Source organism: Streptomyces glaucus, assembly GCF_039533365.1.
Taxonomy (GTDB): domain Bacteria; phylum Actinomycetota; class Actinomycetes; order Streptomycetales; family Streptomycetaceae; genus Streptomyces; species Streptomyces glaucus.
Genome location: NZ_BAAATK010000010.1, coordinates 76180 through 133425 on the forward strand (window position 1 = coordinate 76180; position 57246 = coordinate 133425).

Annotated in this window: 51 protein-coding genes and 2 tRNA genes (2 of these 53 cut by a window edge); 13 read left to right on the top strand and 40 right to left on the bottom strand. The window is 74.1% G+C overall.

Annotated elements, in window-relative coordinates:
• The 4 genes in view from ABD363_RS10380 to ABD363_RS10395 are tightly spaced (each overlapping or abutting the next) and all read left to right on the top strand, a layout consistent with a single transcriptional unit that may run on beyond the window.
• Positions 1-625 carry the 3' portion of an ABC transporter permease gene (locus tag ABD363_RS10380; protein ID WP_344601947.1) on the top strand. Its footprint begins 338 nt before the window's first position, so 625 of the gene's 963 nt are visible here — the last part of the coding sequence; its start codon lies off the left edge, out of view; it ends in the stop codon at positions 623-625.
• Positions 622-2595: a dipeptide/oligopeptide/nickel ABC transporter permease/ATP-binding protein gene (locus ABD363_RS10385; RefSeq protein WP_344601949.1), complete on the top strand. Its 1974-nt coding sequence runs from the start codon at positions 622-624 to the stop codon at positions 2593-2595. The genes ABD363_RS10380 and ABD363_RS10385 overlap by 4 nt, the downstream gene beginning before the upstream one ends.
• Positions 2592-3644 (top strand): oligopeptide/dipeptide ABC transporter ATP-binding protein, encoded by a 1053-nt coding sequence (locus ABD363_RS10390; protein ID WP_344601951.1) that lies wholly within the window; start codon positions 2592-2594, stop codon positions 3642-3644. The genes ABD363_RS10385 and ABD363_RS10390 overlap by 4 nt, the downstream gene beginning before the upstream one ends.
• Complete coding sequence (locus ABD363_RS10395) at positions 3644-4579, top strand: dihydrodipicolinate synthase family protein (RefSeq protein ID WP_344601953.1); 936 nt, start codon at positions 3644-3646, stop codon at positions 4577-4579. Before ABD363_RS10390 ends, ABD363_RS10395 begins: the two co-directional genes overlap by 1 nt.
• Positions 4580-4888: 309 nt before the next feature.
• On the opposite strand, the gene ABD363_RS10400 is transcribed toward ABD363_RS10395, so the two are convergent.
• Together ABD363_RS10400 and leuA are read right to left on the bottom strand one after the other, a co-directional pair.
• Positions 4889-5584 carry a TerB family tellurite resistance protein gene (locus ABD363_RS10400; RefSeq protein WP_344601955.1) on the bottom strand — a complete coding sequence of 232 codons (696 nt, stop codon included), beginning with the start codon at positions 5582-5584 and terminating at the stop codon, positions 4889-4891.
• Positions 5585-5767: 183 nt separating this feature from the next.
• Positions 5768-7489, bottom strand: coding sequence for a 2-isopropylmalate synthase (leuA, locus tag ABD363_RS10405; protein ID WP_344601957.1), 1722 nt, complete (start codon positions 7487-7489; stop codon positions 5768-5770).
• A gap of 337 nt (positions 7490-7826) precedes the next feature.
• On the opposite strand from leuA, the gene ABD363_RS10410 reads away from it, so the two are divergent.
• Positions 7827-8894, top strand: a complete 1068-nt coding sequence (locus ABD363_RS10410; RefSeq protein ID WP_344601959.1) for a M4 family metallopeptidase — start codon at positions 7827-7829, stop codon at positions 8892-8894.
• A gap of 21 nt (positions 8895-8915) precedes the next feature.
• Positions 8916-9182, top strand: a complete 267-nt coding sequence (locus ABD363_RS10415; RefSeq protein WP_344601961.1) for a protealysin inhibitor emfourin — start codon at positions 8916-8918, stop codon at positions 9180-9182.
• A 72-nt stretch (positions 9183-9254) separates the two neighbouring features.
• Here the strand turns inward: ABD363_RS10415 and era are convergent, their stop codons facing one another.
• From era to ABD363_RS10465, 10 genes are all read right to left on the bottom strand, one after another.
• Positions 9255-10208 carry a GTPase Era gene (era, locus tag ABD363_RS10420; RefSeq protein WP_344601963.1) on the bottom strand — a complete coding sequence of 318 codons (954 nt, stop codon included), beginning with the start codon at positions 10206-10208 and terminating at the stop codon, positions 9255-9257.
• Between the two features lie 86 nt (positions 10209-10294).
• Positions 10295-10648 (bottom strand): cytidine deaminase, encoded by a 354-nt coding sequence (locus ABD363_RS10425; RefSeq protein WP_344601965.1) that lies wholly within the window; start codon positions 10646-10648, stop codon positions 10295-10297.
• 26 nt (positions 10649-10674) lie between these two features.
• A complete protein-coding gene (locus ABD363_RS10430) occupies positions 10675-11034 on the bottom strand; it encodes an MmcQ/YjbR family DNA-binding protein (protein WP_344601967.1) in 360 nt (119 codons plus the stop codon).
• Entirely contained in the window at positions 11031-12338 is a 1308-nt protein-coding gene (locus ABD363_RS10435) for a hemolysin family protein (RefSeq protein ID WP_344601969.1), read from the bottom strand. The genes ABD363_RS10430 and ABD363_RS10435 overlap by 4 nt, the downstream gene beginning before the upstream one ends.
• A complete protein-coding gene (gene ybeY, locus ABD363_RS10440) occupies positions 12335-12832 on the bottom strand; it encodes an rRNA maturation RNase YbeY (RefSeq protein WP_344601971.1) in 498 nt (165 codons plus the stop codon). The genes ABD363_RS10435 and ybeY overlap by 4 nt, the downstream gene beginning before the upstream one ends.
• 13 nt (positions 12833-12845) lie before the next feature.
• Complete coding sequence (locus ABD363_RS10445; RefSeq protein WP_344601973.1) at positions 12846-13916, bottom strand: PhoH family protein; 1071 nt, start codon at positions 13914-13916, stop codon at positions 12846-12848.
• Between the two features lie 278 nt (positions 13917-14194).
• Positions 14195-15367 (bottom strand): carbohydrate kinase family protein, encoded by a 1173-nt coding sequence (locus ABD363_RS10450; RefSeq protein ID WP_425577962.1) that lies wholly within the window; start codon positions 15365-15367, stop codon positions 14195-14197.
• A 102-nt stretch (positions 15368-15469) separates the two neighbouring features.
• Positions 15470-16873 (bottom strand): MFS transporter, encoded by a 1404-nt coding sequence (locus ABD363_RS10455; protein WP_344601975.1) that lies wholly within the window; start codon positions 16871-16873, stop codon positions 15470-15472.
• A gap of 78 nt (positions 16874-16951) precedes the next feature.
• Entirely contained in the window at positions 16952-18286 is a 1335-nt protein-coding gene (locus ABD363_RS10460) for a glucarate dehydratase family protein (protein WP_344601977.1), read from the bottom strand.
• Positions 18283-19224, bottom strand: a complete 942-nt coding sequence (locus ABD363_RS10465) for a 5-dehydro-4-deoxyglucarate dehydratase (protein WP_425577963.1) — start codon at positions 19222-19224, stop codon at positions 18283-18285. The genes ABD363_RS10460 and ABD363_RS10465 overlap by 4 nt, the downstream gene beginning before the upstream one ends.
• Positions 19225-19327: 103 nt before the next feature.
• Here ABD363_RS10465 and ABD363_RS10470 point away from each other — a divergent pair, with 103 nt between their 5' ends.
• Both ABD363_RS10470 and ABD363_RS10475 read left to right on the top strand, forming a co-directional pair.
• Positions 19328-20134 carry an IclR family transcriptional regulator gene (locus ABD363_RS10470; RefSeq protein WP_344601981.1) on the top strand — a complete coding sequence of 269 codons (807 nt, stop codon included), beginning with the start codon at positions 19328-19330 and terminating at the stop codon, positions 20132-20134.
• 179 nt (positions 20135-20313) lie between these two features.
• On the top strand, positions 20314-21534 hold the full coding sequence (locus ABD363_RS10475) for an MFS transporter (RefSeq protein ID WP_344601983.1): 1221 nt from the start codon (positions 20314-20316) through the stop codon (positions 21532-21534).
• A gap of 32 nt (positions 21535-21566) precedes the next feature.
• Here the strand turns inward: ABD363_RS10475 and ABD363_RS10480 are convergent, their stop codons facing one another.
• The 5 genes from ABD363_RS10480 to ABD363_RS10500 form a co-directional block, all read right to left on the bottom strand.
• Entirely contained in the window at positions 21567-22559 is a 993-nt protein-coding gene (locus ABD363_RS10480) for an adenosine deaminase (protein ID WP_344601985.1), read from the bottom strand.
• 20 nt (positions 22560-22579) lie between these two features.
• The gene (locus tag ABD363_RS10485) at positions 22580-23485 is read right to left on the bottom strand and encodes a ribonuclease Z (RefSeq protein ID WP_344601987.1); all 906 of its coding nucleotides are present in this window, start codon (positions 23483-23485) and stop codon (positions 22580-22582) included.
• Positions 23486-23491: 6 nt separating this feature from the next.
• Complete coding sequence (locus tag ABD363_RS10490; RefSeq protein ID WP_344601989.1) at positions 23492-23845, bottom strand: histidine triad nucleotide-binding protein; 354 nt, start codon at positions 23843-23845, stop codon at positions 23492-23494.
• Positions 23846-23922: 77 nt separating this feature from the next.
• Positions 23923-27162 carry a S41 family peptidase gene (locus tag ABD363_RS10495; RefSeq protein WP_344601991.1) on the bottom strand — a complete coding sequence of 1080 codons (3240 nt, stop codon included), beginning with the start codon at positions 27160-27162 and terminating at the stop codon, positions 23923-23925.
• Between the two features lie 85 nt (positions 27163-27247).
• Complete coding sequence (locus ABD363_RS10500; protein ID WP_344602113.1) at positions 27248-27712, bottom strand: hypothetical protein; 465 nt, start codon at positions 27710-27712, stop codon at positions 27248-27250.
• On the opposite strand from ABD363_RS10500, the gene ABD363_RS10505 reads away from it, so the two are divergent.
• The gene (locus tag ABD363_RS10505; RefSeq protein ID WP_344602125.1) at positions 27594-27836 is read left to right on the top strand and encodes a hypothetical protein; all 243 of its coding nucleotides are present in this window, start codon (positions 27594-27596) and stop codon (positions 27834-27836) included. The two genes, ABD363_RS10500 and ABD363_RS10505, sit on opposite strands and share 119 nt — an antisense overlap.
• Positions 27837-27916: 80 nt before the next feature.
• Here ABD363_RS10505 and ABD363_RS10510 read toward each other — a convergent pair whose 3' ends face one another.
• From ABD363_RS10510 to hrcA, 4 genes are all read right to left on the bottom strand, one after another.
• Positions 27917-28657: a 16S rRNA (uracil(1498)-N(3))-methyltransferase gene (locus ABD363_RS10510; RefSeq protein ID WP_344601993.1), complete on the bottom strand. Its 741-nt coding sequence runs from the start codon at positions 28655-28657 to the stop codon at positions 27917-27919.
• Positions 28654-29784 carry a nitronate monooxygenase gene (locus ABD363_RS10515; RefSeq protein ID WP_344601995.1) on the bottom strand — a complete coding sequence of 377 codons (1131 nt, stop codon included), beginning with the start codon at positions 29782-29784 and terminating at the stop codon, positions 28654-28656. The genes ABD363_RS10510 and ABD363_RS10515 overlap by 4 nt, the downstream gene beginning before the upstream one ends.
• Before the next feature lie 99 nt (positions 29785-29883).
• Positions 29884-31020 (bottom strand): molecular chaperone DnaJ, encoded by a 1137-nt coding sequence (dnaJ, locus tag ABD363_RS10520; RefSeq protein WP_344601997.1) that lies wholly within the window; start codon positions 31018-31020, stop codon positions 29884-29886.
• The gene (gene hrcA, locus ABD363_RS10525) at positions 31021-32037 is read right to left on the bottom strand and encodes a heat-inducible transcriptional repressor HrcA (RefSeq protein WP_344601999.1); all 1017 of its coding nucleotides are present in this window, start codon (positions 32035-32037) and stop codon (positions 31021-31023) included.
• A gap of 175 nt (positions 32038-32212) precedes the next feature.
• Here hrcA and ABD363_RS10530 point away from each other — a divergent pair, with 175 nt between their 5' ends.
• Entirely contained in the window at positions 32213-32944 is a 732-nt protein-coding gene (locus ABD363_RS10530) for an MBL fold metallo-hydrolase (protein WP_344602001.1), read from the top strand.
• A 31-nt stretch (positions 32945-32975) separates the two neighbouring features.
• On the top strand, positions 32976-33782 hold the full coding sequence (locus ABD363_RS10535) for a DUF3097 domain-containing protein (RefSeq protein WP_344602003.1): 807 nt from the start codon (positions 32976-32978) through the stop codon (positions 33780-33782).
• A 69-nt stretch (positions 33783-33851) separates the two neighbouring features.
• Here the strand turns inward: ABD363_RS10535 and hemW are convergent, their stop codons facing one another.
• The 4 genes from hemW to lepA form a co-directional block, all read right to left on the bottom strand.
• Positions 33852-35084 carry a radical SAM family heme chaperone HemW gene (hemW, locus tag ABD363_RS10540; RefSeq protein ID WP_344602005.1) on the bottom strand — a complete coding sequence of 411 codons (1233 nt, stop codon included), beginning with the start codon at positions 35082-35084 and terminating at the stop codon, positions 33852-33854.
• Positions 35085-35115: 31 nt separating this feature from the next.
• A complete protein-coding gene (locus ABD363_RS10545; RefSeq protein ID WP_344602007.1) occupies positions 35116-37125 on the bottom strand; it encodes a SpoIIE family protein phosphatase in 2010 nt (669 codons plus the stop codon).
• A gap of 479 nt (positions 37126-37604) precedes the next feature.
• Positions 37605-39479: an AMP-dependent synthetase/ligase gene (locus ABD363_RS10550; RefSeq protein WP_344602009.1), complete on the bottom strand. Its 1875-nt coding sequence runs from the start codon at positions 39477-39479 to the stop codon at positions 37605-37607.
• Positions 39480-39755: 276 nt separating this feature from the next.
• Complete coding sequence (lepA, locus tag ABD363_RS10555; RefSeq protein ID WP_344602011.1) at positions 39756-41624, bottom strand: translation elongation factor 4; 1869 nt, start codon at positions 41622-41624, stop codon at positions 39756-39758.
• 231 nt (positions 41625-41855) lie between these two features.
• On the opposite strand from lepA, the gene rpsT reads away from it, so the two are divergent.
• The gene (rpsT, locus tag ABD363_RS10560; RefSeq protein ID WP_344602013.1) at positions 41856-42122 is read left to right on the top strand and encodes a 30S ribosomal protein S20; all 267 of its coding nucleotides are present in this window, start codon (positions 41856-41858) and stop codon (positions 42120-42122) included.
• A gap of 356 nt (positions 42123-42478) precedes the next feature.
• Here the strand turns inward: rpsT and ABD363_RS10565 are convergent, their stop codons facing one another.
• The 8 genes from ABD363_RS10565 to leuS form a co-directional block, all read right to left on the bottom strand.
• Complete coding sequence (locus tag ABD363_RS10565) at positions 42479-42874, bottom strand: nuclear transport factor 2 family protein (protein ID WP_344602015.1); 396 nt, start codon at positions 42872-42874, stop codon at positions 42479-42481.
• Between the two features lie 199 nt (positions 42875-43073).
• The gene (gene holA / locus ABD363_RS10570; RefSeq protein ID WP_344602017.1) at positions 43074-44063 is read right to left on the bottom strand and encodes a DNA polymerase III subunit delta; all 990 of its coding nucleotides are present in this window, start codon (positions 44061-44063) and stop codon (positions 43074-43076) included.
• Between the two features lie 112 nt (positions 44064-44175).
• Entirely contained in the window at positions 44176-44421 is a 246-nt protein-coding gene (locus tag ABD363_RS10575) for a hypothetical protein (protein WP_344602019.1), read from the bottom strand.
• Positions 44422-44922: 501 nt separating this feature from the next.
• The gene (locus ABD363_RS10580) at positions 44923-47676 is read right to left on the bottom strand and encodes a ComEC/Rec2 family competence protein (protein ID WP_344602021.1); all 2754 of its coding nucleotides are present in this window, start codon (positions 47674-47676) and stop codon (positions 44923-44925) included.
• A complete protein-coding gene (locus ABD363_RS10585; protein WP_344602023.1) occupies positions 47673-48785 on the bottom strand; it encodes a ComEA family DNA-binding protein in 1113 nt (370 codons plus the stop codon). The genes ABD363_RS10580 and ABD363_RS10585 overlap by 4 nt, the downstream gene beginning before the upstream one ends.
• Before the next feature lie 305 nt (positions 48786-49090).
• Positions 49091-49936 (bottom strand): DegV family protein, encoded by an 846-nt coding sequence (locus tag ABD363_RS10590; RefSeq protein ID WP_344602025.1) that lies wholly within the window; start codon positions 49934-49936, stop codon positions 49091-49093.
• A 69-nt stretch (positions 49937-50005) separates the two neighbouring features.
• Positions 50006-50740, bottom strand: coding sequence for a hypothetical protein (locus tag ABD363_RS10595; protein ID WP_344602027.1), 735 nt, complete (start codon positions 50738-50740; stop codon positions 50006-50008).
• Positions 50741-50899: 159 nt separating this feature from the next.
• Positions 50900-53773 (bottom strand): leucine--tRNA ligase, encoded by a 2874-nt coding sequence (leuS, locus tag ABD363_RS10600; RefSeq protein ID WP_344602029.1) that lies wholly within the window; start codon positions 53771-53773, stop codon positions 50900-50902.
• 162 nt (positions 53774-53935) lie between these two features.
• Between leuS and ABD363_RS10605 the strand changes: the two genes are divergently transcribed.
• The gene (locus ABD363_RS10605) at positions 53936-54319 is read left to right on the top strand and encodes a hypothetical protein (protein ID WP_344602031.1); all 384 of its coding nucleotides are present in this window, start codon (positions 53936-53938) and stop codon (positions 54317-54319) included.
• Between the two features lie 104 nt (positions 54320-54423).
• Here ABD363_RS10605 and ABD363_RS10610 read toward each other — a convergent pair.
• From ABD363_RS10610 to ABD363_RS10640, 7 genes are all read right to left on the bottom strand, one after another.
• Positions 54424-54496: transfer RNA gene (locus ABD363_RS10610), tRNA-Ala, on the bottom strand.
• 147 nt (positions 54497-54643) lie between these two features.
• Positions 54644-54877, bottom strand: a complete 234-nt coding sequence (locus ABD363_RS10615; protein ID WP_006136074.1) for a hypothetical protein — start codon at positions 54875-54877, stop codon at positions 54644-54646.
• A 3-nt stretch (positions 54878-54880) separates the two neighbouring features.
• Positions 54881-55054 carry a hypothetical protein gene (locus ABD363_RS10620; protein WP_344602033.1) on the bottom strand — a complete coding sequence of 58 codons (174 nt, stop codon included), beginning with the start codon at positions 55052-55054 and terminating at the stop codon, positions 54881-54883.
• A 522-nt stretch (positions 55055-55576) separates the two neighbouring features.
• A tRNA-Ala gene (locus ABD363_RS10625) sits at positions 55577-55649 on the bottom strand.
• Positions 55650-55741: 92 nt separating this feature from the next.
• Entirely contained in the window at positions 55742-56413 is a 672-nt protein-coding gene (locus ABD363_RS10630; RefSeq protein WP_425577964.1) for a histidine phosphatase family protein, read from the bottom strand.
• Complete coding sequence (rsfS, locus tag ABD363_RS10635) at positions 56410-56856, bottom strand: ribosome silencing factor (protein WP_344602037.1); 447 nt, start codon at positions 56854-56856, stop codon at positions 56410-56412. The genes ABD363_RS10630 and rsfS overlap by 4 nt, the downstream gene beginning before the upstream one ends.
• Before the next feature lie 152 nt (positions 56857-57008).
• Positions 57009-57246 carry the final stretch of an LCP family protein gene (locus tag ABD363_RS10640; protein ID WP_344602039.1) on the bottom strand. Its footprint extends 1499 nt past the window's final position, so 238 of the gene's 1737 nt are visible here — the last part of the coding sequence; the start codon falls outside the window, past its right edge — the gene reads right to left on this strand; its stop codon occupies positions 57009-57011.

Here is a 57246-nt window from a genome sequence, read left to right on the forward strand (position 1 = left end):
GGTGGTGCTGGCGCTGGCCGCCGGGGTGACGGCCGCGATCCACCGGGACCGGCTGCCCGACCAGATCATCCGCGTGGTGTCGCTGACCGGGGTCGCCGCGCCCGGTTTCTGGCTGGCGCTGCTGATGATCCAGTACCTGGCGGTGGACCTGGGCTGGTTCCCCACGGGCGGCTACGTCAACCCGGCGGACTCCGTCACGGGCTGGCTGCGGACGATGACGCTGCCCGCCCTGGCCCTGTCGCTGCCCGTCGCCGCCCAGCTCACCCGGATCGTGCGGACGGCGGTGGTGGAGGAGCTGGACAAGGACTACGTCCGCACGGCGATCGGCAGCGGGCTGCCGCCGCACGTGGTGGTGGGGCGGAACGTGCTGCGGAACGCGCTGATCAACCCGCTCACCGTGCTCGGCCTGCGCGTCGGCTACCTGCTGGGCGGCGCGGTCGTCATCGAGACGATCTTCTCCCTGCCCGGCATGGGCAAGCTGATGATCGACGCCGTGAAGAACGGCGACCCGGCCGTCGTCCAGGGCGTCGTGCTGACCACGGCGGCCGGCTTCGTCGTCGTCAACCTCGTCATCGACGTCCTCCACCTGCTGGTCAACCCACGACTGAGGGACACGACCGCATGATCACGCGCAACAGGCTCACCGAGGCGCTCGCCCGGCCCGGCATCCGGCTGCGCGGTCCGCGCCGGCTGCCGCCGCTGTCGAAGGCCGCCGTCTGCTTCCTCGCCGTCGTCGTCCTCGTGGCGCTGCTGGCGCCGCTGCTCGCGCCGCACGACCCGCTCGACCAGCAGCCGCCGGTCGACGGCACCGGACGCCCGTCGGCGGAGCACTGGATGGGGCAGGACAGCCTCGGCCGGGACATCCTCAGCCGGCTGATGTACGGGGCCCGCTGGTCCCTGGCCATCGGGCTCGGCGCCACCGCGCTCGCCCTCGTCGCCGGCGCCCTGCTCGGCGCGGTCGCGGCCACCTCCCGCAAGGCGGTCGACGAGACGCTGATGCGCTGCCTGGACGTGGTGATGGCGTTCCCCGGCATCGCGCTGGCGGCCGTCCTGGTCGCCGTGTTCGGCGGCGGGATCACCGTGCTGATCTGCGCGATCGCCTTCCTGTTCACCCCGCCGGTGGCCCGCGTCGTCCGGGCGAACGTGCTCGACCAGTACGGCGAGGACTACGTGACGGCGGAACGGGTGATCGGCGCGCGGACGCCGTACATCGTCGTCCGGCACGTGGCGGTCAACTGCGCCGCGCCGGTGCTGGTGTTCTGCACCGTCCAGGTCGCCGAGGCGATCGTCTTCGAGGCGTCGCTGTCCTTCATCGGGGCCGGGGTCCGGCCGCCCGACCCCTCCTGGGGCAGCGTCATCGCGGACGGCAAGAACATGGTGCTGACCGGCGGCTGGTGGGCGACCGTCTTCCCCGGGCTGCTGATGCTGCTCACCGTGCTGTCGCTGAACGTCCTGTCCGAGGGCGTCTCCGACGCGTGGGCGGCGCCCTCGGCGCGGGAGGCCGACGTCCGCGACGGCGACCGGCTTCAGGCGCCCGAGCCGGGCAGCGGCCGGGTGCTGCCGCTGCCGGGCCTCGCGGCGGCGGCCCGGCGGCTGCGCTCCCGGGCCCGCGCGGTGCCCCGCGACGGGCAGCCGGTGCTGGCGGTGGAGAACCTCGCCATCGGCTTCGACCACCGCCACGGCGGCGTGGACGTCGTCGACGGCATCGGCTTCGAGGTGCACCCCGGGGAGGTCGTCGGACTGGTCGGCGAGTCGGGCTGCGGCAAGTCGCTGACCGCGCTCGCGATCATGGGCCTGGAGCCGAAGGGGGCGCGGGTGCGCGGGCAGGTCCGCTTCGGCGGGCGGGACCTGCTGGCCGAGCCGATGCGCGTGCGCCGCCGGCTCCTCGGCCACGAGATGGCGATGATCTACCAGGACGCCCTGTCGTCGCTGAACCCGGCCATGACCATCCAGGCCCAGCTCAGGCAGGTCGTGCGGCGCGGGGGCCGGCGCAGCCCGCACGAGCTGCTGACGATGGTCGGCCTGGACCCCGCGCGCACCCTGCGCAGCTACCCGCACGAGCTGTCCGGCGGGCAGCGCCAGCGCGTCCTGATCGCCATGGCGCTCTCCCGCGACCCGCGGCTGATCGTCGCCGACGAGCCGACGACCGCGCTGGACGTGACCGTGCAGGCGCAGGTGATGGAGCTGCTGCTGAGGCTGCGGGAGGAGCTGGGCTTCGCGCTGATCCTGGTCTCGCACGACCTGGCGCTGGTCGCGGACGTCACCGACCGGGTGGTGGTGATGTACGGCGGGCAGATCGTGGAGACCGGCGTGACCGCCGACCTGGTGGCGGCGCCCGCCCACCACTACACGCGCGGCCTGCTCGGCAGCGTGCTGTCGCTGGAGTCGGCCGAGGAGCGGATGACGCAGATCAAGGGGGTCGTGCCGGCCCCCGCGGACTTCCCGGCCGGCTGCCGGTTCGCCGACCGGTGCCCGCTGGCGAGCGAGGTCTGCCGCACGACCGCGCCCGGCCCGCGGGGCACGCCGGCGCACACGGCGGCCTGTCACCACCCGGCCGTCGACCTGGCCGCGACCGGAAGCGAGGTGGTCCCGTGACCGCGCCAGCGGACCCGCAGCGGGACGGTGCCGCGCCCGCGCTGGTGGAACTGGCGGACGCGCACGTCGTGCACAAGGCCCGCAGCGGCGGCCTGTTCACCCGGGACCGGGTGTACGCGCTCACCGGCGCCGATCTCGCGATCGCGCCCGGCGAGACGGTCGGCGTGGTCGGCGAGTCCGGCTGCGGCAAGTCCACGCTGGCGAAGGTGCTGGTGGGCGTGGAGCGGCCGACGTCCGGGCGGGTGCTGTTCCGGGGCCGCGACCTGTGGGCGATGCCGGCGGCCGAACGCCGCGCGGCCGTCGGCGGCAGCACCGGCATGATCTTCCAGGACCCGTCGACGGCCCTGAACCGCCGGCTGACCGTCCGCCGGATCCTGCGCGACCCGCTGGACGTGCACGGCCGGGGCACGACGGCGCAGCGGGAGGAGCGGGTGCGGGAACTGATGGCCCTGGTCGGCCTCCCCCGCGCCCTCGCCGACGCGCTGCCCGGCCGGCTGTCGGGCGGCCAGCGCCAGCGCGTCGCCATCGCCCGCGCGCTGGCGCTCGACCCGGACCTGGTGGTGGCGGACGAGCCGACCAGCGCCCTGGACGTGTCCGTGCGGGCCCAGATCCTCAACCTGCTGCTGGACCTGAAGGAGCGCCTCGGCCTGGCCCTGGTCTTCGTCTCGCACGACATCCAGACCGTGCGGCGGATGAGCGACCGCGTGATCACCATGTACCTCGGCCGGATCGTCGAGGAGACCCCGGCCGGCCGGGTCACCGACCGGTCCCGGCACCCGTACACCCGCGCCCTGTTCTCCGCCACGCCCGGCCTGCTCGACCCGATCGAGCCGATCCCGCTCACCGGCCCCGTGCCCTCGGCGACGCACCCGCCGAGCGGCTGCCCCTTCCGCACCCGCTGCTGGAAGGCGGACGGCGTGTGCGCCGACACGATGCCCGGGTTCTCCGCCGCGTCCACGCCGGAGCACCGCTTCCGCTGCCACCATCCTGTGCAGGAGGACGAGTCGACCCGCGACCTCGTACGCCAGAGCAGACCGATGGAGCCCTGATGACGATCCCCGCCCCGCTCACCGGTGTCGTTCCGCCCGTGTGCACGCCCCTGACACCGGAGGGCGAGGTGGACGTCCCCTCGCTGCTCGGACTGCTCGACCACCTGGTGACGGGCGGGGTGCACGGGCTGTTCGTGCTCGGCTCCACCTCGGAGGCCGCGTACCTGACGGACCGGCAGCGCCGGCTGGTCGTGGAGACCACCGTGGCCCACCTCGGCGGGCAGCTCCCGGTCCTGGCGGGCGCGATCGACATGACGACGCCCCGGGTGCTGGAGCACGCCGCGTCCGCCGCCGCGGCGGGCGCGGACGCCGTCGTCGTCACCGCCCCGTTCTACGCCCGCACCCACCCGGCCGAGATCGCCCGCCACTACCGGCGGATCGCCGCCGCCTGCCCGGTCCCGGTCCTCGCCTACGACATCCCGTCCGCCGTGCACACCAAGCTGCCCGCCGGCCTGGTGCTGGAGCTGGCCGCCGACGGGGTGCTGGCCGGGCTGAAGGACTCCAGCGGCGACCTGGGCGGCTTCCGCGAGGTCGTCACGGGCGTCCGCGCCCGCCCCGGCGTCACCGGCTTCAGCGTCCTGACCGGCTCGGAGCTGATCGTCGACGCGGCGCTCGCGGTCGGCGCCGACGGGGCGGTGCCCGGCCTCGCCAACGTCGACCCGCACGGCTACGTCCGCCTCGACCGCCTGCACCGGTCCGGCGACCGGGACGGGGCGCGGGCCGAGCAGGAACGGCTGTGCGCCCTGTTCGGCCTGGTGGACGTCGGCGACCCGGCCCGGATGGGCGGCGCCTCCTCGGCGATCGGCGCCTTCAAGGCCGCGCTGCACCTGCGGGGCGTCATCGCCTGCCCGGTCACGGCCGAACCGCAGGTGCCGCTGTCGCCGGACGAGGTCGCGCGGGTGGGCAAGTACCTCGCCGGGGCGGGGCTGCTGTAGGGCCCTTCGCCCGATCCCCGGGGCGTCGCGGGGCCCGGCCCGCACGGCCGGCGCACGCACCGGGCACCGCTCCTTCCACGGGGTCCGCCCGGGGGTCCTGACGCGCGCCGGGTTCGCCGGCCGGCACCCGGCGGAACTCGATCGTCTCGTACGCCCCGGCCGTCCCCGTCCCGTACCGGATCCCGGCCGGCCGGCACCAGGTCGGAGCAGGCGGCCCGTCGCTCGGACAGCGTCAGCGCCTTGGTGAAGGTGGTCCCGCCGTCCGTGCTGCGCCGGACCGCCGTCGCCCGGCGGGCGGGGCGGCCTGCCTCACGAGGGCGTCCGCGCCGCCTCCAGCAGCCGCTTCACGTCCTGGGCGCAGATGGTCAGCGCCGCCCCCACGGTCGCGAGGACGTCCCGCTCGGCGGGCGTGTAGGGGCCGTCGGCCAGGGCGATGCGGGCGCCCTGGAGGAGGACCGACTCACGGCCGGCGGGGGCGAGGTGCGGGGCCAGCGGGTCCAGCGCCTCGTGCAGCTCTATGGCCAGGCCCGCCCCGCAGGGCTCGCCGTGGACCCGTCCGGTGTCCGCCGCCAGCGCCTCGACCAGGGCGGCCAGCTGTTCCTCGGTGCAGCCGTCGAACCCGGCCGCGCGCACGGCGGCCGCGGCCGTCTCCAGCGCCGCGCGCGAGCAGGTGTCGCCGGCGGCCAGCACCGCGAGGGCGACGGTGTGGACGGCGTCGCGGAGCATCGCGGAGAAGCGGACGGTGGTCGGATGGTCGAGGACGTCGGTGCCGAAGTGGCGGCGGCAGGCCGCGCACTCGACGACCGGTCCGGTCCCGCCGCGCGGCAGCACCGGCACGCCGACGAGGGTGAGGCGGCGGCGGCCGGTGAGGCGCTGGTAGTTGCGGTCGCCCCCGCAGCCGGGGCAGAAGAACTCGCCGTCGCCGACGCACGTCCACGCGGTGCGGACGCCCAGGATGCGCGCAAGCCCGGCGGCACGGTCGTTTCGTCCCCGTACTGGCAGCACGTCGCACCTCCGTAACCCCGCGGCACCATCGCCGCGTGGCGTGATGTTAGCCACATCACGGAGGCGGAGTCAGCACCCGGGAGGAGACCTTTCCGTGACCTGGCCGAGGAATGGCCGGTATGTGACGGGGCCCCGCCCGCCGGGGCGCGGCGGGCGGGGCCCGGAAAGACCCGTCCGGGCCGGTCAGCGGGATGCCCGGTTGACGGCGGAGACGACCGCCTTCAGCGAGGCGCGGGTGGTGTTCGCGTCGATCCCGATGCCCCACAGGACCTTGTCGCCGACGGCGCACTCGATGTAGGAGGCGGCCTGCGCCGAGGCGCCCTCGCTCATCGTGTGCTCCTGGTAGTCCAGCAGGCGTACGTCGACGCCGATGGACTGCAGCGCGTCGAAGAAGGCCGAGATGGGGCCGTTGCCGCTGCCGGTGAGGACGGTGTCCGCGCCGTCGACGGTGGCCTCGACGGTGAGCGTGTCCACGCCGTCGCGGTCGGTCGTCGACTGGCCGTTCCTCACCTGGATGCGGCCCCAGGGGTTGTCCGGGTTGGGCAGGTACTCGTCCTGGAAGACCTCCCAGATCTCCTTCGGCGTGATCTCGCCGCCCTCGGCGTCCGTCTTCGCCTGGATGATCCGGGAGAACTCGATCTGCATCCGCCGCGGCAGGTCCAGCTTGTGGTCGTTCTTCAGGACGTAGGCGATGCCGCCCTTGCCGGACTGCGAGTTGACGCGGATGACGGCCTCGTAGGACCGGCCGACGTCCTTGGGGTCGATCGGCAGGTACGGCACCGCCCACTCCAGGTCGTCGACCGTGACGCCCCGGGCGGCCGCGTCGGCCTCCATCGCGTCGAAGCCCTTCTTGATGGCGTCCTGGTGGGAGCCGGAGAAGGACGTGTAGACCAGGTCGCCCACGTACGGGTGGCGCGGGTGGACCTCCATCTGGTTGCAGTACTCCCAGGTACGGCGGATCTCGTCGATGTCGGAGAAGTCGATCTGCGGGTCGACGCCCTGGGAGAACAGGTTCATGCCCAGGGTGACCAGGTCGACGTTGCCGGTGCGCTCGCCCTGCCCGAACAGGCAGCCCTCGACGCGGTCGGCGCCGGCCATCAGCGCCAGCTCGGCCGCCGCGACGGCCGTGCCGCGGTCGTTGTGCGGGTGGACGGACAGGCAGACGTACTCGCGGCGGGACAGGTGACGGCCCATCCACTCGAAGCGGTCGGCGTGCGTGGACGGCGTCGAACGCTCCACGGTGGCGGGCAGGTTGAGGATGATCTCGCGGTCCGGGCCGGGCTGCCAGACGTCCATCACCGACTCGCAGACCTCCAGCGCGAAGTCCAGCTCGGTGTCGGTGAAGATCTCGGGGCTGTACTGGTAGCCGAACTCGGTCTCGTCGCCGAGCAGTTTCTCCGCGTACTCCATCACCAGGCGGGTGCCGTCGACGGCGATCTGCCGGATGTCGTCCTTCGAGCCGCGGAAGACGACCCGGCGGAAGACCGGGGCGGTGGCGTTGTAGAGGTGGACCGTGGCGCGGCGGGCGCCGCGCAGGGACTCCACCGTGCGCTCGATCAGGTCCTCGCGGGCCTGGGTGAGGACGGAGATCGTGACGTCCTCGGGGATCGCGCCCTCCTCCTCGATGATGGAGCGCACGAAGTCGTAGTCGGTCTGCCCGGAGGCCGGGAAGCCGATCTCGATCTCCTTGTAGCCCATCTTGACCAGCAGGTCGAACATCGCGCGCTTGCGCGCGGGCGACATCGGGTCGATCAGGGCCTGGTTGCCGTCGCGCAGGTCGGTGGAGAGCCAGCGGGGGGCCTGGGTGATCCGCCGGTTCGGCCAGGTGCGGTCGGGGAGGTCGACCTGCTCGTACCCGCGGTACTTGTGGATCGGCAGGGAACTGGGCTGCTGGCGGTTGACCATGGTCGCGTGGGCTCCTAGGGGTGTCCGCGATGTCCGCGTGTGCGGGAATACGGCCGACGACGCAACACCAAGCTCCGCGGGGAGGGGGTCGGCCTCGACTACAGGCCCTCGCCGCGGCAGCTAAGGAGAAGCAGCCCGAAATGCATGATGCTCCGCAGCCTAGCCGAGCCACGCCGGACGCGCGGGCCTGTTCCAGTATGCGGGACCCGGGAGAAATACTGGACAAAAAGTGCCGTATACCACTTCTCGCGCGGCAGCAGGCCTTTCTGTCACGGTATTTCACCGATCACGGTGGCTGATGGTGACATCGGCATGACACAGTGCAAGGGTTCCGGACATGACCATCCACGGGGGCTTCGAGCCCGTCTTCTGCACCATCGTGCCGCCCCACGTCCTCGACGCACTCGCCCGGTCCGGGGACCCGGCCCTCGCCCGCCCCGCGCGCCGCACCCTGGAGCGCGACGCCTTCGAACGCACCCACCGCCGGCTGACCACGGTCCTCGGCGCCCCGGCCGCGGCCCCGCCCGCCGCCGCGTCCGGCACGCCGCACCGCACCGTCTACGACGCCCGGCACGGCACCGACCTGCCCGGCCACAAGGTGCGCGGCGAGGGCGACGACCCCGGCCAGGACGCCTCCGTCAACCGCGCCTACGCCGGCCTCGGCGCCACCTTCGAGCTGTTCCTCACGGCGTACGGGCGCGACTCCATCGACGGCGCCGGGCTGCCGCTGGACGCGACGGTGCACTACGACCGGGACTACAACAACGCCTTCTGGAACGGCGAGCAGATGGTCTTCGGCGACGGGGACGGGGAGATCTTCCTCGACTTCACCCTCCCCGTCGACGTCATCGGCCACGAACTCGCCCACGGTGTCACGCAGTACACCGCCAACCTGACCTACTTCGGCCAGTCCGGCGCCCTCAACGAGTCGGTGTCGGACGTCTTCGGCGCCCTCATCAAGCAGTACACGCTGGGTCAGACCGCCGCCGAGGCCGACTGGCTGATCGGCGCGGGCCTGCTCGCCCCGCGCGTCACCGGCAAGGCGCTGCGCTCGATGAAGGAGCCGGGCACGGCCTACGACGACGACGTCCTCGGCAAGGACCCGCAGCCGGCGACGATGGACGACTACGTCCGCACCGGCAGCGACAACGGCGGCGTGCACATCAACTCCGGCATCCCCAACCGCGCCTTCTACCTCGCGGCCACCGCGCTGGGCGGCCACGCCTGGGAGCGCGCCGGGCAGATCTGGTACGACGTGCTGACCGGCGGCGAGCTCGAACAGGACGCCCGGTTCACGGACTTCGCGACGCTCACGGTGTCGGCGGCGCGGGCGCGTTACGGGGACGGCGAGGAGCGCGAGGCGGTGGCGAAGGCCTGGCAGCAGGTCGGGGTGCGCACCCGGTAGTTCCGTACTAGACAGGGAGCCATGCGTATTCAGGTGAGGTGCACGGGCGGGTTCGCGGGCATCGAGCGCCGTGCCGAGGTGGACACGTCGGGGCGCGCGGACGCGCACGAGTGGCGTGCCCTGGCCGAGCGGGCGGTCGCCGCGGGCCGGGGCGCGCCGCCGGCCGGGGTGCCGGACGGGTTCGGCTACCAGATCACCGTGGACGGCAGGACGGTGTACTGCGCGGACCCCCGGCTGACGGACGAACAGCGCGAGCTGATCTCGCGGGTGCTGAAGGAGGGCGCCTGACCCCCGTGCCGGTGCGGGGGGCCGGCGTCGGCCGTCGCCCGTGCGGACGGTCCGCGCCCGGCGGCGGCCGGGCTAGAAGCCCAGCCGGCGCAGCTGCTTGGGGTCCCGCTGCCAGTCCTTGGCCACCTTCACGTGCAGGTCCAGGAAGACCGGGGTCCCCAGCAGGGCCTCGATCTGCTTGCGGGACTTGATGCCGACCTCCTTCAGGCGCTTGCCCTTGGGGCCGATAATGATGCCCTTCTGGCTGGGGCGCTCGATGTAGACGTTGGCGTGGATGTCGAGGAGGGGCTTGTCGGCGGGGCGGTCCTCGCGCGGCAGCATCTCCTCCACGACCACCGCGATGGAGTGCGGGAGCTCGTCCCGTACGCCCTCCAGCGCCGCCTCGCGGATCAGTTCCGCGACCATGACCTGCTCGGGCTCGTCGGTCAGGTCGCCCTCCGGGTAGAGGGCCGGGCCCTCGGGCAGCAGCGGGATCAGCAGGTCCGCCAGCAGGTCCACCTGCTTGTTCGCGGTCGCCGACACCGGCACGATCTCCGCCCAGGTGATGCCGAGCTCCTTGCCGAGCTGGTCCACCGCGATCAGCTGCTCCGCCAGGGCCTTGGAGTCGACCAGATCCGTCTTGGTGACGACGGCGACCTTCGGGGTGCGCTTGATCCCGGCCAGCTCCTTGGCGATGAAGCGGTCGCCGGGGCCGATCTTCTGGTCCGCGGGCAGGCAGAAGCCGATCACGTCGACCTCGGCCCAGGTGGTGCGGACCACGTCGTTCAGCCGCTCGCCGAGCAGCGTGCGCGGCTTGTGCAGCCCCGGGGTGTCGACCAGGATCAGCTGGGCGTCCGGGCGGTGCACGATCCCGCGCACGGTGTGCCGGGTGGTCTGCGGCCGGTTGGAAGTGATCGCCACCTTCTGCCCGACCAGAGCGTTCGTGAGGGTGGACTTGCCCGCGTTGGGCCGCCCGACGAAGCAGGCGAAACCGGCCCGGTGCAGGGCCTCGACCGGTTGCTCGGATGACTGGGTACGAACGCTCATGCCGCCCATTCTCCCTGATCCACGAAGCCGTGCCGCACCACCGGGCGCGCCCCGCGGGCCGGGGCGGGCACCGGCTCCGTACGCCGTCAGCCCGCCGGGACCGTCAGCCGGACCTCGCCGTCCGTCCCGGCCACCAGCACCGGCGTGTCCGGCCCGCCCAGGTCCCGCACGGCGGCCCGGTCCTCGTCCGCGACCTCCTCGGCCTCGGTCACCACGGCCGCCGCCTCCAGGGACTTCGCCCCGGACGCCACCGCCATCGCCACCGCCGTCCGCAGGGCGCTGAGCTGCAGCGAGTCGAGGGCGACGGTCCCGGCGACGTACGTACGGCCCGTCTCGTCGCGCACGGCGGCCCCCTCGGGCACGCCGTTGCGGGCCCGCGCGGAACGGGCCAGGGTGACGATCTTGCGGTCCTCGGGGGTGAGCGCGCTGGTGTCGGTCATGATCCGAGCATACGAGGCGGTGCGCGTCACGGGCGGTCCAGGCGGAGCCGGTCGGCGCGCGGCAGGCCGGCGACGACCAGGTCGTAGGAGTCCTCGACGAGTTCCCGGACCAGGCGGTCCGGGAGGCCGCCGTCGGCGGTGACCGTGTTCCAGTGCCGCTTGTTCATGTGGTAGCCGGGGACGATCAGGCCCGGGTGCTGCGCGCGGAGCCGCAGGGCGTCCTCCGGGTCGCACTTGAGGTTGACCGTGAGCGGGCGCGCGTCCAGGTCCGCCAGGGCGAACATCTTGCCCCGCACCTTGAAGACCGAGGTCCGGGGGCCGAAGGGGAAGTCCTCCACCGCGGCGTTGAAGGACAGGCAGTACGCGCGCAGCTCCTTCGGGCTCACTCCGCTTCCTTCTCCTCCTCCGGGGGCCTGGCCGGGCCCACCGGCTCCGCCAGCACGGTCACGATCTTGTTCCGGCGGCCGGCGGCGGCCTCCGCGGTCAGCCGCAGCTCCCGCCCGTCCGGCAGTTCCACCACGGACGACGCGCCGGCGATCGGGACCCGGCCGAGCGCCTTGGCGAGCAGGCCGCCGACGGTCTCCACGTCCTCGTCGTCGTAGGACTCCAGGCCGTACAGCTCGCCGAGGTCGCCGATGCCGAGGCGGGCGGTGACCCGGTAGCGGTCCTCGCCCAGTTCCTCGACGGGCGGGAGCTCCCGGTCGTACTCGTCGGTGATCTCGCCGACGATCTCCTCCAGGATGTCCTCGATGGTGACGATGCCGGCCGTGCCGCCGTACTCGTCGATGACGACGGCGACGTGGTTGCGCTCCTTCTGCATCTCGCGCAGCAGGTCGCCGGCGTTCTTGGTGTCGGGCACGAAGAACGCGGGCCGCATGGCGGTGGAGACCAGCTCGCTCTCCGCGTCGCGGCTGATGTGCGTCTTGCGGGCCAGGTCCTTCAGGTACACGATCCCGACGATGTCGTCCTCGCTCTCGCCGGTCACCGGGATGCGGGAGAAACCGGAGCGCAGCGCGAGGGTGAGGGCCTGGCGGATCGTCTTGAAGCGCTCGATGACCACCAGGTCGGTGCGCGGCACCATGACCTCCCGGACGAGGGTGTCGCCCAGCTCGAAGACCGAGTGCACCATGCGGCGCTCCTCCGCCTCGATCAGCGACTCCTTCTCCGCGAGGTCGACCAGCGCGCGCAGCTCCGCCTCGGAGGCGAAGGGGCCGTGGCGGAAGCCCTTGCCGGGGGTGAGCGCGTTGCCGATGAGGATCAGCAGGGAGGGGACGGGGCCCATGATCCTGGCCAGCGGCACCAGGGCGTACGCCGCCGCCGTCGCCGTGTTCAGCGGGTGCTGGCGGCCGATGGTGCGCGGGGAGACGCCGACGGCGACGTACGACACGAGGACCATGACCGCGATGGCGATCGCCAGGGCCTCGCCGGTGTGGTCGAACTCCCGCAGGCAGGCGTGGGTGACCAGCGCGGCGGCGGCCATCTCGCAGGCGACGCGGACCAGCAGCGCCACGTTGAGGTAGCGGGTCGGGTCGGCGGCGACCTGGGCGAGCTTGGCGCTGCCGCGCCGCCCGGAACGCACGGCTTCCTCGGCGCGGAAGCTGGAGACGCGCGCCAGACCCGCCTCCGCGCAGGCGGCGAGCCAGGCGACGACGACCAGGGCGACGGCGCCGGAGACGAGCGGGAGGCTCATGACACGGTCGGAGCCGGGGACGGGCCGGTCAGGCCCCTCTCCGCGCGCCAGCCGTCCACGATGGCCGCCTGCAGGCCGAACATCTCGGCCTTCTCGTCGGGTTCCTCGTGGTCGTAGCCGAGCAGGTGCAGCACACCGTGGACGGTGAGCAGCTGCAGCTCCTCGTCCATGGTGTGCCGCGTCGGCGCCTCGGCGCCCTGCCGGGCGGCGACCTCGGGACACAGCACGATGTCGCCGAGCAGCCCCTGCGGCGGTTCGTCGTCGTCCTTCGACGGCGGGCGCAGCTCGTCCATCGGGAAGGACATCACGTCCGTCGGGCCCGGCAGGTCCATCCACTGGACGTGGAGCTGCTCCATGGCGTCGGCGTCCACGATGATCACCGAGAGTTCGGAGAGCGGGTGGATGCGCATCCGGGCCAGCGCGTAGCGGGCGATGTCGAGGATCGCCTGCTCGTCGACCTCGGTTCCGGACTCGTTGTTGACGTCGATCGACATGTGCGGCGCTTGTCTACTTCCCCTTGTGCCCGGACTTGCCCCGGCCGCCCTTGGGGGCGCCGTTCTGGGTGCCGTGCCTGTTGTCGTACTGCTCGTACGCGTCGACGATACGGCCCACCAGCTTGTGCCGGACGACGTCGTGCGAGGACAGCCGGGAGAAGTGGACGTCCTCGACGCCCTCCAGGATCTCCTGGACCTGGCGCAGTCCGGACTTCTGGCCGTCGGGGAGGTCGACCTGCGTCACGTCGCCCGTGATCACGATCTTCGAGTCGAAGCCGAGGCGGGTGAGGAACATCTTCATCTGCTCGGGGCTCGTGTTCTGGGCCTCGTCGAGGATGATGAAGGCGTCGTTGAGCGTGCGGCCCCGCATGTAGGCGAGCGGCGCGACCTCGATCGTGCCCGCGGCCATGAGCCTCGGGATCGAGTCGGGGTCGAGCATGTCGTGCAGCGCGTCGTACAGCGGGCGCAGGTACGGGTCGATCTTCTCGTACAGCGTGCCGGGCAGGAAGCCGAGGCGTTCGCCCGCCTCGACCGCCGGGCGGGTCAGGATGATGCGGTTGACCTGCTTGGACTGCAGGGCCTGCACCGCCTTGGCCATCGCCAGGTACGTCTTGCCGGTACCGGCGGGGCCGATGCCGAAGACGATCGTGTGCTTGTCGATCGCGTCCACGTACCGCTTCTGGTTGAGGGTCTTGGGACGGATCGTGCGGCCGCGCGAGGACAGGATGTTCTGGGTGAGCACCTGGGCCGGGGTCTCCGGTCCGTCGCTCTCCCCGCTTCCGCTCGCCCTCAGCATGGCGATCGAACGTTCCACGGCGTCCTCCGTCATCGGCTGCCCGGTGCGGAGCACGAGCATCATCTCCTCGAACACGCGCGAGACGAGGGCGACCTCCGCCGGGTCGCCGACCGCGCTGATCTCGTTGCCCCGGACGTGGATGTCGGCCGCCGGGAAGGCCTTCTCGATCACGCGCAGGAGGGAGTCCCCGGAACCCAGCACGGTCACCATGGGGTGCTGGGCGGGAACGGTGAACTGCACTTTCGCCTGCCCCTGCGCGGGGGTGTGAGCTGTGGGTGTCTCAGTCATGGGCCGGCGCTTAAGGCCTGCGGTTCCTCCTCGTCACGGCCGCGTAGCTGAGGGCGGCCTCGCGCTACCAAGGGTACGACGGGGGCGTGACAACACCGTAGGACTTTTCGGGGCCGGGGTTCCGCGGAGGCCGGGCGGGCCGGACGGGCCGGGAGCGCCGGCGGGAGCCGCCCGGCCTGTCCCGGCCCGGGGCGCCGTGCCCGGGCCGGGACACTCCGTGTCCCGGCCGGTGCCGCGTCGCGCCGGGCGGGGCCGCACCGGACCCCGGCGGGGCCGGGTCACGCCGGGCGGCGGAAGCCGATCGTCGGGACCGCCCGCCGCAGCGGCCACGGCCCGACCGGGTCGTCCGGGACCAGGTCCGCCAGGAACGCGTACCGCCGCAGGGCGGCCGGGTCCTGGCCCGCCACCGACCGGACCCTGCGCCACCACCCCGCGATCTCCGACCAGCCCGGCGCCGACAGCGACCCGCCGAACTCCTGGACCGAGAGCGCGGCCGTCAGGCCCGCGAAGGCGAGGCGGTCGGCCAGCGGCCAGCCGGCCAGCGTGCCGGTGACGAAGCCGGCGACGAAGACGTCCCCGGCGCCGGTCGGGTCGAGGGCCTCGACGGCGATGGCGGGCACCTCGGCGGTCTCCCCCGTGCGCCGGTCCACGGCGTACGCGCCCTCCGCGCCCAGGGTGACCACGGCGAGCGGCACGTGCTCGGTGAGCGCGTGCGCGGCGGCGCGCGGGCAGTCGGCGCCGGTGTAGCGCATGGCCTCCTCGGCGTTCGGCAGGAACGCCTCGCAGTGGGCCAGGTCGGCGAGGCCCGCCAGGTCCCACACGCCGGTGTCGTCCCAGCCGACGTCGGCGAAGACGCGGGTGCCCCGGGCGGCGGCCTGCGCGATCCAGGGGGCCCGCCTGCCGGGCGTGAGGGAGGCGATGGCGGCACGCGCGCGGGGCGGGCGGTCGGGGGCGGGTTCCTCCGGGGGCGGTTCGTGGCCGTGGGAGACCATCGTGCGCTCCCCCTCGTAGGCCATCGAGACCGTCACCGGCGAGTGCCAGCCGGGCACCCTGCGCGACGGGGTCAGGTCGATGCCCTCGCCCTGCTCCAGGGCGTCCCAGCAGTAGTCGCCGTAGTGGTCGTCGCCGAACGCGGCGGCCAGGGAGGTCCGCAGGCCGAGGCGGGCCAGCGCGGTCGCCATGTTCGCCACGCCGCCCGGGCTCGACCCCATTCCGCGCGCCCAGGACTCGGTCCCGCGCACCGGGGCGGAGTCGAGCCCGGTGAAGACGATGTCGAGGAAGACGGTGCCCGTGAGGTAGACGTCCCAGGGCGGGTCGCCGGGCGCGCGCAGGGCGGCGAGCGGGTCGACCTGGGTCCGGCGGTGCTGTCCCTCTGCGGTGCGGTGCTGTCCCTCTCCGGTGCGGTGCCGTCCCTCTCCGGTGGGGACGACGGAGGCGGTGGACGGTGTCACGGTGCGCTCCCTGGCATGGTGCGGATCAGGCCAGTGTGCACCACGGCACCGGCATCGCGGCGGCCGTCACGCCGTCACCGCCCCGGGTGGCGCCGCCTGCCGTCAGGCCGTCGCGGACCCGGGGAGCGCGGTGCGGGCCGTGCCCGGCGGCGCCTGCGGCGCGGTGGCGCCGCGGGCCCCGGCCGGGCGTGCGCGGACCCGGTCGTTGCGTCCGCCGCCGCGCACCAGCAGCACGCTCAGCGCGGCGAGGAAGCCGACGACGGTCAGCCCGACCAGGCCGCCCCTGGTGGAGCCGGTGGCGTCCTCGATGAGCCCGAAGGCGGTGGGGGCGACGAATCCGCCGAGGTTGCCGATGGAGTTGATCAGCGCGATGCCGGGGGCGGCGGCGCGGGCGTCGAGGTAGCTCTGCGGGATCGTCCAGAACACCGGGGAGGCGGGCTTGAAGCCCATCGCGGCCAGGCACAGCGCGCCCAGGCCCGCCCAGGGCGAGACGAAGACGGCGAGCAGCGTGCCGCAGCCGCCGAGCACCAGCAGGACGGCCAGGACCGGGCGCCGCTTGCCGAGGCGGTCCGAGACCCGCCCGCTGACGTACACGGCGGCGATCGCGCACAGCCACGGCACCGAGGTCAGCAGTCCCACCTGGAAGTCGCCGAGTCCGCCGATGTCGTCCACGATCGACGGCAGCCAGAAGGTGACCGCGTACAGGGCGACGTTGATCGCGAAGTAGATCCACAGGAAGAGCAGCATCTGCGGGTCGGCGAGCAGCCTCCAGCGGGAGACGTGGGCGCCGGCGCCGCGCCGGGCGTCGCGTTCCTCCTGCTCGGCGTCGATGACCGCGACGAGACCGGTCTTCTCCTCCTCGGTGAGCCAGTCGGCGCTCTCGACGCCGGAGTCGAGGAAGCGGTAGACGACGAAGCCGAGCACGACGGAGAAGACGCCCTCGATGAAGAACATCCACTGCCAGCCGGCGTGGCCCCACACGCCGTGCATCTCCATCAGCGCTCCGGAGACCGGGCCGACGATGACGGTGGCGGTGCCGGAGCCCATCAGGAAGACCGAGGTGGCCCGGCCGCGGTGGGAGTCGGGCAGCCAGCGGGAGAAGTAGTAGATGACGGCCGGGAAGAAGCCCGCCTCCGCGACGCCGAGCAGGAAGCGCAGGGCGTAGAACATCTCCACGCTGTTCACGAAGGCCATGGCGGTGGCGACGACACCCCAGCTGATCATGATGCGGGTGAGCCACACCTTCGGCCCGTAGCGCTCCATCAGGATGTTGGAGGGGACCTCGAAGAGGGCGTACGCGAGGAAGAAGATGCCGGCCCCGAGGCCGAAGGCGGCGGCGGACAGGCCGACGTCGGCGCGGAGTTCGTCCTGGGCGAAGCCCAGGTTCACGCGGTCCATGTAGTTCGCGACGAACATGACGAAGAACAGCGGGACCACCCGGCGGAAGATCTTGCGGACGGCCGACCGGACGGCGGGCGAGTGCGCTTCGGGAGGGACTGCGGACACGAGCGGCTCCGATCGTGGCAGGTGGAGGGAGGGGGAGGCGCGGGGCCGGGCGGCACTGGCTCCCGGCCCCGCGCGCGGTCACCAGCGCGGGACCGCCGGTGTGACCCACGCGGGGTCGGCGACGCGCATCGCCGCCGCGTCGTCGCGGTCGCGGAGCGCGCCGTCGTCGTCGAGCCACCGCCGGTGCAGGAGGTCCAGCCGGTCGCGGTCGAGTTCGACGCCGAGGCCGGGCGTGTCGGGGACCCGTACGGTGCCGCCCTCGAAGGCGATCCGCTCGGTGAGGACGTCCTCGGACTGCCAGGGGTAGTGGGAGTCGCAGGCGTGGTGGAGGTCGGGGACGGTGGCCGCGACGTGGGTCATGGCGGCGAGGCTGATGCCCAGGTGGGTGTTGGAGTGCATGGACACCCCGACGCCGAAGGTGCGGCAGATCGCGGCGAGGTGCTGGGTGTTGCGCAGCCCGCCCCAGTAGTGGTGGTCGGAGAGGACGACCTGCACGGCGCCCCGGGTGAACGCCTCCTCGATCTCGGCGAAGGTCGTCACGCACATGTTGGTGGCGAGCGGCACGCCCGCCCGCCGCCCGCCGGCGCCCCGGCCCGGGGCGTCCCGCAGCCGGGCGGCGACCTCGGCCATGGCGGGCGTGCCCAGCGCCGGGTCCTCCAGGTACTCCAGGACGTCCCCGAGTTCCTCCGCCACCCTCAGCGAGGTCTCCACGGACCAGGCGCCGTTGGGGTCCAGCCGCAGGGGGTGCCCGGGGAACGCCTCGGCCAGGGCGCGTACGGCGGCGATCTCCTCGTCCGGCGGGAAGACCCCGCCCTTGAGCTTGAAGGAGCCGAAGCCGTACCGCTCCTTGAAGGCGCGGGCCTGCGCCACGATCCCGGCCGGGTCGAGGGCGGCGCCCCAGTCGTCCTTCTCGGCCGGCACGCCCTCGGGGTGGGCGGCCCACTTGTAGAACAGGTAGGCGCTGTACTCGACGGCGTCCCGCACCTTCCCGCCGAGCAGCGCGTGCACGGGCAGGCCGAGCGCCCTGCCGAGGGCGTCCAGGCAGGCGACCTCGAAGGCGGAGACCACGGACAGGCGCAGCTTGTCGGCGGTCTGCACGCCCCGCAGCCCGCCGACGTCGACCTGGCCGGAGACCCGGGAGGCGTCGACGGCGACCTCCTGCGCGACCGTGAACAGCCCGTTCAGGTCGCTCACCCGGCGGCCCACCAGCCGGTCGGCGAAGGGCCGGGCCAGCTCCAGGTACTTGGTGTCGCCGTAGGTCTCGCCGAGGCCGGTCGTGCCGTCGGCCGTCACCACCTCCACGATCAGGCGGGGCGTGTACGGCTGGTGGACACCCTGGGTGTTGAGCAGCGGCGGGTCGGCGACGAGGATCGGCGTCAGCCGGACCTCGGCGATGGTCAGGTCACGGGTCACAGGGCGGCTCCTACGAGGTCGAGTCCGGTGGCGAGCAGGGTCTTCAGGGCGGCCAGGTCGGCGGCCGAGGGGTCGGTGAGCGGGGCGCGCACGGGTCCCACCGGGCGGCCGCGCAGCCGGGCCGCCGCCTTCACCAGCGACACGGCGTATCCGGGGACGCGGTCGCGCAGTTCGACGAGGGGGAGGTAGAAGCCGCGCAGCAGCGTGGCGGCCGTGGCCTCGTCGCCGTCGCGCAGGGCGGCGAAGAAGGCGTCCGCGATCTCGGGGGCGAAGGCGTGGACGGCGGAGGAGTAGGCGGGGACGCCGACGGCGGCGTAGGCGCGGGCCTGGATCTCGGCGGTGGCGGCGCCGTTGAAGAACAGGAAGCCCTCGGGGGCGGCGAGGGTGAGGCGCTGGAGGCGGTCGAGGTCGCTGTGGCCGTCCTTGAGGCCGATGACGCCGGGGATCCGCGTGACGCGCCGGAACGCCTCGGCGCCGAAGGCGACCTGGCCGCGCTGGTAGGCGATGAGCGGCAGCCGGGTGCGGGCGGCGATCTCCTCCAGCTGGGCGACCAGGCCGTCCTGCGGGGCGGCGACGAGGTAGTGCGGCAGGACGAGCAGGGCGTCGGCGCCCGCGTCCTCGGCGATGCGGGCGAAGCGGACGGCCTGCGCCCAGCCGTAGCCGACGCCGGCCACGACCGGCGTCCGCCCGGCCGCCTCCTGGACGGCGATCGTGACGACGCGCCGGTACTCGTCCTCGTCCAGGGAGAAGAACTCGCCGGTGCCGCAGGCGGGGAAGAGGGCGCCGGGGCCGGTGGCGAGCTGGGCGGCGACGTAGTCGCGGTAGCCGTCGGGGTCGAGGGACCCGTCGGCGCGGAAGCTGGTCAGCGGGAACGACAGCACGCCGTCCGCCATGCCCTTCGCGAGCCGTGCCGCCACGGTGCCGGTGTCGAGACTCACCCTCGCCATCTCCCTATGTAGACGTCATCCACGTATGGAGATGGAGGTTAGATACGCGAACACGGCCCGTCAATGGTCCGGAGCCGGCGATTACGATCGGCTCATGCCGGGGACGGGGAGCGGGACAGGGAGCGCGGCGGGCGGCGTCCGCGAGGTGAAGTCCGCGGCGCGCACGGTGGAGCTGCTGGAACTGCTGGCCGCGCGCGGGGACCGCCCGGCACGGCTGCAGGAGCTCGCGGACGAGCTGGGCGTGCCGCGCAGTTCGATGTACGCGCTGCTGCAGACGCTGATCTCGCGCGGCTGGGTGCGCACCGACGTCACCGGCTCCCTGTACGGCATCGGCATCCACGCCCTGCTCACCGGCACCAGTTACCTCGACTCCGACCCCCGGGTGCGGGCGGTGCGGCCGTACCTCGACGAGGCGTCGGAGGCGCTCGGCGAGACGATCCACCTGGGGCGGCTGGACGGCCGGGACGTGGCCTACCTGGCGACGCGGGAGTCGCACGAGTACCTCAGGACGATCAGCCGCGTGGGGCGTCGGCTGCCGGCGCACGCGGGCGCGCTGGGCAAGGCGCTGCTGGCGGAGCGGCCCGACGAGCAGGTGCCCGAGGGGCCGTACGAGGCGCTGACGCCCCACACGCACACCGGCCGGGAGTCCCTGCTGGCCGATCTGGCGCGGGTGCGGGAGCGCGGCTACTCCGTGGACCGGGAGGAGGGCGTGCCCGGCATCGTCGGGTTCGGGTTCGCGCTGCGGTACGACACGCCCGCGCAGGACGCGATCAGCTGCTCGGTGCCGGTGGCGCGGCTGACGCCGGAGCACGAGCGGCGGATCGTCGCGGTGATGCGGGAGATCCGGACGAAGGCGGAGGCGTCGGTTCCGGCCGGGGGCGGGTCCGTCCACTGGCGGTGACGCGCTCGCCTACCCGGCCTCTCCCGCCGCAAACGCCCACGTGCTCAGCATCACACCCGCGCGCCTCCCTCAGCCCTGTCCCCGCTTGATACAAATTGCCCGCGCGTTCCTGTCCGTCGACGGGCGTCGCTCTCTCCCCCTCCGCCGAGCCGCTCCTTCCGCACGCCCTGGGAACGCCCGTGTCCGCCCCCCGCACCACCCCCCGGTCCCTCGTCGCCCTGTTCACGGCCGGGTACCTCGCCTCGTATCTGCTCCCCACCACCGTCGGCAGACTCGACGCCGGCCTTGCGCTCACCGCCACGCAGGCCGGCGCCGTCGGCAGCGCCCTGCTGCTGAGTTCGGCGTCGGCGGGTTTCCTGCTCGCCTCCCGGGTCGACCGGATCGGGCCGCGCGTCCTGGCGCGGCTCGGCCTCGGCCTCGCGGTCCTCGGCTACGGCGGCGCCGCGCTCACCACCGCCGTCCCGGCCGTCGTGGCCGGCGCGGTCGTCGGCGGCTTCGGCTCCGGCACCGCCACGACGGTCGCCGCGAGCGGGATCGCCGCCCAGCGGGACCCGCACCGCGCCTCCGCGCTGGGCCTGCTGACGGTCTCCGCGCTGGCGGGCGCGGTGTACCTGACCGTCCCGCACCTCGGCCCGGGGCACGGGCTGCCGCTGGCCGCGATCGCGCTCACCGCGCTCGCCGTGTGGCCGCTGACCGGGCGGCTGCCCGCCGCCGCGGCCGCCGCCCGCCACCGGGACCCCGGCGCCCCGCTCCCCCACCGCCGCCGCGGGCTGGTCCTCGCCGCCGCGATGCTCGGCTGGGCCCTCGCCCAGAACTCCCTGTGGGGCGTCAGCAGCCGGATCGGGCTGACCCAGGCGCGTCTCACCGAGGCCGCCCTCGGGGTGGTCCTCGCCGCGGCGCTCGGCGCGGGCCTGCTCGGGGTGCTCGGCGCGGGCGCGCTGGGGCCGCGGTTCGGGCGGGCGGTGCCGATCGGGGCGGGGACGGCGGTCATCGCCGGCTGCGTCGCGCTGAGCGCGTCCGCGACCGGCCCGGCGGGCTTCGCGGCCGGCGAGATCGCCTGGAACGCGCTCTACCCGGTCGTGCTGTCGTACGTGATCGGCCTCGCCGCCTCGCTGGACGCGCGCGGCCGGTGGGCCGTGCTGGTGGGCTCGGCGTCCTCGCTGGGCACGGCGGCGGGGCCGCTGGCCGGCAGCGTGCTGTCCGCGCGGGCCGGCTTCCCGGCCATGGGCGCGGTCCTCGGCCTCGTCCTGCTGGCGGTCGCCGTGCCGATGACCGCCGTCGCCCTGCGCGCCGACCGGCGCCGGCCGCCGGTCGTCGAGATCCCCGTGGACACCCCGGCCCTCCCCGCCCGCCGCGCCTACGACACGGCGGCGGCCGGCCCGGCCCCCGGGACCGGCTGACGGCCGGCGGCTGCCCGCGGGCGTGCGCCCCGCTACCCGAAGGCGTACGCCTCCACCTCGGCCAGGTACCGCGCCCGCCGCTCCTCGTCGTGCTCCAGGAAGGAGGCGAGGAAGGAGTTGCGGGCGAGTTCCCGCAGCCGCTCCTCGGTCAGGCCGAGCGTGTCGCGGACGGCGTCGAAGTTGTCCCCCGCGTAGCCGCCGAAGTAGGCCGGGTCGTCGGAGTTGACCGTGCACAGCAGGCCCGCGTCCAGCATCGCGGGCAGCGGGTGGTCGGCGAGGGTGTCCACCGTGCGCAGCCGCACGTTCGACAGCGGGCACAGCGTCAGCGGCACCCGCTCGCGCACCAGCCGCTCCACCAGGGCGGGGTCCTCCAGGCACCGCAGCCCGTGGTCGATCCGCTCGACGCCCAGCACGTCCAGGGCCTCGGCGATGTACTCCGGCGGCCCCTCCTCACCGGCGTGCGCCACCCGGCGCAGCCCGAGGGCGGCGGCGGCCTCGTACACCCGGCGGAACTTCGCCGGCGGGTGCCCGACCTCGGCGGAGTCCAGGCCGACGCCCGTGATCCGGTCGAGGTACGGCTCGGCGGCCCGCAGCGTCCCGAGCGCCGACTCGGCGGACTCGTCCCGCAGGAAGCACAGGATCAGCTGCGTGGACACGCCGTGGTTCTGCTCGCTCTTGCCCAGCGCCCGCCACAGCCCCTCGACGACCGTGCCCATGCCGACGCCGCGCGCCAGGTGCGCCTGCGGGTCGAAGAAGATCTCCGCGTGCCGCACGCCCTGCGCGGCGGCGCGGGCGAGGTAGGCGTTCGCGAGGTCCTCGAAGTCCTGCTCGGTGCGCAGGACGGTCATGAGCTCGTAGTACAGGTCCAGGAAGGACTGCAGGTCCTCGAACCGGTACGCCGCGCGCAGCGCGTCGGTGTCGGCGTACGGCAGCTCGACGCCGTTGCGCACGGCCAGGGCGAAGGCCAGCTCGGGCTCCAGCGTGCCTTCGATGTGAAGGTGCAGTTCGGCTTTGGGGAGGGGCATCGAAATATCGTACGGGTGTTTCACCGACGTTTCGGGACCGGCACCCGCTGCAGGTCCTGCGCCACGGTCAGCTCCCCCTCGAACCCGGCGGCCCGCGCCTGCCGTTCGAACTCGTCCGGGTCCGGGTAGCGCTGGCTGAAGTGGGTGAGCACCAGATGCCGTACGCCCGCGTCCCGCGCCGCCCGGGCCGCCTGCCCGGCGGTGAGGTGACCGTGCTCGGCGGCGAGCGCGGCGTCCTCGTCGAGGAAGGTGGACTCGATGACGAGCAGGTCGCAGCCCTCGGCGAGCGCGTGCACCCCGTCGCAGAGCCGGGTGTCCATGACGAACGCGAACCGCTGGCCGCGCCGCACCTCGCTGACGGCCTCCAGCGGGACGCCGTCCAGCACGCCCTCGCGCTGGATCCGGCCCACGTCCGGGCCCTTGATGCCGTGCGCGGCCAGCCGCTCGGGCAGCATCCGCCGCCCGTCGGGCTCGACCAGGCGGTAGCCGTACGACTCGACCGGGTGGGACAGCCGGTGCGCCTGCAGCGTGTAGGCGGGGGTGGCGGCGAGGACGCCGTCGGCGGCGACCGGCGCCTCGGTCAGCCGGACCGTCTCCCGGTAGGCGGTGGCGTACCGCAGCCGGTCGAAGAAACGCTGCCCGGAACGCGGGTAGTGCGCGGTGACGTCGTGCGGCACCTGGTCGAGGTTGATGCGCTGGATCACTCCGGCCAGGCCCAGGCAGTGGTCACCGTGGAAGTGCGTGACGCAGATCCGGTTCAGGTCGTGCGCGGCGACCCCGGCGCGCAGCATCTGGCGCTGCGTGCCCTCGCCGGGGTCGAACAGGATGCCCTCGCCGTCCCAGCGCAGCAGATAGCCGTTGTGGTTGCGGTGCCGGGTGGGAACCTGGCTGGCGGTGCCGAGGACGACCAGTTCACGTACGGACACGGCGGCTCACCCCGGGGGCCACTGCAGGCCGCGGCCGCCGAGGACGTGGGCGTGGGTGTGGAAGACGGTCTGGCCGGCGCCGGTGCCCGTGTTGAACACGATGCGGTAGCTGTCCAGCTTCTCGTCCTCCGCGACGGCCCCGGTCTCGCGCAGGACGTCCGCCGCGAGCTCCGGCGCGGCGGCGGCCAGGGCGGCGGCGTCCGGGTAGTGCGCCTTGGGGATCACCAGGACGTGGGTGGGCGCCTGGGGGTTGATGTCCCGGAACGCCACGGTCGTCTCCGTCTCGCGGACGATCGTCGCCGGGATCGTGCCCGCGACGATCTTGCAGAACAGGCAGTCGTCCTGCGGTTCCCCTGCCATGCGGTCTCCTCGGGAGGTGATCGGGTACGGGGGCATCGTAGCGAGCGGGGCGCGCCGGGCGTCCGGCGCGCCCGCGGTCACGGCAGCCGCGGCGGCGTCCTGGCGGGGGTGGTCTCCAGGGCCTGGAGGGCCAGCCGGATCGCCTCGTCCAGCTGGGTGTCGCGGCCCGCCGCGTGGTCCTGGGGCCGCTGGACCACCTCGACGTCGGGGTCGACGCCGTGGTTCTCCACGCCCCACTCGTACCCCTCCAGCCAGAACGCGTACTTCGGCTGGGTGACCAGCGTGCCGTCGACCAGGCGGTAGCGGCTGTCGATGCCGATGACGCCGCCCCAGGTGCGGGTGCCGACCACCGGGCCGAGGCCGAGCGCCTTGATCGCCGCGTTGACGATGTCGCCGTCGGAGCCGGAGAACTCGTTGGCGACCGCCACGACCGGGCCGCGCGGCGCGTCCTGCGGATAGCTGTAGGGCCGCATGCCGCGCGGCACGCCCCAGCCGACGACGCGCCGCGCCAGCTTCTCCACGACCAGCTGGGAGGTGTGCCCGCCGCGGTTCTCCCGCAGGTCCACGACCAGGCCCTCCCGGGCGACCTCTACCCGCAGGTCGCGGTGGATCTGGGCCCAGCCGGGCGCCTGCATGTCGGGCACGTGCAGATAGCCGAGCCGGCCGCCGGACCGCTCGTGGACGTGGGCCCGCCGGCCGGCGACCCAGGCGTGGTAGCGCAGCGGCTCCTCGTCGGCGACGGGGACGACCACGACGTGCCGCGGTTCGCCGCCGCCGGCCGGGAGGACCGTCAGCTCCACCGGCCTGCCCGCGGTGCCGACCAGCAGCGGGCCGGGCCCGGTGACCGGGTCGACGGGCCGGCCGGCGACCGCGACGATCGCGTCGCCGGGCCGCACCGCGACGCCGGGCGCGGCGAGCGGGGAGCGGGCGTCCGGGTCGGAGGTCTCCGAGGGCAGGATCCGGTCGACGCGCCAGCCGCCGTCCGCGTGGCGGGACAGGTCGGCGCCGAGCAGCCCCTGCCGGGCGCCGCCGTGCCCGCCGCGCGGCACGACGTACGCGTGCGAGGTGCCGAGCTCGCCCTGCACCTCCCACAACAGGTCCACCAGGTCGTCGTGGGTGGCGACGCGGTCCAGGACGGGCCGGTAGCGGTCCAGGACGCCGTCCCAGTCGACGCCGTTCATGTCGGGCCGCCAGAAGTGGTCCCGCATGACGCGGCCGGCCTCCTCGTACATCTGCCGCCACTCCGCCGCCGGGTCGACGGTCTGCCGCACCCGGCCGAGGTCGACGGTGACGTTGGTGTCGCTGTCGTCGTCGTTCGAGGCGCGCCGGTCGCTGGGGACCACCTTCAGCCGGCCGTCGGTCCACAGCAGGACCCGCTTGCCGTCGCCGCTGACCTCGAAGTGGTCGGCGTCGGCGGCCAGGTGCTCGACGCGCTGCTGGGCGAGGTCGTAGCGCTCCAGCTCGCTGCCGGGGTCGGGGGCGTCGGGCGCGGCCCGGGAGGCGCCGAGCACCCCGGTCACCGGGTGGCGCAGCCACAGCACGCCGTCCTTCGCGGCCCGCAGGCCGGAGTAGCGGGCGGCCTCGACGGGGAAGGGCACGATCCGGTCGGCGAGCCCTTCGAGGTCGATCCGGGTGGCGGGGACGCCCTCGCCGTCGGGGGTCTCGTCCCGGTCGGGCGTCTCGAAGGGGCGGCCGTGCCGCTGCGGCCCGAAGGGGGACGGGGTGGTCGCGGCGAGCGTGATCAGGTGCGGGCGGGCGCCCTCGACGAAGGCGAGGTCGAAGACGTGCTCGTCGTAGACGGGGTCGAAGGCGCGGGTGGACAGGAACGCGAGGTGCTTGCCGTCGAGGGTGAACGCCGGGGCGTAGTCCTGGAACCTGAGCGGGGTCGCCTCGGTGACCGACAGGTCGGTGGTGTGGGCGAGCTTCAGCTGGCTCAGGGGACGCGGGCCGGGGTGCGACCAGGCGAGCCAGGCGGAGTCGGGCGAGAAGACCAGCCCGGACACCTCCCCGTCCGCGCTGCGGTCCACCTCCCGGACCTCGCCCGTCTCCCGCTCGACGAGCAGCAGCCGCCCGTCGTGCGCGGCGACCGCGGCACGGCTGCCGTCGGGCGCCATGGCGAGTTCCAGCACCCGGCCGAGCCGTCCGGCGGCCAGGCGGCGCGGGGTGGCGCCGGGCGCCAGGCCGGTGGCGGGCGCGAACTCCAGCGCGTCGGCGCCCTCGGCGTCCGTCACCCACACCGCCCACTCCTCGCCGTCCACGCGGAAGGCGCGCGGCAGCCGGGCCCGTACGCCGGGCTCGGCGGCCAGCGCGCGGGCCGGCCCGGAGCGGTGGGTGACCCAGTGCACCGCGCCGCGGACGCCGACGGCGCTGCCGCGCGCGGTGTGGTCGGGGGCGGCGGAGCCCAGCCAGCGGGCGGCGTTCACCGGGTAGGGCTGGAGGTCGACGCGCGGCCCGCCGAGCCGGATGCCGAGGCGGCGCGGCTCGGCGCCGTCCAGGTCGTCCAGCAGCCACAGCTCACCGGCCGAGGAGTACACGACGCGGGTGCCGTCGGTGGCGGCGTGCCGGGCGTAGAAACCGCCGATCGGGGTGTGCCGGCGCAGGTCGGAGCCGTCGGCGAGGGAGGAGTACAGCGCTCCGGTGCCCTCGTGGTCGGAGAGGAAGGCGATGCGCTCCCCCACCCAGCACGGGCACTCGATGTTGCCGTCGATCCCCTCGTGGAGCCGTACGAACTCCCCGGCGTCCCCGGCGTCCGCCCCGTCGCGGGCGCCCCGGTCGATCCACAGCTTGCCCGCCGTGCCGCCCCGGTACCGCTTCCACCAGGCGGCCTCGCGGCTCATCGTCGCGGACAGCAGCACCGTGGCCGGTCCGAACGCCACGTCGCCGACGGGCCCGTGGGGCAGGGTGTCGGCGGGGCCGCCGTCGAGCGGGACGGCGCGGGCCCAGGTGCGGCGCAGGCCGGCCCGGCCGTGGGCGCTGAGGGCCAGCACCCGGCCGTCCGGGGTCCAGCCGCGTACCCGTGTCTGCCCGTTGCCCCAGTACGTCAGGCGCCGGGCGGGGCCGCCGTCGACCGGGGCGACGTGCACCTCGGGGGCGCCGTCGCGGGTGGAGGTCCAGGCGAGGGCGGTGCCGTCGGGCGACAGGCGCGGGTGGGTCACCGGCATGTTGTCGGCGCTGACCCGCCAGGCCCGCCCGCCGTCGAGGGGCGCGAGCCACACGTCGTCCTCGGCCGTGAAGGTGACCAACTCGCCGTGCAGGTGCGGAAAACGGAGGTACCCCGGGGAGCCGGCGGGGGCGGAGGAGGTCGCGGACTGTGTCACCCGATCACCCTACGCAGGGGCGGCGTCACGGAACAGGGGTTGCGGACGCCCGCCGGGCGCCTCACCGGCCGCTCGCCCGCCCCGGTCACTTGCCCTGCGGCCAGCATCCGGGGTCCTCCCGGCACCAGACGGTCCTGGTGACGGTCACCGTCGTGGTGGGGCCGGGCTGCCCGGCGGTGGGGCCGCCGACGGGCGGGGCGCCGGTGGCGTCGCAGTTCCCGAGCCCGTCGACGCGGAACACCACCTTGCCGTCCACCTTCGCGGTGAGGTCGCCGCGCACGCAGGCGCCGTCCACGGCGTGGGTGATCCTCCCGGTGACGGTGATCTCCCCGCCGTCGTCGGTCTCGCCCGCGCAGTCGACGGTGGCGACGGTGTCCTCGCTCGCGGACGGCGACGCGCCGCCGCCGTCGTCTCCGTAGGAGGCGGTGCACGTGAGCCAGCGCACGTTCGCCTTCCGCCGGTCGAGTTCCTCCGTCACGGCCTCGTCGGTCGTGTACGCCACGGACGCCGAGCTCAACGCGCCCGGCTCGCAGGCCACGACTCCGCCCACGGCGACGACCGCGAGCCCCGCCACGGCCGCCGCCCTCGTCCCGCGCCGTCCCCGCCGCCGACCGGTGATCCGCCTCAACGCCCCCATGGACGGCAGCCTGCCACCGACGCGGGCGGCGCGGTAGAGCGCATACGGACAGTCGGCGCGCCGCGGGTCAGCCGCGCGGGACGGCCGTTGCCGGAGTGCCGCCGGGTCTCCCCGGGGTCAGGACCAGCGGCCGGTGCGGCCGAGCAGCAGGGCGGCGGCCGCCGTGCCGGCGGTCGACGTGCGCAGCACGGTACGGCCGAGCACGTAGGCCCGCGCGCCCGCCTCCTCGAACAGCGCCAGCTCCTCGGGGGCGACCCCGCCCTCGGGGCCGACGACGAGCACGATGTCGCCCTCGGCGGGCAGTCCGGCCGTCGCCAGCGGCTCCTCGCCGCTCTCGTGGAGCACGGCGGCGAAGTCGGCCCGGGCGAGAAGTGCGGCGACCTGCCTGGTGGTCGCCGCGTCCGCGACCTCGGGGAAGCGGACCCGGCGGGACTGCTTGCCGGCCTCCCGGGCCGTGGCCCGCCACTTGGCGAGGGACTTCAGCCCCCGGTCGCCGCGCCACTGCGTGACGCAGCGCCCCGCCTGCCACGGCACGATCGCGTCGACGCCGACCTCGGTCATCGTCTCGACGGCGAGTTCGCCCCGGTCGCCCTTGGGCAGCGCCTGGACGACGGTGATACGGGGCTGCTCCGGCGGCTCCTCGCGCACCGAGTCGAGCCGGACGATCAGCCGGTCCTTGCCCTCGGCGCCGAGCACCACGCAGTCCGCCCGGCGTCCGGCCCCGTCGGTGAGGACCACGTCCTCGCCGGGCCGCAGCCGCTTCACGGAGACGGCGTGCCGCCCCTCCGGGCCGTCGAGCACGTACCGTCCGCCGTCGTCCGCGTCGAAGTGCTCCACGACGAACACCGGCGCGGTCATCGGCCCGCACCCCCCGCCGCGGCTCCCGACAGCGCTGTCCTGGCGGCGGCGAGCTCGTCCGCCAGCACCTCCACCAGCCGTCCCGCGGGCAGCTCGCGCGCCATGCGGTGTCCCTGCCCGGCCCACAGCGCCATGCCCTGCGCGTCGTCCGCCCGGGCGGCGGCCCTGCGCAGCGGCGCGGTCAGGTGGTGGACCTCCGGGTAGGCGGCGGGCGCGTAGGGGCCGTGCTCCCGCAGGAAGCGGTTGACCAGGCCGCGGGCCGGGCGTCCGGAGAAGGCGCGGGTCAGCTCCGTACGGACGAACAGCGGGTTGGTCAGCGCCTGCTTGTGCAGGGCGTGGGCGCCGGACTCGTGGGTGGCGAGGAACGCCGTGCCCAGCTGGGCCGCGTCGGCGCCGGCCGCGAGCACGGCGGCGATCTGGCCGCCGCGCATGATGCCCCCGGCGGCGACGACCGGCAGGCTCACCGCCTCACGGACCTGGGCGACCAGCGACAGCAGGCCGGTCCCGCGGCCGTCCGTCTCCGGGAGGTCCCGGTGGGTGCCCTGGTGGCCGCCCGCCTCGACGCCCTGCGCGATCACCGCGTCCGCGCCCGCCCGCTCCACGGCCACGGCCTCCTCGGGGGTGGTCGCGGTGGCGAGCGTGAAGGTGCCGACGCGGTGCAGGGAGTCGATCACCTCGCGGGTGGGCACGCCGAAGTGGAAGGAGACCACCGGCACCGGGTCGTCGAGCAGGACGGCCAGCTTGGCGTCGTAACCGTCGTCACGGCCGCCGTCGGGGTCGCCGAGCTCGGTCTCGTACCAGCAGGCCTCGCCGGCCAGCTGGTGGGCGTAGAGGTCGACGGCGGCCGCGTGGGAGGCCGCCCCGCCGGCCGTCCCGGTGGCGCCCGTGCCGGCACCGGGGTGCTCGGGCTGCGGCATGAACACGTTGACGCCGAAGGGCCTGCCGGTCAGGCTCCGCAGCTGTTCGATCTCCCGGTACATGCCGTCGGCGGTCTTGTACCCGGCGGCGAGGAAACCGAGCCCGCCCGCCTCGCACACGGCGGCGGCGAGCTGCGGCACGGAGACGCCGCCCGCCATCGGGGCCTGCACGATCGGATGCGGGAAGAGATCGGTCAGTGCGGAGGACATGACCGCATGGTGTCACGTCCTCCGACCGAGTCCGAATCCGGCCTTCCGGCGGGCGCGGACCGGCGGCGCACCCGGCGCCGCGGCCCCGGAACGCTCGCGTCAGCGCCCGTTGAACGCGTCCTTCAGCCGCGAGAAGAGGCCCTGCTGGCCGGGCTGGAACTGCCCCTGCGGGCGCTCCTCGCCGCGCAGCTTGGCCAGCTCCCGCAGCAGCCGCTCCTGCTCCGGGTCGAGCTTCGTCGGCGTCTGCACCTCGACGTGCACCACCAGGTCGCCCCGGCCGCCGCCGCGCAGGTGGGTGACGCCGCGGCCGTGCAGCGGGATCGACTGCCCGGACTGGGTGCCGGGGCGGATGTCGACCTCCTCCGTGCCGTCCAGCGTCTCCAGCGGCACCTTGGTGCCCAGGGCCGCCGCCGTCATCGGGATCGTCACCGTGCAGTGCAGGTCGTCGCCGCGCCGCTGGAACGTCGGGTGCGGCAGCTCGTGGATCTCGACGTAGAGGTCGCCGGCCGGGCCGCCGCCGGGGCCGACCTCGCCCTCGCCGGCGAGCTGGATGCGGGTGCCGTTGTCGACACCGGCCGGGATCTTGACGGTGAGGGTGCGGCGGGACCGCACGCGGCCGTCGCCGGCGCACTCCGGGCACGGCGTGGGCACGACCGTGCCGAAGCCCTGGCACTGCGGGCAGGGGCGGGAGGTCATGACCTGGCCCAGGAAGGACCGCGTGACCTGCGAGACCTCACCGCGGCCCCGGCACATGTCGCACGTCTGCGCCGAGGTGCCCGGCGCCGCGCCCTCGCCGTTGCAGGTGGTGCACACGACGGCCGTGTCGACCTGGAGGTCCTTCGTCGTGCCGAAGGCGGCCTCGTCGAGCTCGACCTCGATGCGGATCATCGCGTCCTGGCCGCGGCGGGTGCGCGAGCGCGGCCCGCGCTGCGACGCCGTGCCGAAGAACGCGTCCATGATGTCGGAGAAGTTCCCGAAGCCGCCGGCCCCGAAGCCGCCCGCGCCGGCGCCGCCGGACTGCGAGAGCGGGTCGCCGCCGAGGTCGTAGACCTGCTTCTTCTGCGGGTCCGACAGCACCTCGTAGGCGGCGTTGATCTCCTTGAACCGCTCCTGGGTCTTCGGATCGGGGTTGACGTCCGGATGCAGCTCGCGCGCGAGCCGCCGGAAGGCCTTCTTGATCTCTTCCTGCGACGCGTCGCGGCGCACGCCGAGTACGGCGTAGTAGTCCGTGGCCACCTACGACTCCGCCAGGATCTGTCCGACGTACCGTGCCACTGCGCGTACCGCTCCCATCGTTCCCGGGTAGTCCATGCGGGTCGGTCCGACCACGCCGAGCTTGGCGACAGCCTCGCCGCCCGAACCGTAGCCGACCGACACGACGGACGTGGAGTTGAGTCCTTCGTGGGCGTTCTCGTGACCGATGCGGACGGTCACTCCCGGATCCTTGGCCTCGCCGAGCAGTTTCAGGAGGACGACCTGCTCCTCCAGCGCCTCCAGCACCGGCCGGATCGTGAGGGGGAAGTCGTGCGCGAAGCGGGTCAGGTTGGCGGTGCCGCCGATCATCAGCCGCTCCTCGTTCTCCTCGACGAGTGTCTCCAGGAGAGTGGAGAGCACCGTCGAGACCGTACCGCGGTCCTCGACCTCGAAGGCCTCGGGCAGGTCCTCCACCAGGCTCGGCACGTCCGTGAAACGGCGGCCCGCGACCCGGCTGTTGAGCCGTGCGCGCAGGTCCGCCAGCGACGTCTCGCCGAAGGGCGCCGGGCAGTCGATCACACGCTGCTCGACCCGCCCGGTGTCCGTGATCAGGACGAGCATCACGCGCGCGGGAGCGAGCGAGAGCAGTTCCACATGGCGCACCGTCGACCGGGTCAGCGACGGGTACTGGACGACGGCGACCTGCCGGGTCAGCTGCGCGAGCAGCCGCACGGTGCGCGCCACCACGTCGTCGAGGTCGACGGCGCCCTCGAGGAAGTTCTGGATCGCGCGCCGCTCGGGCGGGCTCATCGGCTTCACGCCGGCCAGCTTGTCCACGAACAGGCGGTAGCCCTTGTCGGTGGGGATGCGCCCGGCGCTGGTGTGCGGCTGGGCGATGTACCCCTCCTCCTCCAGGGCCGCCATGTCGTTGCGGACGGTGGCCGGGGAGACGCCGAGGTTGTGCCGCTCGGTGAGCGCCTTCGAACCGACGGGCTCCTCGGTGCCGACGTAGTCCTGGACGATGGCGCGCAACACCTGAAGCCTGCGTTCACTGAGCATCCGCGCACACCTCCAGAAGTCGTCCGACCGCTCGGTCCTCTTCCCTGGTCCCTGGCACTCGGCGCGTGCGAGTGCCAGACTCCCCCGGCCAAGTGTACGGCCGTGGGGTACGCCCCGGGCAAGGCCGGGCGCGTACCGCCGTGCCGGGAGGGCACGCCACCGCTAGCGTCGCCGTATGACGGTGACTTGGGAAGAGGCGGGGTGGGAGCGGGTGGCCGCCGGGGTGGGGCGGCGCCGGCTGCCGGTGTGGGACTGCACCGCGGGGCTCGTCGTCGGCGCGGACGCGGTCCTGCTGATCGACGCCGGGTCGAGCCTGGCGGAGGGGGCGCGGCTGCGGGCCGAGGCGCGGCGGCTCGCCGGGCGGGATGTGACGCATCTCGCGCTGACCCACCCCCATTTCGACCATGTCTTCGGGGCGGCGGCGTTCGCGGGCGCGGAGGTGTTCGCGGCGGCCGGCGCGGACGGGGCGCTCACGCGCCGGCGCGGCCGCGAGGAGCTGCGCGCGGACGCGGTCCGCAACGGCCTGGACGCCCGGTCGGCCGAGGAGGCGGCGGAGCTGCTGGCCGCGCCGCGCCACCCGGTGCGCGGGGAGCGGGTCCTCGACCTGGGCGGCGGCCGCCGGGCGGTGCTGGCGGACGTGGGACCGGGGCACACCGCGCACGACCTGGCCGTGCTGGTGCCGGGCGACCCGGGGGTGGTGTTCTGCGGCGACCTGGTGGAGGAGTCCGGCGAGCCCCAGGCGGGCCCGGACGCCGTGCCGTCCCGGTGGCCCGCCGCCCTCGACCGGCTGCTGGCCCTGGGCGGCGAGGACGCGCGGTACGTGCCCGGTCACGGAGCGGTGGTGGACGCGGCGTTCGTCCGGGCGCAGCGGGACGCGCTGGCGGCGCGGTTCGGCGTGTCCGCGTGATCGCCCGCCGGCTTCTCCTATCGTCGTTCGAATGCGACAGTACTCGCCCGATCTGACCCCGCCGTGGAAGAAGTCGCAGCCGGTCCTGGAGGTCCCCGCGGAGCCCGGCCTGGTCGTCGAGGAGGCGGGCACCGGTTTCTGCGGCGCGGTGATCCGCTGCGAGGCGGGCACGGTGACGCTGGAGGACCGTTTCGGCAAGCACCGCGTGTTCCCGCTGCAGCCGCGCGGCTTCCTGCTGGAGGGCCGGGTGGTGACGCTGGTCCGGCCGGCCGCGAAGGCGCCGGCCCGGCCCGCCCGCACCGCCTCCGGCTCGGTGGCCGTCCCCGGCGCCCGCGCGCGCGTGGCCCGGGCCGGGCGGATCTACGTGGAGGGCCGGCACGACGCGGAGCTGGTCGAGAAGGTCTGGGGCGACGACCTGCGCGTCGAGGGCGTGGTCGTGGAGTACCTGGAGGGCGTGGACGACCTGCCGTCGGTCGTGGAGTCCTTCGCGCCGGGGCCGGACGCGCGGCTGGGCGTGCTCGTGGACCATCTCGTGCCGGGCACGAAGGAGTGGCGCATCGCGGAGTCGGTGACGAGCGAGCACGCCCTGGTGGTGGGCCACCCGTTCGTGGACGTCTGGGCGGCGGTGAAACCCTCGTCGCTCGGCATCGGGGCGTGGCCGCGGGTGCCGCGCGGGCAGGACTGGAAGACGGGGGTGTGCCGGGCGCTGGGGTGGCCGGAGAACACCGGGGCCGCCTGGCAGCGGATCCTGGGGCGGGTGCGGTCCTACAAGGACCTGGAGCCGGAGCTGCTGGGGCGGGTGGAGGAGCTGATCGACTTCGTCACGGCGCGGCCGTGAGCGCCGGCAGCCTGCGGACCGGGCCGGGGACCGGACCGGCCTCCCGCAGCGGTCCACCCGCCGGAGTGATCAGTCCACCAGGTCCCTGACCACCGCGTCCGCGAGCAGCCGCCCCCGCAGGGTCAGCGCCGCGCGTCCCTCCTCGTACGGCCCCCGCCGCAGGAGCCCGTCCGCCAGCGCCCTGCGGGACGCGGCCAGGCCCTCCTCGCGCAGCAGGTCCAGCGGGACGCCCTCGCGCAGCCGCAGCTCCAGCAGGATCCGCTCCACCCGGCGGTCCTCCTCGCTCAGCAGCTCCCGGCCGGCGCCCGGCGACCGGCCCGCCGCCAGCGCCGCCGCGTACGCGCCCGGGTGCTTGACGTTCCACCAGCGCACCCCGCCGACGTGGCTGTGCGCGCCGGGGCCCGCGCCCCACCAGTCGGCGCCGCGCCAGTACAGCTCGTTGTGCAGGCAGCGGCCCGCGTCGGAGGTGGCCCAGTTGGACACCTCGTACCAGGCGAAGCCCGCCGCCGCAAGGGTCTCCTCGGCGATCAGGTAGCGGTCGGCGTGGACGTCGTCGTCGGTCATGGGGATCTCGCCGCGCCGGATGCGGCGGGCGAGCTGCGTGCCCTCCTCGACGATCAGGGCGTAGGCGCTGACGTGGTCCGGGCCGGCGCCGAGGGCCGCGTCCAGCGAGGCCCGCCAGTCGTCGTCGGACTCGCCGGGGGTGCCGTAGATCAGGTCCAGGTTGACGTGGTCGAAGCCGGCCGCGCGGGCCTCGGCCACGCACGCCTCGGGGCGGCCCGGCGTGTGCGTGCGGTCGAGCACCTTCAGCACGTGCTGCTTCGCGCTCTGCATGCCGAAGGAGATCCGGTTGAAGCCGCCCGCCCGCAGTGCCGCCAGGTAGGCCGGGTCGACCGACTCCGGGTTGGCCTCCGTGGTGACCTCCGCGTCCGGGGCCAGCCCGAACTCGTCGCGGATCGCGCGCACCATCCGGACCAGGTCGTCGGCGGCCAGCAGCGTCGGCGTGCCGCCGCCGACGAACACCGTGCGGACCTCGCGCGGGTCGTCGCCGAGGACCTTGCGGGCGAGGCGGATCTCGTCGATCAGCGTGTCGGCGTAGTTGTCGCGGGAGGCGAGCACGCCGCCGGTGCCGCGCAGCTCGGTCGCGGTGTAGGTGTTGAAGTCGCAGTAGCCGCAGCGGGTCGCGCAGTACGGAACGTGCAGGTAGAACCCGAGGGGGCGGTCCGCGGCCCCGGCGAGCGCGGACGCGGGCAGCGCGCCGTCGGCGGGGACGGGTTCGCCGTCGGGAAGAGCGGAAGGCATGTCCTCCATTGTCCAGCACCCGCGCGGACGGCTACTCCGCCTGGAGCACCAGCAGCGCCAGGTCGTCCTCGGGGGGCCGCTCCCCGAACTCGTGGACGAGGCGGGTGATGCGCTCCGCGACCCCGTCCGCGGCCAGTCCCGCGCATCCGGCGAGCGCCGTCGCGAGCCCGTCCCCGTCGTCGAACTGGCGGGAGCCGGAGCGCCGCTCGGTCACCCCGTCCGTGACGCACAGCAGGGTGTCGCCGGGCCGCAGCTCGAAGGTCTCGCTGGCGTACGTCTCGTCCTCGACGACGCCGAGCAGGGTCTGCGGCCGGGCGGCGGCGCGGACGTCGCCGCCGGAGCCGAGGAGCAGCGGCAGGGGGTGTCCGGCGCAGGCGAGGGTGCAGCGGACGCCGCCGTCGAAGGGGACCAGCTCGCCGTACAGGAGGGACAGGAAGCGGGTCTGCGGGCCGTCGCCGGGGCCGAGGGGGGCGACCAGCGCGCGGGCCGCCGCGTCCGCGGCCTCGATGGCGTCGTCGAGGAGGAGCTGGTTGAGGCGGTCGAGGACGTCGGCGACGCCGTACCCCTCGCGGGCCAGCAGCCGCAGCCAGGGCCGGGCCAGGCCGATGACGACGGCGGCCTCCGGGCCCTTGCCCTGGACGTCGCCGACGGCGAAGCACCAGCGGCCGGCGCCGGCCGGGAACAGGTCGTAGAAGTCGCCGCTGGGCCCGCCCTGGTCGCACGGCTCGTAGACCAGGGCGCTGCGCATGCCGGGGATCTCGGCGACGGCCCCGGGCAGCAGGCCGCGCTGGAGGATCGCGCTGATGGTGGCCTGCCGGGCGTACTGGCGGGCGGCGCCGATGGCGAGCGCGACCCGGCGGCCGAGGTCCTCGACGAGGCCGGTGACCTCGTCGGGGAAGCGGGGCGTGCCGGCCCGTCCGATGACCAGCGTGCCCAGCGGGCGGCCGCCCGCGACCAGCCGGTAGGCGAGCGCCGCGCCGGGCTCCTCGTCCGGCAGGCCGGGATAGGGGTGGGCGACGGGCCCGGTGTCCAGCGGGTCGGCCGGGTGCGGCGGGTCCTTCTCCAGGGCCCGGCGCAGGTCCTCGATGCGGCTCTCGCTGCCGTGCCAGACGCGGGCGAGGCGCGGCCCGGGCGTCCCGGCGGGCGCGCTCCGGCCTCCCCCGCTCCCGGCCCCCCAGCGGCCCATCGCCTCGTCCTCCAGCCACACCCCGCACCAGTCGGCGAGCCGGGGCACGATCAGCTGCCCGGTGAGCGCGGCGACCAGGTCCTCGTCGAGCTGCCCGGCCAGCAGGTCGGACGCCTCGGCCAGGAAGGACAGGGCACCGCGGCCCAGCCAGTCCCGGTCGCCCCCGGCGCGGCGGGACTCCCCCCGCCCGAGCGCGTTCGACGGCGGGAAGGGCTCCGGCGCGAGCATCCCGGCCAGCCGGAGCCCGCGCCCCAGGGTGCCCTCCCCGGCGTACGCCGCCGTCTCCTCGCCGGGCGGGCGGCCCACGACGGGCAGCCGGGCCCACACCGTCTTGGTGCCCGTGCGGTACGTGATGCCCCAGGCCTCCGACAGCGCGGCGACCAGCCGCAGGCCGCGCCCGTACTCCGGCGTGCCGTGGGGCGGCTCGGGGTCGCCGCCGCGGGGGGCGCGCGAGGGGTGGTGGTCGGCGACCTCGACGAGGAGCGCGCCGCTCGCCTCCAGCCGGCAGGTCAGCTCGACGTCGGTGCCGGCGTGGACGACGGCGTTGGTGACGAGTTCGCTGGCGACCAGCAGGGCGTCGTCGGCGAGGCGTTCGGTGAGGTGTTCGGCGCCGGGCAGGCCGCGGCCGGTCCAGTCGGCGAGGGAGTCCCGCACCAGCGCGCGGGCGGCGCCGGGGGCGTGGGGGCCGCCGGTGAGGGTGGTGGTGTGCGCGCAGGCGTGCGCCGGCGCGGGGGCACCGGGCGCTCCCGGCGCGGCTCCCTCCGGCTCGGGTGCCGGCGCGAAGGCCCCCGGCGCGGGCTCCGGCACCTCGGCGGCACGGGAAGGCGTCTCCCGTTGCGTCGGAATGGCCCTCATGGACAGCTCCCCGGGCAGTTCGTACGGATACGCCGCAGTCGATGCCGACAGGGTGACAGACCGGCCACGTCCATGAGCACCGAGTTACCGAAGTGAGCCGCGATAAGTGAGAACAGTGGTACACATGTGCTCGAAGATGGTCAGAAAGAGTGACAGGTTCGAGCATTTGGCCGGTGTCCCCCGCTCACCGCGACGATCGCCGTCCCTGACGGCGACTTCCCGAGGGGGCCGGAAACAGGCCCTGGAAGCGGGGCCGGACGCACCGCGGGCCGCCACCGGGCCGACCCGGTGACGGCCCCTGCGCGCGAGCCGGACCGCGCGGAGGCCCGGCCGGGGCCTGTACGGGGACGGCCGGGCGGGGCGGGTACCGGGCGGGCAGTGGGCGCTCGCCCACGGGCGGCGGCGCCCCGCGCCGTTCCACCGGATCCCGCCCCTGCCGGACCGGCGCCCGCGCCGCCGCCGACGGGTCCGCCCGCTCCCTACGCCTCGCGCGTGCCCTCGTACATCTCCTCGATCAGGTGCTCGTACTCCCGCTCGACGACGGGCCGCTTCAGCTTCAGGCTCGGCGTGATCTCGCCGTGCTCGACGTCGAGGTCCCGCGGCAGCAACCGGAACTTCTTGATCGTCTGCCACCGCTGCAGCCCGGCGTTGAGCTGCTGCACGTACCCGTCGACCATCTCGACCGTGGCCGGCGCGGCCACGATCTCCGCGTACGGCCTGCCCTCCAGCCCGTTCTCCTTCGCCCACTCGGCGATCGCCGCCTCGTCGAGCGCGATGAGCGCGGTGCAGTAGTTCCGGTCGGCCCCGTGCACCAGGATGTTGGACACGTACGGGCAGATCGCCTTGAACCGGCCCTCGACCTCGGCGGGCGCGACGTACTTGCCGCCGGACGTCTTGATCAGGTCCTTCTTGCGGTCGGTGATGCGCAGATAGCCGTCGGGCGACAGCTCGCCGATGTCCCCGGTGTGGAACCAGCCGTCCGGTTCCAGCACCTCGGCGGTCTTGTCGGGCAGCTTGTGGTAGCCCTGCATGATGCCGGGCCCGCGCAGCAGGATCTCCCCGTCGTCCGCGATGCGCACCTCCGTGCCGGGCAGCGGCTTGCCGACCGTGCCGGTGCGGTAGGCCTCGCCGGGGTTCACGAAGGACGCCGCGGAGGACTCGGTCAGGCCGTAGCCCTCCAGGATGTGGACCCCGGCGCCCGCGAAGAAGTACCCGATCTCCGGCGCGAGGGCGGCCGAGCCGGAGATGCAGGCGCGCAGCCGGCCGCCGAACGCCTCGCGGATCTTGGAGTAGACGAGGGCGTCGGCGACCTTGTGCTTGGCGGAGAGGCCGAAGGGCGCGGTGCGGTTGCCGGTGCGGCGGAAGTTGTCCTGGGTGACCTTGGCGTACTCGCGGGCGACCTCGGCGGCCCACTGGAAGATCTTGTACTTGGCGGCGCCGCCGGCCTTCGCCTTGGCCGCGACCCCGTTGTAGACCTTCTCGAAGATGCGCGGCACGGCGGCCATGTACGTCGGCCGCACGACCGGCAGATTCTCGATGATCTTGTCGACGCGGCCGTCGACGGCGGTGACGTGCCCGACCTCGATCTGGCCGGAGGTGAGCACCTTGCCGAACACGTGCGCGAGCGGCAGCCACAGGTACTGCACGTCCTCACCGGTGACCAGCCCGGTCGCGGCGATCGCCTTCGCCATGTACGACCAGCTGTCGTGCGGCAGGCGCACGCCCTTGGGGCGGCCGGTGGTGCCGGAGGTGTAGATGAGGGTGGCCAGCTGGTCCTTGGCGATGGCGCCGACCCGCTCCCCGATCAGGCCGGGGTCCTTCTCCAGCCGGGCCGCGCCCCGGCTCTCCAGCTCGGCCAGGGTGAGCACCCGGTCGCCGGTCTCGGCCCCGGCCGGGTCGATGACCACGACGTGCGTGAGGTCGGGCAGCCCGGCGCGCTTCTCCTGCACCTTGGCCAGCTGCTCGGCGTTCTCCGCGATGAGCACCCGGCTCCCGGAGTCGGAGAGGATGTACGCCGACTCGTCGGCGTTGGTCTGCGGGTAGACCGTCGTGGTGGCCGCGCCCGCGCACAGGATGCCCAGGTCGGCGAGGATCCACTCGACCCGCGTCGCGGAGGCCAGCGCCACCCGCTCCTCCGGCCGCACGCCCAGCTCGATCAGGCCGGCCGCGATCGCGCCGACCCGCTCGGCGGTCTGCGCCCAGGTCAGCGTCTTCCACTCGTCGGGGCCCTGCCCCGAGGCCGGGGGGACGGGATAGCGGTATGCCTCGGCGTCCGGGGTGGCCGCCACGCGCTCCAGGAAGAGGGCCGCCACGGACGGCGGTCGATTCTCGATCAGTGTCTGCGTGTCGCTCACGACATCCTCCGGGGCCCGCGACGGTGCGGCTGACTCAGTTGCGGCTGACGGTTCCTGCTGTGGTGTCGCTCAGGGGCGGCTGTTTAACTCACGAGTAACTAGCGAGTGGAGATCAGGGTAGAGCGCGACCGGTCCGCGCGTAAGGGGCCGCGTCCTGTCACTTCCTACAGAGCGCGGGCGCCCGCACGCGCAGGGGCCCGCCGTACTTTGGTACGGCGGGCCCCTGTTCCACCCGGTTCGCCGGGTAACCGCCGGTAAGGCGGTACTGCCGGGCGACTACTTCTTGGCCTTGCCCGACCCCGCGCTGTCATCGCTGGAGAGCACGGCGATGAACGCCTCCTGCGGAACCTCCACGGACCCCACCATCTTCATCCGCTTCTTGCCTTCCTTCTGCTTCTCCAGCAGCTTCCGCTTACGGGAGATGTCACCGCCGTAGCACTTGGCGAGGACGTCCTTGCGGATGGCGCGGATGGTCTCGCGGGCGATCACCCGGGAGCCGATGGCGGCCTGCACCGGCACCTCGAAGTTCTGCCGCGGGATCAGCTCCTTGAGCTTGGCGACCAGGCGGACGCCGTACGCGTACGCCTGGTCCTTGTGGGTGATCGCCGAGAAGGCGTCGACCTTGTCGCCGTGCAGCAGGATGTCGACCTTGACCAGCGAGCTGCTCTGCTCGCCGGTCGGCTCGTAGTCCAGCGAGGCGTAGCCCCGGGTCTTGGACTTCAGCTGGTCGAAGAAGTCGAAGACGATCTCGGCGAGCGGCAGGGTGTACCGGATCTCCACCCGGTCCTCGGAGAGGTAGTCCATGCCGAGCAGGGTGCCGCGCCGGGTCTGGCACAGCTCCATGATCGCACCGATGAACTCGGTGGGCGCGAGGATCGTGGCCCGGACCACCGGCTCGTACACCTCGGCGATCTTCCCCTCGGGGAACTCGCTGGGGTTGGTGACGGTGTGCTCGGTGCCGTCCTCCATGATCACCCGGTAGACCACGTTGGGCGCGGTGGCGATCAGGTCGAGCCCGAACTCGCGCTCCAGCCGCTCCCGGATCACGTCCAGGTGCAGCAGGCCGAGGAAGCCGACGCGGAAGCCGAAGCCGAGGGCCGCGGAGGTCTCCGGCTCGTAGACCAGGGCGGCGTCGTTGAGCTGGAGCTTGTCGAGCGCCTCGCGCAGCTCGGGGTAGTCCGACCCGTCGAGCGGGTACAGCCCGGAGAACACCATCGGCTTGGGGTCCTTGTACCCGCCGAGCGCCTCCGTGGCCCCCTTCTGCTGGCTGGTGACGGTGTCACCGACCTTGGACTGACGGACGTCCTTCACACCGGTGATCAGGTAGCCCACCTCGCCCACGCCGAGACCGTCCGCGCCGATCATCTCGGGCGAGTTGACGCCGATCTCCAGCAGCTCGTGGGTCGCGCCCGTGGACATCATCCGGATCCGCTCACGCTTGTTGAGCTGCCCGTCGATGACCCGGACGTACGTCACGACACCGCGGTAGGAGTCGTAGACGGAGTCGAAGATCATCGCGCGGGCGGGGGCGTCCGCGACGCCGACCGGCGCGGGAATCTCGGCGACGACCTTGTCCAGCAGCGCCTCGACGCCCAGGCCCGTCTTGGCGGACACCTTGAGCACGTCGTCGGGCTCGCACCCGACGAGGTTGGCGAGCTCCTCGGCGAACTTCTCGGGCTGGGCCGCGGGAAGGTCGATCTTGTTCAGCACGGGGATGATCGTGAGGTCGTTCTCCATCGCCAGGTAGAGGTTGGCGAGGGTCTGCGCCTCGATGCCCTGGGCGGCGTCGACCAGGAGGATGGTCCCCTCGCAGGCGGCGAGCGACCGCGAGACCTCGTAGGTGAAGTCGACGTGCCCCGGGGTGTCGATCATGTTGAGGATGTGCGTGTTGCCCGGGTCGTGGGTGGGGGCCCACGGCAGACGCACCGCCTGGGACTTGATCGTGATGCCGCGCTCGCGCTCGATGTCCATGCGGTCGAGGTACTGAGCGCGCATCTGCCGCTGCTCGACCACACCGGTCAGCTGGAGCATCCGGTCGGCGAGCGTGGACTTGCCGTGGTCGATGTGCGCGATGATGCAGAAATTGCGGATCAGAGCCGGGTCGGTACGGCTCGGCTCGGGCACATGGCTAGGGATCGCGGGCACGCAGGGTCCTGATTCTTGAGGCGTCCGCAGTGTCTGCGGTCTCGGGTCGGATCGATACGTAGGTTCCATGGTCCCACGGGTGGGGAGCATGGACGGGTTTGGGCTGCGAATGGGCCCGCTGGTAGTCTGAGTGGCTGTGTCTCATGCCCTCTCCGCAGGAGGCACACCTCCAAGAAATCACCGGTGCGGGACCCTGTGCGGCCCCGTGCCAGAACCTGTAGAGGCTCATTCGTGGCGAACATCAAGTCCCAGATCAAGCGGATCAAGACCAACGAGAAGGCCCGGCTGCGCAACAAGGCCGTCAAGTCCTCCCTGAAGACCGCGATCCGCAAGGCCCGTGAGGCTGCCGCCGCGGGTGACGTCGAGAAGGCCGTCGAGTACCAGCGCGCTGCCGCGCGCCAGCTCGACAAGGCCGTCTCCAAGGGCGTCATCCACAAGAACCAGGCCGCCAACAAGAAGTCGGCGCTGGCTCAGAAGGTCGCCGCGCTCAAGGGCTGAACCCCTTCTTGATCTGAGCGGATCCGCGCGTACCCGTACGCACGGATCCGGCCGCTGGAAGGACCAGGGCGGGCCCTCTCTCATCCGCCCCCGACCGGCACCCCCGAGTTCGTCCGCGGCCTGCGTTCGCCACGCGGGGACGGGCTCACCAGCTCGAACCGAAGGCCCCGCCTTCCGCTCTTCCCCAGGGCGGTGGGCGGGGCCTTCGGCGTGGGCGGAGTCCTTCCGCTTCCCCTACCGGGAGGATCCCGGGTCCTACGAGGGGAGCGGGAGGCGTACGAGGGGGTCCCGGAGGCGTGGGGGAGGGCCCGGACGCCGTGACGGAGGCCCCGGAGCCCGTACGGGGGGATCCGGGGTCATGACCAGAAGTCGTTGCTGTGGTCGATGTCCTCGACGCACTCGTCGAGATCCGTGACCTTGTCGCCGACGACCCGGAAGACGATGCACCCCATCTGGTCCAGGCGCTTGCCCTGGCGTTCGGCCGTCAAGCGGCTCACGCCGACCACGTGGCCCCGGCCGTCGGCGCAGACGCTGCTCAGATCGACGCGCATCGTCCCGTTCGTCTCCTCGGCGAGTCGCCGGTAGAAGTCGATGATCGCGTCCTGGCCCTTGTGGTCACCCGCCAGCGGATGAGTGCCGGGCACGTGCTGCGTCGCGTCCATCGCGAGCAGTGCGCGCAGGGCGTCCATGTCACCGCGGGAGAAAGCCTCGTAGCCCCTGCGGACCAGCGTCGCGTGCGGATGTTCAGCCATGATCGTCGCCACCTTTCCCTGTCTGGCGATCCGGGCTGACAGATCCGATTCTCCTCCGTACGGCGGCCCTGGCCACTGGATCACGGTCCCGCCGGGCCACCGAACCCGGCCGGGGACCGGTGCCGGTCCCCGGCGCACGTGCCCCGCCGTGCCGCCGGCGGCTCATGCGACTCGCGGCGCCGTCCCCCGGCTCGCGGAGCTACCCGCGCCCCCGCGACCGCGCCGCCCGCGCGATGGTGACGACCGCCTTCTCCAAGGCGTACTCGGGATCGTCGCCGCCGCCCTTCACGCCCGCGTCGGCCTCGGCCACCGCGCGCAGGGCGACGGCCACCCCGTCCGGCGTCCAGCCCCGCATCTGCTGCCGCACCCGGTCGATCTTCCACGGCGGCATCCCCAGCTCACGGGCGAGGTCGGCGGGCCGGCCCCCACGCGCCGACGACAGCTTCCCGATCGCCCGCACGCCCTGCGCGAGCGCACTGGTGATCATCACCGGCGCCACCCCGGTGGCCAGCGACCACCGCAGCGCCTCCAGCGCCTCCGCCGCCCGTCCCTCGACCGCGCGGTCGGCGACCGTGAAGCTGGAGGCCTCGGCCCGCCCGGTGTAGTACCGCCCGACGACCGCCTCGTCGATCGTCCCCTCGACGTCCGCGACCAGTTGGGAGACCGCCGAGGCCAGCTCCCGCAGATCGCTCCCGATCGCGTCGACCAGCGCCTGGCAGGCCTCGGGCGTGGCCGACCGCCCGGCGGTCCGGAACTCCGCCCGGACGAAGGCCAGCCGGTCCGCCGGCTTCGTCGTCTTCGGGCACGCCACCTCCCGCGCCCCCGCCTTGCGCACGGCGTCCAGCAGGCCCTTGCCCTTGGCCCCGCCCGCGTGCAGCAGCACCAGGACGATCTCCTCGGCGGGCGCCGCGAGATACGCCTTGACGTCCTTGATCGTGTCGGCCGAGAGGTCCTGCGCGTTGCGCACCACCACGACCTTGCGCTCCGCGAACAGCGACGGGCTGGTCAGCTCGGCGAGCGTGCCGGGCTGCAGCTGGTCGGGGGTCAGGTCACGTACGTCCGTGTCGGCGTCGGCGGCCTTCGCGGCGGCCACCACCTCCTGCACGGCACGGTCGAGCAGGAGGTCCTCCTGGCCCACGGCGAGGGTCACCGGGGCGAGGGGGTCGTCGTTCGCAGTCTTCCTGGCCATCGCGACAAGCATCCCACGGGCCGCCGACAACGGGGACGGGGTCCGTCCGCTCCCGGGGCGGCCGCCGATGCGTGGAACCGGGTCCGCCCGGCTCAGGCCCGCCCCGGCGGCGCTACGGCTCCTCCCGCCATCCGTCCCACTCCGCGGCGAACTCGTCCAGTTCACCGGCGTCCAGCCGTTCCTCCTCGTCCCGCAGGACGAGGAGCCACTGCGCGTCCTCGGCGTCGTCCTCGCCGGCCAGCGCGTCCCGGACGAGCCGCGGTTCCTCGTCGATCCCGAACCGCTCCCCCAACGCCCGCGCCGCCTCCTCCGCGGCATCGCGGTCGGGCAGCACCAGCACATGTCTCACATCGCTCACGGAGCCATTGTCCGGCACCCGCCGGTACGGCCGGCCGGCCCGGTCCCCGGGCACGGCTCGCCTCCCGGGACCGGCCCCGGGGACGGTCCCGCCACCGCGACGCCCCGGCCGGCATCGCCTTCCGACGGGCCGTGAGAGTCTCGCCGGCGCGACCGGCGACGGCCCGGAGGGCCCGGAGGCAGTGCTGCTGACGCGGTTTCACGAGCGGAGCGCCGACGGCGCCGACGCGGTCCGCGTCGTCCGTTCCGGTCCGGATGCCGCACCGGCGCCGCCGGCGACGCCGCGCCGGGTCCGACGCCGACCGGTCCCGGTACGCCGCGGGCGCCCCCTCGTCCGGCGCCCCCGGCACGATCCCTCTCCGGGACGGGCGGACGGATTCCCGAACGGCACGGTCCGCACATGCCGCAGGCGCAGCGCGCGCAGCGCCTCGCCGGCCGGCCGCGCCGGGTGCTCGGCCCCGGGCGGCAAAGACCGGCGTCCACCTGCGCGGGCTCCCTGCCCTCAGCCTCCCGCCACCCGCAGCTCCTCCGCCGTGCCCGCGACCGCGAGGGCCCCGTCCCGGTCCGTGCGCAGCACCGTCGCGCCCCCGGCGCGCAGTGCCGCGACCGTGCCGGGTGCCGGATGCCCGTACGGGTTGTCCTCACCCGCGGAGATCAGCGCCAGCCTCGGGGCCGCACGGCGTATCAGGTCCGGGTCCTGGTACGCCGAGCCGTGGTGGGCCACCTTGAGCACGTCCACCCCGGACAGCGCCGCCGCGGCCGGGGACCTCGCCAGCGCCCGCTGGGCCGGGGGTTCGAGGTCCCCGAGCAGCAGCAGACGCAGCCCGGCCGTGCGGACCAGCAGGGTGACGCTGGCGTCGTTCGGCCCCTCCGGCTCCGGCGCCGGGCCGGGTGCAGGTGCCGTTCCGCTCACGCCGGGCCGGGGCGTCGACGGAGGCCACAGCACCTGCCAGGACAGCTCCCCGGCGCGCCGCTGTTCCCCGGCGCCGGCCCGCGTCACCGGAACGCGCCGGGCGGCGGCCTCCCTCCGCACGAATGCGGCCTGGTCCGCGGGCTCCTCGAAACCGGTCGTCTCGATCGCGCCCACCGACCGTCCGCGCAGCACGCCGGGCAGACCCGCCACGTGGTCGGCGTGGAAGTGGGTCAGGACGACCAGCGGGACCCTGGTGATGCCGAGCGAGCGCAGACAGCGGTCGACGAGCACGGGATCGGGTCCGGCGTCCACGACCACACCGGCCCCCTCGCCGGCCGCGAGGACCATCGCGTCGCCCTGCCCGACGTCGCACATCACCAGTCGCCAGTTCGGCGGCGGCCAGCCCGTGACCACCCTGGTCAGCGGTGGCGGCTGCACCACCGCCAGCACCAGCAGCACCCCGCAGGCCCCGCACCACCAGGGATGCCCCAGCAGCCGCCGGCCGGCCAGCAGCACCGCCACCGTGACCAGGGCGAGCAGCGCCGCCCCGGTCCAGCTGCCCGGCCAGTCCACCCCCGCGCCGGGCAGCGCCGCCCCCGTACGTGCCACACCCGCGAGCCACTCGGCGGGCCAACTCGCGGCCCGTGCGAGCGCCTCGGCCACCGGCATCGCCGCCGGAGCCGTCGCCAGCGCCGCGAAGCCCAGCACCGTGGCCGGGGCGACCGCGAACTCCGCGAGGAGATTGCACGGCACCGCGACCAGGCTCACCCGCGCCGACAGCACGGCGACGACCGGTGCGCACACCGCCTGCGCGGCGGCCGCGGCGGCCAGCGCCTCGGCCGCCCGGGGCGGAACCCCGCGCCGCCGCAACGCGATGCTCCAGCGCGGCGCGAGCGTGAGGAGGGCGCCGGTGGCCAGGACGGAGAGCAAGAAGCCGTGACTGCGGGCCAGCCACGGGTCGTACAGCACCAGCAGCAGGACGGCCGTCGCCAGCGCCGGGATCAGCGACCGCCGGCGTCCGGTGAAGAGTGCCAGCAGTGCGACGGCTCCGCAGGCCGCGGCCCGCAGCACGCTGGGGTCCGGTCGGCACACGACGACGAATCCGAGCGCCAGCACACCGCCGAGCAGTGCGGTGGTCCGCAGGGAGACGCCCAGGCGGGGCGCCAGACCGCGGCGCTCGCTGTGCTGGGCCAGGCCCGGCGGCCCGAGGAGCAGCGCGAGGATGATCGTGAGGTTGCTTCCGGAGACGGCCAGCGTGTGCGCGAGGTCGGTCTCCTTGAACGCCTCGTCCAGCTCCGGGGTGACGCGTGAGGTGTCCCCCACGACCAGCCCCGGCAGCAGCGCCCGCGCGTCCGCCGGCAGGCCGTCGGTGGCCTCCCGCAACCCGGCCCGCAACCGCCCCGCCAGCCGCTGCGCCCCCGACGGCCCCGCCACCACGGCCGGCACGCCCTGGTCCCGCACTCGCAGCACCGCAGCGATCCGGTCCCCGCCCGTCAGCGCGGGCGCCGAGCGCGCGGTCACCCGCAGCCGGGTGGACGGCAGCAGACCGAGCCAGGGCGAGCTTCGCGGCCGGCCCGCGTGGGCCGGCGCGCCGCCATCAGCCGTACCGCGGGCCGGTGGGCCGGCGGATGCCCCGTCAGAAACCGCCGGCCCTGCCGACGCCCTGTCAGGGCCCGTAGCGCGGGCCGGCGTCCTCCCGGAACCACGGCCGGCCGTCGCCGTGCCCACGTCCACGATCATCAGCACGGGCGTCCGCGTGGTCACCGCCGTCCCGTCCGCCCGCTCGACCCGCCGTACGTCCGCCTCGATCAGCACGGCGGCCGGGGCCGCGTGCTCCCCCGCGGTCCGGGGACGGGTGAGCCGGGGATCGGAAGTGACCTCGACCTCGGCGGTCACGGCGGCGTACCGCCGTGCCAGTTCCGGCACGGGCCCGCGCCGCAGGTCCGCTCCGTGCAGCCCCGCGGAGGCGGCGGCCGCGGCGACGCCGAGCAGCACGGCGGCCCCGGCGAGCCGCGGCCACGCCCACCGCACCGGCCCGCCGGACCGGCCGCCCGGCGATCGGCTCCACCGCGCCGACAGCGACACGCCGGCCACGGCCAGACAGACGGCCACGACGCCGGCGACCCGTCCGGGCGGGGCGTCCACCATGAGTGCCGCCGTGGCCCAGGCGGCGAGCGCGGGCGGCACCAGGCGGAGGTCCGTCGGCCCCTCCTGCCGGGGGCGGGCCGCGCCGAGCCGCTTCCCGGAGGCGGCGTGAACCGGCCGCCGGGCACCGGCCGCGGGAGCGCCCGTGCCCGGACCGGCCGGGGTGACGCGCCCCGGCGGATCAGCGACGCGCCTCATGGCCGTACGAGGTTGCGCAGGTCGGCGAAGCGGCGCTCGCCGATGCCGTTGACCTCGCGCAGTTCGTCCACGGAGCGGAAGCCGCCGTGCTGCGTGCGGTAGTCGATGATGTGCCGGGCCAGCACCGGGCCGACCCCGGGCAGCGTGTCGAGCTGTTCCGCGGTGGCCGTGTTGAGGGAGATCGGCGCGGCAGGTGCCGCTCCCGCCACACCGCCCCCGCCGCCGGCGGCCGGTCCGCCGGCGGACCCGGCGACCGCGCCGCCCGGGCCGGCACCCGCACCGGGGGCGGGAGCGCCGACGATCACCTGTTCGCCGTCCACCAGGAAACGGGCGCGGTTCAGCCCGTCGGTGTTCGTGCCGGGCCGGACCCCGCCCGCCGCCCGCAACGCGTCCGCGACCCGCGAACCGGCCGGCAGGCGATGGATCCCGGGCTCGCGGACCTTGCCGCTGACGTCCACGACGATCTCGGCACCGGACGTCCCCCCGGCCTTCGGCACGCCGGTGGCGGACCTCGGCGCGGGTCCCTCACCGGTCTCCTGCGCGTGCTGCGGTCCCCGCTCGCCGTAGGGCGCCGCCACCACCTCGGGCGCCGGCACGGGCTGGGTCCGGCCGGCCCAGAAGTGCTGCACGGCGAAGGCCGCGGCGACCACCAGCACCACCGCGAGCGCGAGTACGCTCCGCCGTTCCAGACCGCACCTCGCCTGCAGCCACACCGGCATCCGCTCCCGCAGCGCGAGCCCGGCCCGCTCCCGCCAGGCCCCCGCGCTCCGGTCGGCTCCGGCGTCCGCCACGGCGGCGACACCGCCAAGCCCGCCTTCCCGGCCCCCGCCCTCACCGGCCGGCTCCGCCTCCGGCGGGGACGCGGGAACGGGAGGCGCGTCGCGGCGTTCCCCCGCGGGCGGTCCCTTTCCCGACTCCCGCTCTTCCCCGGCCCGCTCGGCGAAGATCACCTGTGCGCGTCGGCGCAGTTCCTCCGCCGACGCATGACGGTGCCGCGGCCGGCCGTGGGCGGGGGGCCGTCGGCGGTGACGGGTACGGCCGTCGGACGCGGGTCCGCGGCCCGGACCGCTGGTCGCAGCCGCCATGTGGGAACGTGATCGAAGTGCCATGCCACGAGGATCGGGCACATCGGCACACTCGCGATGATCTTGCTCGGTTCCCGGGGATCACCGCCCGGTTGTGGACAACTCCGTCACCCGTACGAGTGCACCGTGCCCGCACACCGGCCCACGACGCCCGCACACCGGCCCACGACCCTGCACCGCCCCACGACGCCTGCCGTCACCCGCGACGCCTCGCACCGGCCCGCCCCACCGGCCCGTCCCGCGCCCGCAGCGCCTGTGCCCACGGCCCGGCGCCCGCCCCCCGGCGCCCACGGCCCACGCGGCCACACGCACCGCTCCCGGACCGGGCCTCACCGCGGCGAGACCACCACTCCCAGCAGTCCGGGCCCGGTGTGCGCCCCGATCACCGCTCCGACCTCGCTCACGTGCAGTTCGGCCAGTCCGGGCACCCGTGCCCGCAGCCGGTCCGCCAGGGCCGCCGCCCGGTCCGGAGCGGCGAGATGGTGGACCGCGATGTCCACCGGGGCGCCGCCCGCCCGGTCGGCCGCGATCTCCTCGAGGCGGGCGATCGCCCGCGACGCGGTCCGCACCTTCTCCAGCGGCTCGATCCGGCCACCGCTCAGCTGCAGCAGCGGCTTCACGGCGAGCGCGGACCCGAGCAGGGCCTGTGCGGCGCCGATCCGGCCGCCGCGGCGCAGGAAGTCGAGGGTGTCGACGTAGAAGTAGGCGGCCGTGCCCGCGGCCCGCTTCTCCGCGGCCGTGACGGCCTCGTCGACCGTGCCGCCCGTGTCCGCCGCCTCCGCCGCGGCGAGCGCGCAGAACCCGAGTGCCATGGCGACCATCCCGGTGTCCACGACGCGCACCGGCACCGGCGCCCGGCGCGCCGCGAGGGCCGCCGCGTCGTAGGTGCCCGAGAGCTCCGCGGACAGGTGCAGGGAGACGATGCCGGTGGCACCGGACTCGGCGACCTTGCGGTAGGTCTCGGCGAAGAGCTCGGGGCTGGGACGGGAGGTGGTGACCGGTCGTCGCTTCTGCAAGGCCTGGGCCAGCGAACGAGTCGAGATCTCGGTGCCCTCTTCCAGTGCCCGGTCGCCGAAGACCACGGTCAGGGGCACCGTCGTGATGCCGTGGCGCTCCGTCGTCCGGGCCGGCAGGTAGGCCGTTGAATCGGTGACGATCGCGACATGGCGGGACATGAGCTGGAGGTTACCTGCCGTGACGCCCGTGCGGCAGCCCGGCTCCGTCGGCCGGGCCGCCGGGGGGGCTCAAGTCGTGCTCTCAGGGCGGGTCTTCTTCTGCCAGGGGTGGGCGGGGCGCGGATCGGGCGGTGTGAGGGCGGGCCGCGTCGGCTCCTCCGCCGCGGACGGCTCCGGGGTCTGCGGCCGGGTCCGCCGGGCGGCCGGGCCGTCGGCGGCCGGGGCCTCGGGCCACGGGGGTGGCGTGGCCGGCTGGTCCGTCTCCGTCCAGTGCCTGAGGGCGCCCGCCTCGACGTCGATCTGCGCGCTCAGCGTGTCCAGGTCGTCGTCGGCGAAGCGGCGGGCCCGGTCGCGGGCCGCCCAGCGCAGGGAGTCCGCCGACCGGACGATGCGCTCGGTCCGCTCCCGCAGTCCGGGCAGGCGCTCGGCGAGCGCGGCCCGGTCCGGTTCGGACTCCAGGCGCCTGAGTTCGCCGTCCAGGTCGTGCCCGTGCGCGCTGAGCCGCTCGAAGAGGGCCAGGGACTCCTTGAGGGACTCGTCCTCGGTCACCCGCGCGTGCAACGCGTCCTGGGTGGCGCGCATCGACGTCCGCAGCTTGAGCCGCAGCTGGGCGATCTCGCCCGCCGGGCCGGGCTGGGCGAAGGACTTGGCCCGCAGGGTGTGGTCCTCGACCGTGCGGCGGGCCTGCGTGAGCGTGCGGTCCACGCCGCGCTTGGCGGCGCCGACCGCCTTCACCGTGGCGTACCCGCCGAGCGCGAGAAAGAGCAGGAAAAGCAGGGTGAAGACGGTGATCGCTGCTTCCACGAGGCTCCTCCTCCGGCCCTTGGGCCCGTCGCGGCGCCCGTCGCGCCGCTCCTCCACGGTAAACGCGGCAGGCAGGTCCGGAGTTCCAGAAAAACCCCGAACCTGCCCGTAGGGGACCACCCCGACCGCGGACCCCGGAGGACCGGCGCCGCCCCGCGTCTACGCCGGAACGATGTTCACCAGCTTCGGCGCCCGCACGATCACCTTGCGGATCCCGGCTCCGCCCAGCGCGGCGACGACCTTCTCGTCGGCCAGCGCCACCTTCTCCAGCTCCTCCTCGGAGATGGCCGGGGGGACCTCCAGCCGCGCCTTGACCTTGCCCTTGATCTGCACCACGCAGGTCACGGTCTCGTCGACCACGTACGCCGGGTCGGCCACCGGGAAGTCCTGGTGGACGACGGAGTCGGTGTGGCCCAGCCTGCGCCACAGCTCCTCGGCGATGTGCGGGGCCAGCGGCGCGATCAGCAGCACCAGCGCCTCCGCGACCGACCGCGGCACCGGTCCGCCCGTCTTGGTCAGGTGGTTGTTCAGCTCGGTGACCTTGGCGATGGCGGTGTTGAACCGCATGCCCTCCAGGTCCGCGCGCACCCCGTCGATCGCCTTGTGCAGGGCACGCAGCGTCTCCTCCGCCGGCTCGGCGTCGACGACCGTCACCTCGCCGGTCGCCTCGTCGACGATGTTGCGCCACAGCCGCTGCAGCAGCCGGAACTGTCCCACCACCGCGCGCGTGTCCCACGGCCGGGACACGTCCAGCGGGCCCATGGCCATCTCGTACAGGCGCAGCGTGTCGGCCCCGTACTCGGCGCAGATCTCGTCCGGGGTGACCGCGTTCTTCAGGGACTTGCCCATCTTGCCCAGCAGGCGGGTGACCTTCTCGCCCTGGTACCAGTACGCGCCGTCGCGTTCCTCCACCTCGGCGGCCGGCACCGCGATGCCCCGGCTGTCGCGGTAGACGTAGGCCTGGATCATGCCCTGGTTGTACAGCTTGTGGAACGGCTCGGCCGACGAGACGTGCCCCAGGTCGTACAGCACCTTGGACCAGAAGCGCGCGTACAGCAGGTGCAGCACGGCGTGCTCGGCGCCGCCGACGTACAGGTCGACGCCGCCGTGCGGCAGGCCCTCGCGCGGGCCCATCCAGTACCGCTCGATCTCCGGGTCGACCAGCTTGTCGCCGTTGCGCGGGTCCAGGTAGCGCAGCTCGTACCAGCAGGAACCGGCCCAGTTGGGCATGGTGTTGGTCTCGCGGCGGTACTTCTTCGGCCCGTCGCCCAGGTCCAGGGTGACGTTGACCCAGTCCTCGTTGCGCGACAGCGGCGTCTCGGGCTGGGTGTCGGCGTCGTCGGGGTCGAAGGTGCGCGGCGAGTAGTCCTCGACCTCGGGCAGTTCCAGCGGCAGCATCGACTCGGGCAGGGCGTGGGCGACGCCGTCCTCGTCGTAGACGATCGGGAAGGGCTCGCCCCAGTAGCGCTGGCGGCTGAACAGCCAGTCGCGCAGCCGGTAGTTGACGGTGCCCTCGCCGATGCCCGTGGACTCCAGCCATGCGGTGATGCGCGCCTTGGCCTCGGTGACGCCCAGGCCGTCCAGGCTGATCCGGTCGTTGGCGGAGTTGACGATCTTCGCGTCGTACGACGCGAAGGCGTCCTCCCAGGTCGAGGTGTCGGTGCCGCGGCCGTCGGCCGGCTCGACCACGCAGGTGATCGGCAGTTCGAAGGCGCGCGCGAAGGCGAAGTCGCGGCTGTCGTGCGCCGGGACGGCCATGATCGCGCCGGTGCCGTAGCCCATCAGGACGTAGTCGGCGATGAAGACGGGGATCTTCTCGCCGTTGACCGGGTTGGTGGCGTACGCGCCGGTGAAGACGCCGGTCTTGTCCTTGGCCTCGGCCTGCCGCTCCACGTCGGACTTGGCGGCGGCCTGCGCGCGGTAGGCGGCGACGGCCTCCGTCGGGGTGGCGTGGCCGCCGGTCCACACCTCGTGGGTGCCCTCGGGCCAGGCGGCCGGGGTGACCTTCTCGACCAGCGGGTGCTCGGGCGCCAGCACCATGTAGGTGGCGCCGAACAGGGTGTCCGGGCGCGTGGTGAAGACGGTGATGTGTTCGCCGTCCACGGGGAAGTCGACGCGGGCGCCCTCGGAGCGGCCGATCCAGTTGCGCTGCTGCAGCTTGATGGCCTCGGGCCAGTCCAGCTCCTCCAGGTCCTCCAGCAGCCGGTCGGCGTAGGCGGTGATCCGCATGTTCCACTGGCGCAGCTTGGCCTTGAAGACCGGGAAGTTGCCGCGCTCGGAGCGGCCCTCGGCGGTGACCTCCTCGTTGGCCAGGACGGTGCCCAGGCCGGGGCACCAGTTGACCGGCGCGTCGGAGGCGTACGCCAGGCGGAACTCGCCCAGGACGTCGGCCCGCTCGGCGGCGCTCAGCTCGCTCCACGCCCGGGTGTGCCCGGGCACGGGGCGCTCACCGGACTCGAACTGGGCGATCAGCTCGGAGATCGGGCGGGCCTTCCGCGCCTCGGGGTCGTACCAGGAGTTGAAGATCTGCAGGAAGATCCACTGGGTCCACTTGTAGTACTCCGGCTCGATCGTGGCGAACGACCGGCGCTTGTCGTGTCCCAGGCCCAGCCGGCGCAGCTGGGACTTCATGTTCTCGATGTTGGCCTCGGTGGACACGCGCGGATGCGTGCCGGTCTGCACGGCGTACTGCTCGGCGGGCAGGCCGAAGGCGTCGAAGCCCAGGGTGTGCAGGACGTTGTGGCCGGTCATCCGCTGGAACCGGGCGAACACGTCGGTGGCGATGTAGCCCAGGGGGTGGCCGACGTGCAGACCCGCGCCGGAGGGGTACGGGAACATGTCCATGATGAACTTCTTGGGCTTGGCGACCTGCTCGGCGTCGCCCGCCAGGTCACCGCTCGGGTTGGGCGCCTCGTAGACGCCCTCCGCGTCCCAGAAGTCCTGCCAGCGTGCCTCGATCTCGGCTGCCATGGCGGCCGTGTAGCGGTGCGGCGCTGCTGCCTCGGCGGCGGCAGCGGGGTTCGTCTCGCTCATGATCCTCAAAGCTCCATCGATCGTCTCTGCCAGCGGCTGCGCCGTTTCGGAAATGAAAAATCCCCTCGCACAGGAGGGGACGCCGCGCCGATTCCGGCCACCCGATGCGCGGGGGTCGGGACTGTTCAGCGCGGCCCGCTAAGCAGAAGGCGTACGGCACGCATGGCGCTAGGGTACCGCAGGCCCCGAGCGCCCGGCGACGCGCTTCCGGCGGGCGTGCTCTGCCTCGTCTCGCTCAGCTGCCCGGTGATCCGGGGTCCGGTCGCGCAGGACCGGATCGCCCTCACCGCGCGCCGGCGGATCCCCGGGCGGGCGGTCCACCGGACGACCGCGGCCGCCCCGCTCGCGTTCCCGCTGCCGCACATCACCACCAGGATCGTGCTCGACCGCACCGAGCCGGTCGCCGCGGCGGTCCCCTTCTCGCTCGGCGTCACCGGCGGCGCGGGCCTGATCGGCCTCGGTTCCCTGGCCGGCCTGCTCATGCTCTTCGTGGGCGTCACGGGCCCGCGGCCGCCGCGCCCTGGGCCGCCGAGCGCTCCCCGGTGACGGACCATCCTGCCCGGGTGGCCCGCCGTCCCGGGGCGTACGCGCACGCCCCGGGACACGTCGAAGGCGGGCCATCCGATCGGATGACCCGCCTTCGATTTCTGTGGAGCTAAGGAGAATTGAACTCCTGACCTCCTGCATGCCATGCAGGCGCTCTACCAACTGAGCTATAGCCCCTTGCGGTCAGGCGGTTGAACCGCCTGTCGACCTTGCCTTCCGGTTTCCCCGGCGGCGACGCCAACATTACACGGTCCACGGGGTCCAACACCAAATCGTTTCCGTTCCGTCCGGATTCGCCCTTGATGTCGTTTCGCGGTGTCCCGGTCAGGCCGTGACGAACGAGTAGAAGCGTTTGAGGGTGCAGTGCTCCTCGAGGAGCCGGCCGTAGATCGGCTCGCCCTCCAGCTCGCGGTACGTCTCGATGGGGTCGCCCTTTATGATCAGCGCCCGCGCGCACTCCTCGCACCAGTACTGGTAGTCGGGATTGATCGGCTCCATGTCGCGGACGATCGGCGTGCCGCTGCCGCACCAGTCGCACTTCCGCCTGTGTGCACCCATCGGTCAGCTCCAGTTGTGGCCGCAGGCCGTGCACACGTAGGAGATCCCGCCGTTGTCGCCGAGGACCTGGGCCACATGGGCGGAACCGCAGGAAGGGCAGCTGAGACGGGTGAAGGCGTCCTGTTCCAACGCTGCGTCGAGGAGGTGATCGACCTCCTGTGGGATGCTCGCAGGCATCGCTACTCCCTCCCGTCGGGCCGCGCCCCCTTCCGGCCGTTTGATTCTGCCACGGCCGGACCGACACGGTCAGCGACGTCTCCGTACCGGTCCGGACACGGCTCCGGCCGCGACCGGACCGGCCGGCGCGCACGTGCGCGCCGGCAACGCCTCCGCGGAGGTGTACGCCGGAAAGACCCCGACCGGTTCGAGCCGGTTCGGAACAGTGTGCCGGACACCGCGACGCCGGCCGGCCGGCCGAACCGGGTGACGGTGGCGAGCGGACCGCCGTCGTCCGCCGCGCCCTCGGGCCGGACCGTCTCGCCGGGCGAGCCGGTGCGCGCCGGACGACGAGGGGGCGGCGCGGCGCACGGCCTTCCTCGGGGAGCGGCGGGAGGGGCCGTGGCCGCCGGCCGCGACGGCCGGCGTGGCGATGGACGCGGTCACGAAAAATCCCGCCCCCTGGGGGACGGGATCATCGAACAATCTCCACGATCGCACGCTCTCCGGCACTTCGACGAAGTGCCGATCCGTGGACCTGAGTGGAGCTAAGGAGAATTGAACTCCTGACCTCCTGCATGCCATGCAGGCGCTCTACCAACTGAGCTATAGCCCCTTGTGTTCTTCCCGCTCGGCGGGGCGAACAAGAAGAACTTTAGCCTGCGACCTGCCGGAAAGTGAAATCCGGGTCCGGGTCCGCCGCGTCGCTCAGTCGTCGTCGCCGAGCACGGGCTCCGGCAGGGTGCCGGCGTTGTGCTCCAGCAGACGCCAGCCGCGGGCGCCCTCGCCGAGGACGGACCAGCAGCAGTTGGTGAGGCCGCCGAGGCTCTCCCAGTTGTGGGGTTCCAGGCCGAGGAGGCGGCCGATGGTGGTGCGGATCGTGCCGCCGTGGCTGACCACGACGAGGGTGCCGTCCTCGGGGAGCTTCTCGGCGTGCCGGAGCACCACGGGGGCGGCGCGGTCGGCGACCTCGGTCTCCAGTTCGCCGCCGCCGCGGCGCACCGGCTCGCCGCGTTTCCACGTGGCGTACTCCTCGCCGTGGCGGGCGATGATCTCCTCGTGCGTCAGCCCCTGCCAGACGCCCGCGTAGGTCTCCCGCAGGCCCTCGTCGAGGGTGACGTCCAGGCCGGTGACCGCGGCGAGCTCGGCGGCCGTGTCCGCGGCCCGCTGCAGGTCCGAGGCGACGATGGCGTCGGGCCGGAGGCCGGCGAGCAGCCGGGCGGCGCGGCGGGCCTGGGCGACGCCGGTCTCCGTGAGCGGGACGTCCGTGGTGCCCTGGAAACGGCGCTCGACGTTCCAGGAGGTCTGGCCGTGCCGCCACAGGATGATGCGGCGGCCCCGGCCCCGCTTCCCGGGGGTCACCTCGCCGGTGGCGCTCACCGCCACTCCCCGCCCAGGTCCGCGGCCTCCTCGGCGGCCTGCAGCTTGGCGTGCTCCTCGGCCTTGCCGCGGGTCGCCCGGGCGTCGGCGGGCAGCTCGATCTCGGGGCAGTCCTTCCACAGCCGTTCCAGGGCGTAGAAGACCCGCTCCTCGCTGTGCTGGACGTGGACGACGATGTCGACGTAGTCGAGCAGGACCCAGCGGGCCTCCCGGTCGCCCTCGCGGCGCACCGGCTTGGCGCCGAGTTCCTTCAGGAGCCGTTCCTCGATCTCGTCGACGATCGCCTTGACCTGGCGGTCGTTGGGTGCGGAGGCCAGCAGGAAGGCGTCCGTGATCGACAGCACGTCGCTGACGTCGTAGGCGATGACGTCGTGCGCGAGCTTGTCGGCGGCCGCCTGGGCGGCGGTGTTGATCAGCTGGAGGGAGCGGTCGGTTGCGGTCACTACAAGGCTTTCGGTCGGAGGTCACTTGTCTTCAAGGGTCTCACGACCGCCGCGAAGGCCCCAGGTGATTACGGGGGCGCGCGGCGTGGACCGCGTCACGCGCGCGTGACGCGGTCCACGCCGCGGCCCGGGCGCCGCTCGGCGCGGGCCCGTCAGGACGAGGGCTCGTAGTCCTGGCCGAGGACCACCGCGACGTTCGCGTTCGCGGAGATCTCGCCCTGGGTGACGGAGCCGGCGGGCAGGCCCAGGGTCTTGGCGACCTCGGTGGCGTTCTCCTTGTCGGCCTCGTCGGCGTAGGTGACCCGGGACGTGGCCTGGGCGGCGGAGGCGGTGCCGCCCTCCAGGAAGGTGTAGCCGCCGTTGAGGAGCACGACGCGGGCCTTTTCGGTG

Excerpts from the sequence above, each read along its gene's own strand:
- leuA (WP_344601957.1), bottom strand. The coding sequence starts at position 7,489 with ATGGTCAACCGCCAGCAGCCCAGTTCCCTGCCGATCCACAAGTACCGC.
- ABD363_RS10515 (WP_344601995.1), bottom strand. The coding sequence starts at position 29,784 with ATGTCCTCCGCACTGACCGATCTCTTCCCGCATCCGATCGTGCAGGCC.
- era (WP_344601963.1), bottom strand. The coding sequence starts at position 10,208 with ATGAGCGTTCGTACCCAGTCATCCGAGCAACCGGTCGAGGCCCTGCAC.
- ABD363_RS10435 (WP_344601969.1), bottom strand. The coding sequence starts at position 12,338 with ATGAGCCTCCCGCTCGTCTCCGGCGCCGTCGCCCTGGTCGTCGTCGCC.
- ABD363_RS10565 (WP_344602015.1), bottom strand. The coding sequence starts at position 42,874 with ATGGCTGAACATCCGCACGCGACGCTGGTCCGCAGGGGCTACGAGGCT.
- ABD363_RS10545 (WP_344602007.1), bottom strand. The coding sequence starts at position 37,125 with ATGAGGGCCATTCCGACGCAACGGGAGACGCCTTCCCGTGCCGCCGAG.
- ABD363_RS10425 (WP_344601965.1), bottom strand. The coding sequence starts at position 10,648 with ATGACCGACACCAGCGCGCTCACCCCCGAGGACCGCAAGATCGTCACC.
- ABD363_RS10605 (WP_344602031.1), top strand. The coding sequence starts at position 53,936 with ATGGCGCTAGGGTACCGCAGGCCCCGAGCGCCCGGCGACGCGCTTCCG.
- ABD363_RS10445 (WP_344601973.1), bottom strand. The coding sequence starts at position 13,916 with ATGACTGAGACACCCACAGCTCACACCCCCGCGCAGGGGCAGGCGAAA.
- ABD363_RS10490 (WP_344601989.1), bottom strand. The coding sequence starts at position 23,845 with ATGGCAGGGGAACCGCAGGACGACTGCCTGTTCTGCAAGATCGTCGCG.
- ABD363_RS10395 (WP_344601953.1), top strand. The coding sequence starts at position 3,644 with ATGACGATCCCCGCCCCGCTCACCGGTGTCGTTCCGCCCGTGTGCACG.
- ABD363_RS10585 (WP_344602023.1), bottom strand. The coding sequence starts at position 48,785 with ATGGCACTTCGATCACGTTCCCACATGGCGGCTGCGACCAGCGGTCCG.
- ABD363_RS10415 (WP_344601961.1), top strand. The coding sequence starts at position 8,916 with ATGCGTATTCAGGTGAGGTGCACGGGCGGGTTCGCGGGCATCGAGCGC.
- ABD363_RS10410 (WP_344601959.1), top strand. The coding sequence starts at position 7,827 with ATGACCATCCACGGGGGCTTCGAGCCCGTCTTCTGCACCATCGTGCCG.
- leuS (WP_344602029.1), bottom strand. The coding sequence starts at position 53,773 with ATGAGCGAGACGAACCCCGCTGCCGCCGCCGAGGCAGCAGCGCCGCAC.
- holA (WP_344602017.1), bottom strand. The coding sequence starts at position 44,063 with ATGGCCAGGAAGACTGCGAACGACGACCCCCTCGCCCCGGTGACCCTC.
- ABD363_RS10620 (WP_344602033.1), bottom strand. The coding sequence starts at position 55,054 with ATGCCTGCGAGCATCCCACAGGAGGTCGATCACCTCCTCGACGCAGCG.
- ABD363_RS10510 (WP_344601993.1), bottom strand. The coding sequence starts at position 28,657 with ATGACCGCGCCGGTGTTCGTCGTGGAGCACTTCGACGCGGACGACGGC.
- ABD363_RS10615 (WP_006136074.1), bottom strand. The coding sequence starts at position 54,877 with ATGGGTGCACACAGGCGGAAGTGCGACTGGTGCGGCAGCGGCACGCCG.
- ybeY (WP_344601971.1), bottom strand. The coding sequence starts at position 12,832 with ATGTCGATCGACGTCAACAACGAGTCCGGAACCGAGGTCGACGAGCAG.
- hemW (WP_344602005.1), bottom strand. The coding sequence starts at position 35,084 with ATGCCTTCCGCTCTTCCCGACGGCGAACCCGTCCCCGCCGACGGCGCG.
- ABD363_RS10470 (WP_344601981.1), top strand. The coding sequence starts at position 19,328 with ATGCCGGGGACGGGGAGCGGGACAGGGAGCGCGGCGGGCGGCGTCCGC.
- hrcA (WP_344601999.1), bottom strand. The coding sequence starts at position 32,037 with ATGCTCAGTGAACGCAGGCTTCAGGTGTTGCGCGCCATCGTCCAGGAC.
- ABD363_RS10580 (WP_344602021.1), bottom strand. The coding sequence starts at position 47,676 with ATGAGGCGCGTCGCTGATCCGCCGGGGCGCGTCACCCCGGCCGGTCCG.
- ABD363_RS10385 (WP_344601949.1), top strand. The coding sequence starts at position 622 with ATGATCACGCGCAACAGGCTCACCGAGGCGCTCGCCCGGCCCGGCATC.
- ABD363_RS10480 (WP_344601985.1), bottom strand. The coding sequence starts at position 22,559 with ATGCCCCTCCCCAAAGCCGAACTGCACCTTCACATCGAAGGCACGCTG.
- ABD363_RS10590 (WP_344602025.1), bottom strand. The coding sequence starts at position 49,936 with ATGTCCCGCCATGTCGCGATCGTCACCGATTCAACGGCCTACCTGCCG.
- ABD363_RS10535 (WP_344602003.1), top strand. The coding sequence starts at position 32,976 with ATGCGACAGTACTCGCCCGATCTGACCCCGCCGTGGAAGAAGTCGCAG.
- ABD363_RS10530 (WP_344602001.1), top strand. The coding sequence starts at position 32,213 with ATGACGGTGACTTGGGAAGAGGCGGGGTGGGAGCGGGTGGCCGCCGGG.